Origin of the sequence: Citrobacter sp. CK191 (assembly GCF_030333435.1) — a bacterium.
Classification (GTDB): domain Bacteria; phylum Pseudomonadota; class Gammaproteobacteria; order Enterobacterales; family Enterobacteriaceae; genus Citrobacter_B; species Citrobacter_B koseri.
The window spans coordinates 1-57,671 of the sequence record NZ_JAOWFX010000029.1; the positions used below are offsets into that span (position 1 = coordinate 1).

Annotated in this window: 51 protein-coding genes and 2 pseudogenes (1 of these 53 running past the window's edge); 38 read left to right on the top strand and 15 right to left on the bottom strand. The window is 54.5% G+C overall.

The window, feature by feature from the left end; all coding sequences use genetic code 11:
* Positions 1-325: 325 nt before the first annotated feature.
* Positions 326-1,624: an MFS transporter gene (locus OGV82_RS08485; RefSeq protein WP_047461905.1), complete on the top strand. Its 1,299-nt coding sequence runs from the start codon at positions 326-328 to the stop codon at positions 1,622-1,624.
* On the opposite strand, the gene OGV82_RS08490 is transcribed toward OGV82_RS08485, so the two are convergent.
* The 5 genes and pseudogenes from OGV82_RS08490 to trxC all read right to left on the bottom strand — a co-directional run bounded on the left by OGV82_RS08490 (position 1,621) and on the right by trxC (position 7,348).
* The gene (locus OGV82_RS08490) at positions 1,621-1,944 is read right to left on the bottom strand and encodes a YfiM family lipoprotein (RefSeq protein ID WP_047463955.1); all 324 of its coding nucleotides are present in this window, start codon (positions 1,942-1,944) and stop codon (positions 1,621-1,623) included. The two genes, OGV82_RS08485 and OGV82_RS08490, sit on opposite strands and share 4 nt — an antisense overlap.
* Before the next feature lie 48 nt (positions 1,945-1,992).
* Entirely contained in the window at positions 1,993-3,348 is a 1,356-nt protein-coding gene (gene pssA / locus OGV82_RS08495) for a CDP-diacylglycerol--serine O-phosphatidyltransferase (RefSeq protein WP_012131199.1), read from the bottom strand.
* 114 nt (positions 3,349-3,462) lie between these two features.
* Complete coding sequence (locus tag OGV82_RS08505) at positions 3,463-6,123, bottom strand: bifunctional acetate--CoA ligase family protein/GNAT family N-acetyltransferase (RefSeq protein ID WP_047461908.1); 2,661 nt, start codon at positions 6,121-6,123, stop codon at positions 3,463-3,465.
* A gap of 35 nt (positions 6,124-6,158) precedes the next feature.
* Positions 6,159-6,859, bottom strand: a pseudogene (gene tapT, locus OGV82_RS08510) (tRNA-uridine aminocarboxypropyltransferase).
* A 69-nt stretch (positions 6,860-6,928) separates the two neighbouring features.
* A complete protein-coding gene (gene trxC, locus OGV82_RS08515) occupies positions 6,929-7,348 on the bottom strand; it encodes a thioredoxin TrxC (protein ID WP_047461913.1) in 420 nt (139 codons plus the stop codon).
* Between the two features lie 208 nt (positions 7,349-7,556).
* Here trxC and OGV82_RS08520 point away from each other — a divergent pair, with 208 nt between their 5' ends.
* On the top strand, positions 7,557-8,603 hold the full coding sequence (locus OGV82_RS08520; protein WP_047461915.1) for a tRNA/rRNA methyltransferase: 1,047 nt from the start codon (positions 7,557-7,559) through the stop codon (positions 8,601-8,603).
* Between the two features lie 229 nt (positions 8,604-8,832).
* Here OGV82_RS08520 and ung read toward each other — a convergent pair whose 3' ends face one another.
* A complete protein-coding gene (gene ung / locus OGV82_RS08525; protein WP_047461918.1) occupies positions 8,833-9,522 on the bottom strand; it encodes a uracil-DNA glycosylase in 690 nt (229 codons plus the stop codon).
* Positions 9,523-9,840: 318 nt separating this feature from the next.
* Between ung and grcA the strand changes: the two genes are divergently transcribed.
* The gene (grcA, locus tag OGV82_RS08530; protein WP_047461921.1) at positions 9,841-10,224 is read left to right on the top strand and encodes an autonomous glycyl radical cofactor GrcA; all 384 of its coding nucleotides are present in this window, start codon (positions 9,841-9,843) and stop codon (positions 10,222-10,224) included.
* A 46-nt stretch (positions 10,225-10,270) separates the two neighbouring features.
* Here the strand turns inward: grcA and srmB are convergent, their stop codons facing one another.
* On the bottom strand, positions 10,271-11,608 hold the full coding sequence (gene srmB, locus OGV82_RS08535) for an ATP-dependent RNA helicase SrmB (protein WP_012131206.1): 1,338 nt from the start codon (positions 11,606-11,608) through the stop codon (positions 10,271-10,273).
* A 131-nt stretch (positions 11,609-11,739) separates the two neighbouring features.
* On the opposite strand from srmB, the gene trmN reads away from it, so the two are divergent.
* Complete coding sequence (trmN, locus tag OGV82_RS08540; RefSeq protein ID WP_047461924.1) at positions 11,740-12,477, top strand: tRNA(1)(Val) (adenine(37)-N(6))-methyltransferase TrmN; 738 nt, start codon at positions 11,740-11,742, stop codon at positions 12,475-12,477.
* Here trmN and nadB read toward each other — a convergent pair.
* Positions 12,462-14,084 (bottom strand): L-aspartate oxidase, encoded by a 1,623-nt coding sequence (gene nadB, locus OGV82_RS08545; RefSeq protein ID WP_047461926.1) that lies wholly within the window; start codon positions 14,082-14,084, stop codon positions 12,462-12,464. The two genes, trmN and nadB, sit on opposite strands and share 16 nt — an antisense overlap.
* 273 nt (positions 14,085-14,357) lie before the next feature.
* Here nadB and rseD point away from each other — a divergent pair, with 273 nt between their 5' ends.
* From rseD to acpS, 12 genes are all read left to right on the top strand, one after another.
* A complete protein-coding gene (gene rseD / locus OGV82_RS08550; protein WP_123907454.1) occupies positions 14,358-14,513 on the top strand; it encodes a rpoE leader peptide RseD in 156 nt (51 codons plus the stop codon).
* On the top strand, positions 14,510-15,085 hold the full coding sequence (gene rpoE, locus OGV82_RS08555) for an RNA polymerase sigma factor RpoE (RefSeq protein WP_006176728.1): 576 nt from the start codon (positions 14,510-14,512) through the stop codon (positions 15,083-15,085). The genes rseD and rpoE overlap by 4 nt, the downstream gene beginning before the upstream one ends.
* 31 nt (positions 15,086-15,116) lie before the next feature.
* Complete coding sequence (gene rseA, locus OGV82_RS08560) at positions 15,117-15,767, top strand: anti-sigma-E factor RseA (RefSeq protein ID WP_047461936.1); 651 nt, start codon at positions 15,117-15,119, stop codon at positions 15,765-15,767.
* On the top strand, positions 15,767-16,723 hold the full coding sequence (gene rseB / locus OGV82_RS08565; protein ID WP_047461939.1) for a sigma-E factor regulatory protein RseB: 957 nt from the start codon (positions 15,767-15,769) through the stop codon (positions 16,721-16,723). The genes rseA and rseB overlap by 1 nt, the downstream gene beginning before the upstream one ends.
* Positions 16,720-17,199 carry a SoxR-reducing system protein RseC gene (gene rseC / locus OGV82_RS08570; protein ID WP_047461942.1) on the top strand — a complete coding sequence of 160 codons (480 nt, stop codon included), beginning with the start codon at positions 16,720-16,722 and terminating at the stop codon, positions 17,197-17,199. The genes rseB and rseC overlap by 4 nt, the downstream gene beginning before the upstream one ends.
* Before the next feature lie 282 nt (positions 17,200-17,481).
* Positions 17,482-19,281 (top strand): translation elongation factor 4, encoded by a 1,800-nt coding sequence (lepA, locus tag OGV82_RS08575; protein ID WP_047461945.1) that lies wholly within the window; start codon positions 17,482-17,484, stop codon positions 19,279-19,281.
* A 15-nt stretch (positions 19,282-19,296) separates the two neighbouring features.
* Complete coding sequence (gene lepB, locus OGV82_RS08580; RefSeq protein ID WP_012131213.1) at positions 19,297-20,271, top strand: signal peptidase I; 975 nt, start codon at positions 19,297-19,299, stop codon at positions 20,269-20,271.
* A 221-nt stretch (positions 20,272-20,492) separates the two neighbouring features.
* Entirely contained in the window at positions 20,493-21,173 is a 681-nt protein-coding gene (gene rnc / locus OGV82_RS08585; RefSeq protein ID WP_024130107.1) for a ribonuclease III, read from the top strand.
* The gene (gene era / locus OGV82_RS08590) at positions 21,170-22,075 is read left to right on the top strand and encodes a GTPase Era (protein ID WP_012131214.1); all 906 of its coding nucleotides are present in this window, start codon (positions 21,170-21,172) and stop codon (positions 22,073-22,075) included. Before rnc ends, era begins: the two co-directional genes overlap by 4 nt.
* Positions 22,076-22,086: 11 nt before the next feature.
* Positions 22,087-22,824, top strand: coding sequence for a DNA repair protein RecO (recO, locus tag OGV82_RS08595; protein WP_024130108.1), 738 nt, complete (start codon positions 22,087-22,089; stop codon positions 22,822-22,824).
* Positions 22,825-22,835: 11 nt separating this feature from the next.
* Positions 22,836-23,567 carry a pyridoxine 5'-phosphate synthase gene (gene pdxJ, locus OGV82_RS08600; RefSeq protein WP_012131216.1) on the top strand — a complete coding sequence of 244 codons (732 nt, stop codon included), beginning with the start codon at positions 22,836-22,838 and terminating at the stop codon, positions 23,565-23,567.
* The gene (gene acpS, locus OGV82_RS08605) at positions 23,567-23,947 is read left to right on the top strand and encodes a holo-ACP synthase (protein WP_047461950.1); all 381 of its coding nucleotides are present in this window, start codon (positions 23,567-23,569) and stop codon (positions 23,945-23,947) included. Before pdxJ ends, acpS begins: the two co-directional genes overlap by 1 nt.
* Before the next feature lie 71 nt (positions 23,948-24,018).
* On the opposite strand, the gene yfhL is transcribed toward acpS, so the two are convergent.
* Both yfhL and OGV82_RS08615 read right to left on the bottom strand, forming a co-directional pair.
* Complete coding sequence (yfhL, locus tag OGV82_RS08610) at positions 24,019-24,279, bottom strand: 4Fe-4S dicluster ferredoxin YfhL (protein WP_012131218.1); 261 nt, start codon at positions 24,277-24,279, stop codon at positions 24,019-24,021.
* Positions 24,280-24,334: 55 nt separating this feature from the next.
* Entirely contained in the window at positions 24,335-25,183 is an 849-nt protein-coding gene (locus tag OGV82_RS08615) for a MurR/RpiR family transcriptional regulator (RefSeq protein ID WP_012131219.1), read from the bottom strand.
* 115 nt (positions 25,184-25,298) lie between these two features.
* Between OGV82_RS08615 and murQ the strand changes: the two genes are divergently transcribed.
* From murQ to tadA, 4 genes and pseudogenes are all read left to right on the top strand, one after another.
* Positions 25,299-26,192: an N-acetylmuramic acid 6-phosphate etherase gene (gene murQ, locus OGV82_RS08620; protein ID WP_047461954.1), complete on the top strand. Its 894-nt coding sequence runs from the start codon at positions 25,299-25,301 to the stop codon at positions 26,190-26,192.
* Between the two features lies 1 nt (position 26,193).
* Positions 26,194-26,295: pseudogene (locus OGV82_RS08625) on the top strand (PTS transporter subunit EIIC); the annotation flags it as partial.
* A gap of 3 nt (positions 26,296-26,298) precedes the next feature.
* Positions 26,299-26,934, top strand: coding sequence for a phosphatidylglycerophosphatase C (gene yfhb, locus OGV82_RS08630; RefSeq protein ID WP_012131221.1), 636 nt, complete (start codon positions 26,299-26,301; stop codon positions 26,932-26,934).
* Positions 26,935-26,951: 17 nt separating this feature from the next.
* Complete coding sequence (gene tadA / locus OGV82_RS08635) at positions 26,952-27,494, top strand: tRNA adenosine(34) deaminase TadA (RefSeq protein ID WP_286462699.1); 543 nt, start codon at positions 26,952-26,954, stop codon at positions 27,492-27,494.
* A 36-nt stretch (positions 27,495-27,530) separates the two neighbouring features.
* Here tadA and mltF read toward each other — a convergent pair whose 3' ends face one another.
* Positions 27,531-29,078, bottom strand: a complete 1,548-nt coding sequence (gene mltF, locus OGV82_RS08640) for a membrane-bound lytic murein transglycosylase MltF (RefSeq protein ID WP_047461956.1) — start codon at positions 29,076-29,078, stop codon at positions 27,531-27,533.
* 267 nt (positions 29,079-29,345) lie between these two features.
* On the opposite strand from mltF, the gene purL reads away from it, so the two are divergent.
* The 5 genes from purL (at position 29,346) to glnB (ending at position 38,327) form a co-directional block, all read left to right on the top strand.
* Complete coding sequence (gene purL, locus OGV82_RS08645) at positions 29,346-33,233, top strand: phosphoribosylformylglycinamidine synthase (RefSeq protein WP_047461958.1); 3,888 nt, start codon at positions 29,346-29,348, stop codon at positions 33,231-33,233.
* Between the two features lie 1,147 nt (positions 33,234-34,380).
* Positions 34,381-35,811 (top strand): two component system sensor histidine kinase QseE/GlrK, encoded by a 1,431-nt coding sequence (gene qseE / locus OGV82_RS08650; RefSeq protein ID WP_047461964.1) that lies wholly within the window; start codon positions 34,381-34,383, stop codon positions 35,809-35,811.
* A gap of 23 nt (positions 35,812-35,834) precedes the next feature.
* Positions 35,835-36,578 carry a two-component system QseEF-associated lipoprotein QseG gene (gene qseG, locus OGV82_RS08655; protein WP_047461968.1) on the top strand — a complete coding sequence of 248 codons (744 nt, stop codon included), beginning with the start codon at positions 35,835-35,837 and terminating at the stop codon, positions 36,576-36,578.
* On the top strand, positions 36,578-37,912 hold the full coding sequence (glrR, locus tag OGV82_RS08660; protein ID WP_308385615.1) for a two-component system response regulator GlrR: 1,335 nt from the start codon (positions 36,578-36,580) through the stop codon (positions 37,910-37,912). The genes qseG and glrR overlap by 1 nt, the downstream gene beginning before the upstream one ends.
* Before the next feature lie 76 nt (positions 37,913-37,988).
* Positions 37,989-38,327, top strand: coding sequence for a nitrogen regulatory protein P-II (gene glnB / locus OGV82_RS08665; RefSeq protein ID WP_002914032.1), 339 nt, complete (start codon positions 37,989-37,991; stop codon positions 38,325-38,327).
* A 96-nt stretch (positions 38,328-38,423) separates the two neighbouring features.
* On the opposite strand, the gene hmpA is transcribed toward glnB, so the two are convergent.
* A complete protein-coding gene (gene hmpA, locus OGV82_RS08670) occupies positions 38,424-39,614 on the bottom strand; it encodes an NO-inducible flavohemoprotein (protein ID WP_012131231.1) in 1,191 nt (396 codons plus the stop codon).
* 326 nt (positions 39,615-39,940) lie between these two features.
* Here hmpA and glyA point away from each other — a divergent pair, with 326 nt between their 5' ends.
* On the top strand, positions 39,941-41,194 hold the full coding sequence (gene glyA / locus OGV82_RS08675) for a serine hydroxymethyltransferase (protein ID WP_047461974.1): 1,254 nt from the start codon (positions 39,941-39,943) through the stop codon (positions 41,192-41,194).
* Between the two features lie 183 nt (positions 41,195-41,377).
* On the opposite strand, the gene OGV82_RS08680 is transcribed toward glyA, so the two are convergent.
* Positions 41,378-42,571, bottom strand: coding sequence for an ROK family transcriptional regulator (locus tag OGV82_RS08680; RefSeq protein WP_286462705.1), 1,194 nt, complete (start codon positions 42,569-42,571; stop codon positions 41,378-41,380).
* A 114-nt stretch (positions 42,572-42,685) separates the two neighbouring features.
* Between OGV82_RS08680 and OGV82_RS08685 the strand changes: the two genes are divergently transcribed.
* The 4 genes from OGV82_RS08685 to OGV82_RS08700 all read left to right on the top strand — a co-directional run bounded on the left by OGV82_RS08685 (position 42,686) and on the right by OGV82_RS08700 (position 49,533).
* Entirely contained in the window at positions 42,686-45,952 is a 3,267-nt protein-coding gene (locus OGV82_RS08685) for a DUF5107 domain-containing protein (RefSeq protein WP_047461980.1), read from the top strand.
* Positions 45,953-46,023: 71 nt separating this feature from the next.
* Complete coding sequence (locus OGV82_RS08690) at positions 46,024-47,463, top strand: sugar porter family MFS transporter (protein ID WP_012131236.1); 1,440 nt, start codon at positions 46,024-46,026, stop codon at positions 47,461-47,463.
* Positions 47,463-48,305, top strand: a complete 843-nt coding sequence (locus OGV82_RS08695; RefSeq protein WP_047461983.1) for an aldose 1-epimerase — start codon at positions 47,463-47,465, stop codon at positions 48,303-48,305. The genes OGV82_RS08690 and OGV82_RS08695 overlap by 1 nt, the downstream gene beginning before the upstream one ends.
* Positions 48,306-48,393: 88 nt before the next feature.
* Positions 48,394-49,533: a 3-phenylpropionate MFS transporter gene (locus OGV82_RS08700; RefSeq protein ID WP_047461985.1), complete on the top strand. Its 1,140-nt coding sequence runs from the start codon at positions 48,394-48,396 to the stop codon at positions 49,531-49,533.
* Here the strand turns inward: OGV82_RS08700 and csiE are convergent.
* Positions 49,528-50,805: a stationary phase inducible protein CsiE gene (gene csiE, locus OGV82_RS08705; protein WP_047461988.1), complete on the bottom strand. Its 1,278-nt coding sequence runs from the start codon at positions 50,803-50,805 to the stop codon at positions 49,528-49,530. The two genes, OGV82_RS08700 and csiE, sit on opposite strands and share 6 nt — an antisense overlap.
* Before the next feature lie 124 nt (positions 50,806-50,929).
* Here csiE and OGV82_RS08710 point away from each other — a divergent pair, with 124 nt between their 5' ends.
* Complete coding sequence (locus OGV82_RS08710) at positions 50,930-51,568, top strand: DUF1007 family protein (RefSeq protein WP_047461991.1); 639 nt, start codon at positions 50,930-50,932, stop codon at positions 51,566-51,568.
* A complete protein-coding gene (locus OGV82_RS08715; RefSeq protein WP_047461995.1) occupies positions 51,559-52,539 on the top strand; it encodes a nickel/cobalt transporter in 981 nt (326 codons plus the stop codon). Before OGV82_RS08710 ends, OGV82_RS08715 begins: the two co-directional genes overlap by 10 nt.
* Positions 52,540-52,643: 104 nt before the next feature.
* Here the strand turns inward: OGV82_RS08715 and suhB are convergent, their stop codons facing one another.
* Positions 52,644-53,447 carry an inositol-1-monophosphatase gene (gene suhB, locus OGV82_RS08720; RefSeq protein WP_024130116.1) on the bottom strand — a complete coding sequence of 268 codons (804 nt, stop codon included), beginning with the start codon at positions 53,445-53,447 and terminating at the stop codon, positions 52,644-52,646.
* Positions 53,448-53,565: 118 nt separating this feature from the next.
* On the opposite strand from suhB, the gene trmJ reads away from it, so the two are divergent.
* The 6 genes from trmJ to hscB form a co-directional block, all read left to right on the top strand.
* Positions 53,566-54,297: a tRNA (cytosine(32)/uridine(32)-2'-O)-methyltransferase TrmJ gene (trmJ, locus tag OGV82_RS08725; RefSeq protein WP_047461997.1), complete on the top strand. Its 732-nt coding sequence runs from the start codon at positions 53,566-53,568 to the stop codon at positions 54,295-54,297.
* 231 nt (positions 54,298-54,528) lie between these two features.
* Positions 54,529-55,020 carry a Fe-S cluster assembly transcriptional regulator IscR gene (gene iscR / locus OGV82_RS08730; protein ID WP_012131246.1) on the top strand — a complete coding sequence of 164 codons (492 nt, stop codon included), beginning with the start codon at positions 54,529-54,531 and terminating at the stop codon, positions 55,018-55,020.
* A gap of 244 nt (positions 55,021-55,264) precedes the next feature.
* Positions 55,265-56,479 carry a cysteine desulfurase gene (iscS, locus tag OGV82_RS08735; protein ID WP_024130117.1) on the top strand — a complete coding sequence of 405 codons (1,215 nt, stop codon included), beginning with the start codon at positions 55,265-55,267 and terminating at the stop codon, positions 56,477-56,479.
* A 27-nt stretch (positions 56,480-56,506) separates the two neighbouring features.
* Entirely contained in the window at positions 56,507-56,893 is a 387-nt protein-coding gene (gene iscU, locus OGV82_RS08740; protein ID WP_002913991.1) for a Fe-S cluster assembly scaffold IscU, read from the top strand.
* A 17-nt stretch (positions 56,894-56,910) separates the two neighbouring features.
* Positions 56,911-57,234, top strand: a complete 324-nt coding sequence (iscA, locus tag OGV82_RS08745) for an iron-sulfur cluster assembly protein IscA (RefSeq protein ID WP_004104506.1) — start codon at positions 56,911-56,913, stop codon at positions 57,232-57,234.
* Positions 57,235-57,329: 95 nt separating this feature from the next.
* Positions 57,330-57,671: the 5' portion of a co-chaperone HscB gene (gene hscB / locus OGV82_RS08750; protein ID WP_047462000.1), read on the top strand. Its footprint extends 174 nt past the window's final position; the window shows 342 of its 516 coding nt (coding positions 1-342); its start codon is at positions 57,330-57,332; the stop codon falls past the right edge of the window.

Below are 57,671 nucleotides of genomic sequence, written 5' to 3' on the forward strand. Positions count from 1 at the left end.
TCAGAAGTGAAACGCCGTAGCGCCGATGGTAGTGTGGGGTCTCCCCATGCGAGAGTAGGGAACTGCCAGGCATTAATTAAAGTGAAGAGGCCATCCTGAGGGATGGCCTTTTTGCGTTCATGCGTCCGGGTGCATCCGGCATATATGCGCAGTTCTGCCGAATGACTATTCCCTCCGTATACTCCTAAATCGTTTTCCTGCTAACTAAAATATCGATCTCTGTCACAAAATAAATAATAACAATTATATAACATTTCATTCACTAAAAAAGACAGTGAAAAGCACCGACGAGCTCGGGTGGATTTTTGGCGGGAGTATATTTCTAATGACTGAAAGCAGTGTAACTGTAAACGGGTCGCTGGCAAGCAGTGACACCCGTCGTCGCGTATGGGCAATTGTGGGGGCATCATCAGGGAATCTGGTCGAGTGGTTTGATTTCTATGTCTATTCCTTCTGTTCTCTCTACTTTGCGCACATTTTTTTTCCTTCGGGAAATACCACCACTCAGCTTTTACAGACCGCCGGGGTTTTCGCCGCAGGCTTCCTGATGCGTCCCATTGGCGGCTGGCTTTTTGGTCGGATTGCCGATAAGCATGGTCGTAAGAAATCAATGCTTCTCTCTGTTTGCATGATGTGTATGGGCTCGTTAGTCATTGCCTGCCTGCCGGGGTATGCCACGATCGGCACCTGGGCTCCGGCTCTTCTGCTGTTGGCTCGTCTGTTTCAGGGGCTGTCTGTTGGAGGAGAATACGGAACCAGCGCGACCTATATGAGTGAGGTAGCTGTTGAAGGTCGCAAAGGTTTTTACGCATCGTTCCAGTATGTCACTCTGATCGGCGGTCAGTTACTGGCACTGCTGGTTGTGGTTATCTTGCAGCAAACGCTGGAGGAATCTTCCCTCAGAGAATGGGGATGGCGTATTCCTTTTGCATTGGGCGCCGTACTGGCCGTTGTCGCGCTTTGGTTGCGTCGACAGTTGGATGAAACCTCAAAACAAGAAACCCGCGCGCTGAAAGAGGCTGGATCGCTCAAAGGACTATGGCGTAACCGTAAAGCGTTTATCATGGTACTGGGATTTACCGCTGCGGGTTCGCTGTGTTTCTATACCTTCACAACCTATATGCAGAAGTATCTGGTGAATACCGCCGGTATGCATGCCAATGTCGCCAGCGGAATCATGACGGCAGCGCTGTTTGTCTACATGCTAATTCAACCCCTGTTTGGCGCTCTCTCAGATAAAATCGGCCGACGGACATCAATGCTCTGCTTTGGCGCTCTGGCTGCGCTATTCACCGTACCTATTCTGTCAGCATTACAGAATGTCACGTCACCTTACGCAGCCTTTGGGTTGGTGATGTGCGCCCTGTTGATCGTGAGTTTCTACACCTCAATCAGTGGGATCCTGAAGGCAGAAATGTTTCCTGCCCAGGTGCGGGCATTGGGGGTAGGGCTTTCTTATGCGGTGGCGAATGCGCTGTTCGGCGGCTCTGCGGAATATGTTGCGCTGTCTCTGAAGTCCGTTGGTATGGAGACATCATTTTTCTGGTATGTGACTATTATGGCTATCGTGGCATTTCTGGTGTCGCTGATGCTGCACCGCAAGGGAAAAGGGTTACGTCTCTAGTTCCGCGCCATTTGCCAGACGGCGTAACCCGTGGTTGCGCCAGCGACATCCCAGGCGAAATCTTTCCAGCTCCAGCCGCTCCCTCCGGGGCGGCTGTCCCACATCTCTTTTGACGCACCGAGACTAATGGAGAACAGCAGCCCAACGGTTGCACTGCGATCGTGGCTCATTCCCTGATGCCGGGCATACTCATTCCCGGCGGCGGAAAGCATGGCTGATGCAATGAAGTGTTGCGCTTTATCCTGCCCGCTCCAGTTGTCATTAGACATATGGCTACAGCCTGAGAGCAACAACATGCTAAAAAGTATAAGGAAACGCACCGTGACCCTCACAGGAAAAACCCCGTCGCAGGGACGGGGCTTTTTGATTTACAGAATACGGCTGATTAATCTGTCGATTCGAATACGACGGAGTCTGCGGATGAGCTTACGGACTTTGACCGGATAGTCAGCGATGCTTTGTAGATCGCGGTAATGCTTAACAACCGTGGTGTGAGTGCGGATAAGCTCCAGCTCTTTCTCTCTCTGGGGAGCAAGTTCCTGTTTTGGATCGTGAATTAGAATTGCGTTTTCCAGATCCAGACGCCATGCTCGCGGGTTAAGGTTGTTCCCGGTGAGCAGCATCCACTTATCATCAACCCACATTCCTTTCAGGTGATAAGTATTGTCGTCATCTTTCCACAAACGCACTACGAGCTGATCGGTGTTGACGTAATACTGCAAGCGGCTGAGGAAGCGACGCAGGTTAATCTCGTAGAGATAGGGAAGCGCGCCGATGATTTTAAACGGCTCATCCTCAGGGATATAAAAGTCGTTGGCGGTTTTATCACCCACGATAATCTCAACCTTTTTCCCTTCGCGCAGCAGTTGGATGATGTTACGAACCAACAGCGCAGGCAAGTTGAAATAAGGTGTGCAAATTGTGAGCTTATGCTCTGCGCAGGGCATAAGATGGAAAATGGTCTTGTTCAGCAGGCTCGATTTTCCCAGCCCAACCAGTGGCGTAACGGAAAGTTGCTCGTTGTCGGCATCGCCCTGGAAATGGTATGACGCATCGCGCAATTCCTGGCGATACAAACGAATGTCGTTTTTAATCTCCGGGCTTTTCGGACGCTGGGCACTGTCCAGGCGATTTACGCCGCGACCGTTAAGCAGATTCTGCGTGACCCATTCATACATGATGTCGGCCATCTTTGCATTACGAATCAACTGGTAACGATCATAACGATATTTATCATGCTGATGCAGATAGACGTCGTTCAGGCTGGCGCCGCTGTAAAGGACGCTATCATCAATGATAAAGCCTTTAAAATGCAGTACGCCAAGCGCTTCACGCGTGTTAATCGGCACGCCGTAGACAGGAATATCGATGCCTGGGTTTTCTTGCGCCATTCGGCAATACCAGTCAGCGTTAGTATTGGACGCGGCTGCGCCAATACGCCCACGCTGAGCGCGGTGCCAGTCGACAAGTACCCGAACATCCAGCTCAGGACGCTGCCGTTTAGCCTCATAGAGCGCGTCGAGTATGCCCTTGCCACCGTCATCCTGTTCAAGATACAGGGCAATAATGCAAATACGCTGCGTCGCGCTGGCTATCTTCTCCAGCAGAGTCTCCCTGAAATTAGCGGGAGCATAAAAGAAATCTACATCATCAACTGGCTGAGAGATCTTAGGTAGTTGGGCAAGGTGTTGTTGATGTTTATTACGCTTAAATTTTGACAACATCACAGTGCATTTCTTCTCTGTTCATTGAAGGGTCCTCTGTGCTATGCAGACGACATAAGCGAGCAATGATAACACCAGTACCCGTTAAAGTGGTCAACATTTCCAGTACCTTACTCACGATTCCTCGTATTGGGCCAGATTCAGCGTCAGCCCAACAATCCCCTCTTCGAGCTGGATATCAACATCAAACCCGAGCTTTCGGGCCAGTGCCACCATGCCGCGATTGTTTGGCATCGTAATGCCATTCAGGCGTCTCAGTCCGTGATCTCGGGTATAAGCAATCAATTTTTCCATTAATCGCCGGCCTAATCCTAACCCTTTGAGATCTGAGCGAACCAGCACGGCAAATTCCGCATCAATGTTATCCGGGTCGGAGATAGCGCGCGTTACCCCGAGGATTTCTTCAGTTTGATCAATACGGCGCACGGCAACAAATGCCATTTCCCGATCGTAGTCGATCTGCGTCATGTTGGCTAAATCTTCATGAGTAAATTCATTGATCTCGCTAAAATAACGGTAATACAAATCCTCTTTTGTTACCTGAGAAATGAACTGCTGTAGATAAGGCTCATCTTCCGGCAGGATAGGGCGAAACAGGCAACGTTCGCCATTTTTCATCTCAACCCACTCTTCAAGCTGCTGCGGATAGGGGCGAATAGCGAGTCGGCTCTCGTTGTCGCCATCATAAGGGGCGATATCCAGCGTGACGTCCAGCGCGGTAAACTCGCCAGCAGAAGCCAGCAGGGGATGGATATCCAGACGCTGAATTTCCGGGCAATCGACAATCAGGTTCGAGACCTGTACCAGCAGCTGGCTTAACCCTGTGATATCCAGCGGGCGTAGCGCGCTCCGGCCACGAATTTTTTTACTTTTGATTCCCTGAATAACCAAATAGCGCGCCAGATTCATGTTTAACGGCGGCAGCGCGACGACGGCCTGCTCTTCGGGTCGCCACTCTACGCCGCCTTCGCCAAGCATAATCAGCGGCCCAAAGACCGGGTCGTGTTCGACGACGACGCGAAGTTCCTGCGCGCCGGCACGGTTCGCCATACTCTGGACTAACAGACCGTGAATGCGCGCCTGAGGCCAGGCCATTTTTACACGATCGAAAATGGCATTCGCGGCTTGCTGAACTTCCGTTGCCGTGCGCAGATAGAGCATTACCCCCTGAACTTCCGATTTATGCGGAATATCCGGCGAACGCAGTTTTAACGCTACCGGGTAGCCAATTTGCTCGGCGATATGCACTGCTTCCGCGCTGTCGCCAGCAATCCAGGTAGGAAGCGTGTGTAACCCATACGCCTGCAAGATAGGCTGAACTTCATGGGTATCCAGCGACGTTGCACCCTCTGCAATCGCCTGCTGTAACAGGTTATGCGCTTGAGCCGTGTCTGAGGTCAGGTTGCCCGGCAACACCGGGGTTTCCCGTAATTGCTTCTGGTTACGCCGGTATTCCACCATGTGCATAAAGGCAGTGATGGTGCCTTCCGGTGTTCGATAGGTAGGTAATCCCGCTTCACTGAACATTTTGCGGGCTTCCTGAGAGGAAAACTCGCCGCACCAGTTGGTGAGTAAGGTGACGAATTTCCCTCTGGGATGATGTTTTACCGCTTCAATGAGCGCGTGTGCGCTCTCGGTACCTGGTGCGGCGGCGCTGGGTGAGTGGATCACCATCAGCGCATCAAAATCCTGGCTGGCGAGTAAGATATTCAGCGTTTTGACGTAGTGTTCACAGCTGGCATCATCACGCAAATCCAGCGGGTTGGCGATATCGACGTGAGCAGGTAGCGCTTCGCTTAGCTTAAGTCGGGTCTCTTCGCTCAGGGTGGCGAGCTTGCCGTTGCGCGACCACAGCTCATCCAGCGCCAGCGCGGCGGGCGCAGCGCCATTGCTGATGATCATCAACCTGTCGCCACGTAATGGCCGCATATGGCTCAGCGTTTCGACCGCCGAGAAGAGTTCGTGAGTATCCTGCACGCGTAAAAGCCCCGCACGCTGGATGGCGGCATCCCATGCCGGGTCCATGCCGACACTGGTATTTAACAAACGTTGCGCCGCCGGGCTGCGACCGCTTTTAATCACCAGAATGGGTTTATTTCGCGATGCGCTACGGGCGGCGGAGACAAAGCGTCGCGCGTCGCTCAGATGTTCGAGATAGAGCAAAATGGCGCTGGTTTTGCTGTCGCGCGCCAGATAATCCAGCAGTTCATCAACATCAATGTCCAGACTGTCGCCAAGCGCGATAAAATAAGAAAAGCCCATCTCCCGCTGTTGCGCCCAGTCGAGAATCGTATTGGAGACGGCGGCGGATTGCGAAATAAAAGCGAGTTTTCCACGCTTGATCGGAACCGGAGAGAAGCTGGCGTTAAGCCCTTGCCAGGGGGCGAGTAAACCCAGGCTGTTTGGGCCGAGTAGTCGCATTTTATAGCGTTGGGCACATGCCAAAAGTTCAGCGTGCTGCGCTGCGGGCGCCGACAAAATAATGCAGGTTTTACAGCCTTTTTCCCCCAGCGCCTCCAGCAACGCGATATTACGGCTGGCGTTGGTGCACAGAACGGCGAGATCCGGTGTAAAAGGCAAACTGGCGACGTCGGGCCAGGCCAGGACGCCCAAGACGGCTTTCCATGCGGGCGTTACAGGTAATACCGGGCCATTAAAGCCTCCTGCCAGCAGGTTACGCATCATCAGGTAACCTGCGCGATTGGGCTTCATCGACGCCCCTAGCACCGCTATCGATTTTGGTCGCAGTAGTGCTTCCAGTCCTCTCTGACTCATGCCGGTCTCCCTTACGCAGAAGTGACCGAATGATTTTAAACGCTTTCTGCTGTTTCTGTTGTGACGCTTCCCTGATGTTGCGTTTTTCCTGCCAGATAGCGCGTTTTAAAGCGTGAGAAGTGATCGCCTAAATGGGTTGCCGCGGCCGTGTCGCCCGCCAGATCCAGCAGCGCTATTGCCACTTCGGCAGTGCAATACTGTGCCCTTCGGCATGAACTTCTCGCAGGTGATAGGCGGAAAGACGCGATAAATCAACGGAAATAACCGGCAGGTTATCGAGATAAGGGCTTTTACGGAACATTTTGCGCGCTTCCGGCCAGGTGCCGTCGAGCATGATAAACAGCGGCGGTTTTCCGGCTGGTGGCGTGAAAATGACCTCGCGTTCTTCCCCGGCATAGGAGGCGGGGAATACGACCATCGGCTGATAATCCGGGTTGTTAACCAGATCGAGCAGCGCCTGCGGCGGTTCGGTACGCGACCATTGAAAGGCCGTTGTTTCCGGCAGAATATCGGCAATCAGACGCCCCGTATTGCTGGGTTTCATTGGCTCGGTATCAAACATCACCAGACAAAAACGGCTTGTCGCCTGAGAAGGTGAGAGGGTATCGCACAGGCAGAGTTTCAACGGGAGCAGACAGCGCTGACAGCGACGAATGCGGTTTCCTCTGGCAAGAAAAGGACGCGTGGCGCGTGTGAGGCGTTCGGCGCGTAACTGGAGAACAGCGTTATCAGTCATGGAAGAATACAGTGAAAAACGCTATTGTCGCAGAGGTGAAAACGGGGCACAAGATGCGCCCCGTGGAGATTACAGCGATTCGTTCAGCCAGCTGTCGAATGGTGCTTTAGGAACTGCGCCATTTAACATGTCGATGACTTCGCCGTTCTTAAAGATCATGATGGTCGGGATGCTGCGGATACCGAAACGGGCGCTGAGTTCACGTTCCGCTTCTGTGTTAACTTTCACAAAACGCACCTTACCGCTGCGCTCTTCCGCGACATCTTCAAAAATCGGGGCAAAGTTACGGCATGGGCCGCACCACGGCGCCCAGAAATCGACCACCACAGGGAGATCGTCTTTCAGCAGCTTATCCAGCGTTTCACCGGTCGCATTAATCACCTCTCCATCGAACAGGTCGTGACCACAGCGTCCACATTTTGCCGCATCCTGAATACGATCATCGGGAATGCGGTTGATTGCCTGGCAGCTGGTACAAACGGTATTCATAACTAACCTCTGGATGAGTAGGGTAGACTTTTCCGGCAATCATGCCGATATGTTTCCAATATGTTACATATTATCGATGAGACTGTTTTAAACAACAATGTGTTTTATTCAATGAGTACAATAGTCATTAGCTTTTAAATGAAATAATGGCTAACCGGGTGCACATCGGGTAATCTTCGCGCTTCGCGCAGCGCTGGTGGAGAAAAGCATGAACGATGAATTAAAGAACAAAAGCGGCAAGGTCAAAGTGATGTATGTCCGCAGTGATGATGACTCTGATAAACGCACCCATAACCCGCGTACCGGGAAAGGGGGAGGCCGTCCAGGAAAGTCTCGTACTGACGGTGGCCGTCGCCCCGCCCGCGATGCTCGTGATGAAAGAAGCGGTCAGATTCGCGATCGTAAGCGTGAAGACTCACCGTGGCGTACCGTTTCCCGTGCGCCAGGCGATGACACGCCTGAGAAAGCCGAGCACGGTGGAATCAGCGGTAAAAGTTTTATCGATCCTGAAGTTTTACGTCGCCAGCGTGCGGAAGAGACCCGTGTCTACGGCGAAAACGCCTGTCAGGCCCTGTTCCAGAGTCGCCCGGATGCGATTGTCCGCGCATGGTTCATTCAGAGCGTGACCCCTCGCTTTAAAGAAGCGTTACGCTGGATGGCGGCTAATCGCAAAGCGTACCACGTTGTGGATGAAGCTGAACTGGCGAAAGCCTCTGGAACTGAGCACCACGGCGGCGTTTGTTTCCTGATTAAAAAGCGTAACGGTACGACCGTTAAGCAGTGGGTAAGCCAGGCGGACGCGCAGGATTGCGTGCTGGCGCTGGAAGATGTGGCTAACCCGCACAACCTTGGCGGCATGATGCGTAGCTGTGCGCACTTTGGCGTAAAAGGCGTGGTGGTACAAGATGCGGCGCTTCTTGAATCCGGTGCGGCGATCCGTACGGCAGAAGGCGGCGCAGAGCATGTTCAGCCGATCACGGGCGACAGCATTGTGGATGTGCTGGATGATTTCCGTCAGGCGGGTTATACGATCGTCACCACGTCCAGCGATCAGGGCAAACCGTTGTTTAGTACGGCGCTGCCAGCGAGAATGGTGCTGGTGTTAGGGCGTGAGCTGGAGTCCCTGCCGGAAGCCGCGCGTGAACCTGGCGATCTGTGCGTGAAAATTGATGGCACCGGAAATGTTGAAAACCTCAACGTCTCTGTCGCAACCGGCGTATTGCTGGGCGAATGGTGGCGTCAGAATAAAGCATAATCAGGTGTAAGTGCCTGATGGCGCTGCGCTTATCAGGCCTACGGCAATGATTCGTAGGCCGGGTACTCGGCGTAAGTGCCTGATGGCGCTGCGCTTATCAGGCCTACGACAATGATTTGTAGGCCGGGTACTCGGCGTAAGCGCCTGATGGCGCTGCGCTTATCCGGGCCTGCGGTAATGATTCGTAGGCCGGGTAAGGCGAAGCCGCCACCCGGCGCAAAGCAAAAACTTATTCGCTCTCTGCCGGTAATACCGGCATCCAGTCAATCGGCTTCTCGCCGTGCTGCTCCAGCCACTGATTCGCCAATACAAAATGGTTACAGCCAAAGAATCCCCGATGTGCCGACAACGGCGACGGATGCGGCGCTCTCAACACGTAATGGCGCTGGCGATCGATAATCGCCCCTTTCTTTTGTGCGTGCGAACCCCAGAGTAAAAAGACGACCCCTTCACGATGTTCGTTAACAAGGCTGATCACTTTGTCTGTAAAGGTTTCCCATCCCAGACTGGCGTGAGAATGCGCCTGGCCTGCGCGGACGGTCAGCACGGTATTTAATAACAATACCCCCTGACGCGCCCAGCTCTCCAGATACCCATGAGCAGGGCGGGTAAAGCCCGGTATGGACGTTTCCAGTTCTTTATACATGTTCAGCAGAGAAGGCGGTGTGGCAATACCCGGACGAACAGAAAACGCCAGACCATGCGCCTGCCCAGGGCCGTGATAAGGGTCTTGCCCCAGAATCACCACTTTGACATCACCGAGTTCAGTGAAGCGAAACGCGTTAAATACATCCTTCTGTGGAGGATAGACTGTCATTCCTGACTGACGTTCGCCCGCAACGGTATGGAGTGTGTTAACAAAATAGGGCTGCTGCTTCTCATCTGCCAGCACATCGTGCCAGGTTAAATCGGTGGCCATCTCGCTCTCCTGCGAATTTTTCAATTTGCATAGCTTAACTGCTTCTTTCTATGGTGCAAAATCGCGTGTGTCACAAACCCGGCTACCCCTTAAAGATAGTTGAAAATTTATGTAAAAAGTTTATGTGTGGATGTGGCGTAAGTTGATGTAAAACAATAAATTCCATGTAACACCCTCTTTGTGGTGTGGTTTTTATTGATTTAAATCAAAGAATCAAGGGTGTGTGAGGGGTATATATACACTCAAGCAACAATGGTTTTACCAATTGGCCGCGAACAGGCCGATCATAATCAAACACTTTTGCCGGGGAGGCATCACATGATTACAGGTATCCAGATTACTAAAGCCGCTAACGACGACCTGCTGAATTCTTTCTGGTTGCTGGACAGCGAAAAAGGCGAAGCACGTTGCATCGCGGCGAAAGCCGGTTTTGCCGAAGATGAAGTGGTTGCAGTGAACAAACTGGGTGAAATCGAATACCGTGAAATTCCGATGGAAGTAAAACCGGAAGTTTGCGTTGAAGGCGGTCAGCACCTGAACGTTAACGTTCTGCGTCGCGAAACGCTGGAAGATGCCGTTAAGCACCCGGAAAAATATCCGCAACTGACCATCCGTGTTTCTGGCTATGCCGTGCGTTTTAACTCCCTGACGCCGGAACAGCAGCGCGACGTTATCGCTCGTACCTTTACTGAAAGCCTGTAAGGCTGACTGATAACATAAAAACGCCGGGTTAGCCCCGGCGTTTTTTTTACTCTTCGTTGGACTGCTTCTGCGCGTCCGTACCCGTACCAGCAGGCTTGCGGCGTTTACCAATGTTTTTGGTATCACGGTGACGTTTCTTCACGCGCGGCTTCTCTTTTTCTTGTTTTTTCTTCTCAGCACGTTTAGCCAGCACTTTCTTGGATGGCTTGCCGGTCAGTTTTTCGCTCGGCGCACGAGTGGTTGGACGCAATTCATCAATGACGCGCGCTTTCAGCGTCTCTTCAATATAGCGACCCACTTTTCCCAGCAGCAGATGGTCATGCGCTTCTACCAGGGAAATCGCCGTTCCTTTACGTCCTGCACGTCCGGTACGGCCGATACGGTGCAGATAGGTATCGCTGCTGCGTGGCATATCGAAGTTAAAAACATGGCTTACATCAGGGATATCAATCCCGCGAGCGGCGACGTCGGTCGCGATCAGCACGTTCACGCGGCCATCGGTCAGGCGTTTGATCGCTTCGTTACGCTTACCCTGTACCATCTCGCCTTCGAGATAGCAGTTATTGATGCCTGCTTCGCGCAGCCAGCCTGCCAGCTCATGTACACGCTCACGTTTACGCACGAAGACGATAGAACGGGTGGCTTCAGGTTGTTTTAACAGGTGTACCAGCAAAGCGGTTTTGTGCTGAATATCATCAGCACGGTAGTACCATTGATGAATCTTTTTGCGTTCGCGGGTAGACGGGGTCGCTGAGACCTCAACCGGATCTTCCAGCAGACGTTCCGCAAAATCGTTAATCGCGCCGCCTTCCAGCGTAGCGGAGAACAGCATGGTCTGTTTGCGCCAGCGGGTTTCACCTGCGATATGCTCGATATCCTGGGCGAAGCCCATGTCCAGCATACGGTCGGCTTCATCAAGAATCAGCGTTTCAACCGCGCGGCAGTCAAAGTTTTCTTCTTTAATATATTGCAGCAGGCGACCCGTGGTGGCGACCACAATATCCTGGTTCTCGCTGAACACCTCGGCATGGTTCATATAAGCCACGCCGCCGGTGATTGTCGCAATATCCAGATGGGTGTGTTTCGCCAGTTCACGGGCGTGATCGGCAACCTGCATCGCCAGTTCGCGGGTCGGCGTAAGGATCAGAATACGCGGCGGACCGGATTTTTTACGCGGGAAGTCGAGCAGGTGCTGCAACGCTGGCAGCAGGTATGCCGCCGTTTTACCGGTGCCTGTCGGCGCAGAACCGAGTACATCACGCCCATCGAGCGCAGGCGGAATGGCGGCAGCCTGAATGGCGGTCGGGCGAGTAAAGCCTTTATCCTGGAGGGCATCCAGCAGGCTTTCATCGAGTTCAAGTTCGGAAAAAGTCGTTACAGTCATGTTCTACCTCTGTGTGGGGCGCTGATTATAGACGTTACGGCTGCAATCTTCATCTGTTTGTATGGATATCGCTTCTCAGGTATTGTTTTCACCCTACGCTATTGCCGTTTTTCCAGGAAGGTTGTTCTTTCATGTCCCAGTCTACATCCACACTTCGTCGTAATGGATTTACCTTTAAGCAGTTTTTCGTGGCGCACGATCGCTGCGCGATGAAAGTCGGTACTGATGGTATTTTATTGGGAGCATGGGCACCAGTCGCAGGCGTAACGCGGATCCTCGATATTGGTACCGGCAGCGGTCTGCTGGCGCTGATGTTGGCGCAGCGTACCGACGAAAGCGTCACCATTGATGCCGTTGAACTGGACAGCGAAGCGGCGACGCAGGCGCAGGAGAATATCGCCCACTCACCGTGGCCGCAGCGGATAACGGTGCATACGGAAGATGTCCGGCAGTGGGTGCCGCGCCAGACCGCGCGCTTTGATCTTATCATCAGCAACCCGCCTTATTATGAACAAGGGGTGGAATGCGCAACGCCGCAGCGAGAGCAGGCGCGTTATACCACCACGCTCGATCACGAAGCGTTACTTACCACTGCGGCTGAATGTATTACGGAAGAGGGATTCTTCTGCGTGGTGCTGCCGGAACAGACTGGCAACATCTTCACGCAGCAGGCGTTAAGCATGGGCTGGCATTTGCGTTTACGTACCGACGTAGCCGAAACGGAGTCGCGATTGCCTCATCGGGTACTGTTGGCATTTTCCCCGCGAACGGGGGAATGCTTTAGCGATCGACTGGTGATTCGTGGGCCAGACCAGCTTTACTCTGAAGGGTACACGGCGCTGACCCAGGCGTTTTATTTGTTCATGTAAGCGTTGAGCGGCGAAAGCACCGACGGGCCGGATTCCGGCAGCAATGCGGGGTAATCCAGCGTATAGTGCAGGCCACGGCTCTCTTTACGCATCATCGCGCAGCGCACAATCAGTTCCGCGACCTGCACCAGGTTGCGCAGCTCCAGCAGATTATTCGATACGCGGAAGTTAGCGTAATATTCGTCGATTTCCTGTTGCAGCATCGTAATGCGTCGCAGGGCGCGCTCCAGACGTTTGGTGGTGCGCACAATGCCGACATAGTCCCACATAAACAGACGTAGCTCATGCCAGTTATGCTGGATCACGACCAGCTCATCCGGGTTTTCAACGCGACTTTCATCCCAGGCCGGAAGCGTACTAACGCTCCGGGCATACGGCATACGTCTGTCGATATCTTCTGCCGCTGACCAGCCATACACCAGACACTCCAACAGGGAATTGGACGCCATGCGATTCGCACCGTGCAGGCCGGTATAGCTTACTTCGCCAATGGCATACAGACCGTCCACATCGGTTCGTCCAAAATCGTCGACCATCACGCCGCCGCAGGTGTAGTGGGCGGCAGGTACGACCGGAACCGGCTCTTTAGTCAGATCGATTCCCAACCCCAGCAATTTTTCATAAATCATTGGGAAGTGTTGACGGACAAATGCTTCCGGTTTATGGCTGATGTCGAGGAACATGCAGTCTGCGCCGAGACGCTTCATTTCGTGGTCAATGGCGCGGGCGACGATATCGCGCGGAGCCAGTTCGCCACGCTCATCAAAATCAGGCATAAAGCGCGTGCCGTCCGGGCGCTGGAGATGCGCCCCTTCGCCACGCAGCGCTTCCGTCAGCAGAAAGTTTCGTGCCTGAGGATGGTACAGCGCGGTAGGGTGGAACTGATTAAATTCAAGATTCGCGACGCGGCACCCGGCGCGCCAGGCCATTGCGATACCGTCGCCGGAAGAGATATCCGGGTTGGTGGTGTACTGATACACTTTCGATGCCCCGCCTGTCGCCAGAACGACTGACTTCGCGTGGCATGTTTCGACCGACTCTTTATTCCGATTCCAGATCCAGGCGCCGACGACGCGGCGTGTTCCTGGCAGGCCGATTTTATCGGAGATGATCAGATCGACGGCGTTACTCCGCTCCAGTACGCGAATATTCGGATGGTTCTGCGCCTTGCTGACCAGGGTAGTTTCCACTTCTTTGCCGGTGGCGTCAGCCGCATGCAGGATACGGCGATGGCTATGGCCGCCTTCACGGGTCAGATGGTAGCTCTCTTCCCCGTTCGGTTGCACCTGGGTGTCAAATAATACCCCCTGATCGATAAGCCACTGTACGCAAGAGCGGGCATTGCTGGCGACAAACTCCACCGCGTGGCGATCGCAAATACCGGCCCCGGCGATCAGCGTATCTTCAACATGCGAATCGATACTGTCCGTCTCGTCGAAAACGGCGGCAATGCCACCCTGAGCATAAAACGTTGAGCCTTCGCTCACCGGGCCTTTACTCAGGACAATCACCTGATGTTTTTCAGCCAGGCGCAGCGCCAGAGAGAGTCCGGCAGCACCGCTGCCAATAATCAGCACGTCACAGGAAAGTTCAGGAGTCGTAGTCATAGTGTTTGTTTAATTTACTAAACAGTGTTTGGGCAGCATAGCACCATACTGCGCGATACAGCACGTTTTATTTTTGAATGTGTTGCAATGACTAAACATTAAAGGAAAATTCAAGGGGAAGTAAAACAAAGAAAATATTTTGCGAAGCAGGCCGTTAGCGCCAGATTATGTGATGAAATAAAGTGGCTGTTGGGTTACTCTTCAAGCGGCTAAAAGGGCATTTCTATACAGATAGTGCGTTGTTCAGACTCTGTAGACTTATAATGAGAGATAATGATCTGTCTACAACATGACAAACAAAAACAGATGCGTAACGGAACTTTACGAAAAAGAGACACTCTAAGCTGTTGCTTGCTCATAGTGCAGTTTATGGAGTGGCGTTTCGAGAGCGCGTGGAAATTTGGTTTGGGGAGACTTTACCTCGGATGAGCGAGCAGTTAACGGACCAGGTCCTGGTTGAACGGGTCCAGAAGGGAGATCAGAAAGCCTTTAACTTACTGGTAGTGCGCTACCAGCATAAAGTGGCGAGCCTGGTTTCCCGCTATGTACCGTCGGGCGATGTTCCCGATGTGGTGCAAGAGTCATTTATTAAGGCCTATCGCGCGCTGGATTCTTTCCGGGGGGATAGCGCTTTTTATACCTGGTTGTACCGTATTGCCGTCAATACGGCGAAGAATTACCTGGTTGCTCAGGGACGCAGGCCGCCTTCCAGCGATGTTGATGCGATTGACGCAGAAAACTTCGAAAGTGGCGGCGCATTGAAAGAAATTTCGAACCCTGAGAACTTAATGTTGTCAGAAGAGCTGAGACAGATAGTTTTCCGAACTATTGAGTCCCTCCCCGAGGATTTACGCATGGCAATAACCTTGCGGGAGCTGGATGGCCTGAGCTATGAAGAGATAGCCGCTATCATGGATTGTCCGGTGGGTACGGTGCGTTCACGTATCTTCCGTGCGCGGGAAGCTATTGATAATAAAGTTCAACCGCTTATCAGGCGTTGACGATAGCGGGATACTGGAAAAGGTATTAGGCATGCAGAAAGAAAAACTTTCCGCTTTAATGGATGGCGAAACGCTGGACAGTGAGCTGCTGAAAGAACTGGCTCACGACCCGGAAATGCAAAAAACATGGGAGAGTTATCACCTGATCCGCGATTCCATGCGGGGTGATACCGCTGACGTTCTCCATTTCGATATTTCCGCCCGCGTAATGGCCGCCATCGAAAATGAGCCGGTACGCCAGACGGCGCCGCTGATTCCTGAGGCCCAGCCCGCACCGCACCAGTGGCAGAAAATGCCATTCTGGCAGAAAATGCGTCCGTGGGCGGCGCAGCTCACTCAAATGGGTGTGGCTGCATGCGTATCACTTGCAGTTATTGTTGGCGTCCAGCACTATAATGGACAATCTGAAACGTCCCAGCAGCCCGAAACGCCGGTATTCAATACATTACCGATGATGGGCAAAGCCAGTCCGGTGAGCCTGGGAGTACCTTCTGACGCGACGGCTAACGGCGGTCAGCAACAGCAGGTGCAGGAGCAGCGTCGTCGCATTAATGCCATGTTGCAGGATTACGAACTGCAACGCCGACTGCACTCCGAACAGCTTCAGTTTGAGCAGGCGCAAACACAGCAAGCCGCTGTACAGGTGCCAGGAATTCAAACTTTAGGAACGCAATCGCAGTAATGAAGCAACTTTGGTTTGCCATGTCACTTGTGGCGGGTAGCCTGTTCTTCTCTGTTAACGCCTCGGCCAATACTGCGTCCGGGGCGTTATTGCAGCAGATGAATCTGGCCAGCCAGTCACTGAATTACGAGCTGTCATTCGTCAGCATCAATAAACAAGGCGTTGAGTCTCTGCGTTATCGACATGCACGCCTGGACAATCGTCCTCTTGCACAACTGTTGCAAATGGATGGCCCGCGCCGGGAAGTGGTGCAGCGTGGTAACGAAATCAGCTACTTCGAACCCGGACTCGAACCGTTCACCCTGAACGGCGACTATATTGTCGATTCTCTGCCGTCCCTTATCTATGCCGACTTTAAACGTCTTTCTCCCTGGTATGACTTTATTTCCGTAGGCCGCACCCGCATTGCCGACAGGCTGTGTGAAGTCATTCGTGTTGTCGCGCGCGACGGCACCCGTTACAGCTATATCGTATGGCTGGATACCGAAACAAAGCTGCCGATGCGGGTGGATCTCCTTGACCGGGATGGTGAAACGCTGGAGCAGTTCCGCGTGATTTCCTTCACTGTGAATCAGGACGTTGGTAATAGCATGCAGATGCTGGCGAAAGCGAATCTGCCGCCATTGCTCTCTGTTCCTGTGGGGGAAAAGGCGAAGTTCAACTGGAGCCCGACGTGGCTGCCGCAAGGGTTTAGCGAAGTCTCCAGCAGCCGACGTCCGCTGCCTACAATGGATAATCTGCCTATCGAGTCACGCCTCTATTCTGACGGCCTGTTCAGTTTCTCTGTGAACGTGAATCGTGCGACGCAGAACAGCACCGATCAGATGCTGCGAACCGGGCGCAGAACGGTCAGCACCAGCGTGCGTGAAAACGCTGAAATTACGATTGTCGGCGAACTTCCGCCGCAAACCGCGAAACGCATTGCGGACAATATTAAGTTCGGGGCGGCACAATGATTAAAGAGTGGGCGACCGTTGTCTCCTGGCAAAATGGCCAGGCACTGGTGAGTTGCGACGTCAAAGCATCGTGCAGCAGTTGCGCCTCACGGGCCGGATGCGGCAGTCGTGTGCTGAATAAACTTGGGCCGCAGACCACACATACTATTGTGGTGCCAAGTGCCGAACCGCTGGCGCCTGGTCAAAAAGTGGAACTGGGCATTGCCGAAGGCAGCCTGCTGGGGTCAGCAATGCTGGTTTACCTGTCGCCGCTGGTTGGGCTGTTTATCTTCGCGGCGTTGTTCCAGGTACTGTTTGGTTCTGATATTGCCGCGTTGAGCGGCGCGGTGCTGGGCGGCGTCGGGGGTTTTCTGATTGCGCGCGGCTACTCGCGTAAACTGGCTGAACGCGAGGCCTGGCAGCCGGTCATTCTTAACGTTGCTCTTCCTCCTGGTCTGGTTCGCGTTGAAACACCATCTTCCGAAACGAACTCGTGATATTTTTGCCGGATGGCGGCTTCGCCTGATCCGGCCAGGGAACGATAAGCAGACTCTCCAGGCCCGATAAGCTCGCGCCATCGGGCATCATGATTCCCTTACGACGTTTTACATCAGAAAAGCGATGCCGTTTCCGGTTCCCGCTATCCTTGCTGTATGAACATTTCCTCGCCTCAGTGTTGTAGTGTAGAATGCGGCGTTTCAGTTAAACAGACGTTAAGCTCAGAACAGCGACTTCTAAGAGCCTGCTCAGGCAGGCGTAAGGCACAATAATTACTCTATATGAAGAACATACGTAACTTTTCGATCATTGCTCACATCGACCACGGTAAATCGACGCTGTCTGACCGCATTATCCAGATCTGCGGTGGCCTGTCTGACCGTGAAATGGAAGCGCAGGTTCTCGACTCAATGGATCTTGAGCGTGAGCGCGGTATTACTATCAAAGCGCAAAGCGTGACGCTGGATTACAAAGCGGCTGATGGTGAAACCTATCAACTGAACTTTATCGACACCCCAGGCCACGTTGACTTCTCATATGAAGTTTCCCGCTCACTGGCGGCGTGTGAAGGCGCACTGCTGGTGGTTGACGCTGGGCAGGGCGTCGAAGCGCAAACGCTGGCGAACTGCTATACCGCGATGGAAATGGATCTCGAAGTGGTGCCGGTTCTGAACAAGATTGACCTGCCAGCCGCCGATCCTGAGCGTGTGGCTGAAGAGATCGAAGACATTGTTGGCATTGATGCGACCGATGCCGTTCGCTGCTCGGCAAAAACCGGCGTAGGCGTACAGGATGTGCTGGAACGCCTGGTGCGCGATATCCCGCCGCCGGAAGGCGATCCAGAAGGCCCGCTGCAAGCGCTGATTATCGACTCCTGGTTCGATAACTACCTCGGCGTAGTGTCGCTGGTGCGTATTAAAAACGGCACCATGCGTAAAGGCGACAAAGTCAAAGTGATGAGCACCGGGCAGGTTTATAACGCTGACCGTCTGGGGATCTTCACGCCGAAGCAGATTGACCGTACTGAACTGAAGTGCGGCGAGGTAGGCTGGCTGGTTTGCGCAATTAAAGACATTCATGGCGCCCCGGTTGGCGATACATTAACGCTGGCGCGTAATCCGGCAGAGAAAGCGCTGCCGGGCTTCAAAAAAGTGAAGCCGCAGGTATACGCCGGTCTGTTCCCGGTGAGTTCTGATGACTATGAGAACTTCAGGGATGCGCTCGGCAAGCTGAGTCTGAACGATGCCTCTCTGTTCTACGAGCCGGAAAGTTCAACCGCGCTGGGCTTCGGTTTCCGCTGTGGCTTCCTGGGTCTGCTGCACATGGAGATCATTCAGGAGCGTCTGGAACGTGAATACGATCTGGACCTGATCACCACCGCGCCGACCGTTGTGTACGAAGTGGAAACCACGGCGAAAGAGATTATCTATGTCGATAGCCCGTCCAAGCTGCCGCCGCTGAATAACATCTATGAACTGCGCGAGCCGATTGCCGAGTGTCACATGCTGCTGCCTCAGGCATACCTGGGCAACGTCATTACGCTGTGTGTCGAGAAGCGCGGCGTCCAGACCAACATGGTGTACCACGGTAACCAGGTGGCGCTGACTTATGAAATCCCGATGGCGGAAGTGGTGCTCGATTTCTTCGACCGCCTGAAATCAACGTCTCGTGGTTATGCGTCGCTGGATTATAACTTCAAGCGCTTCCAGGCGTCCGACATGGTGCGCGTCGACGTGCTGATCAACAACGAACGTGTCGATGCGCTGGCGCTGATCACTCACCGTGGTAATTCGCAGAGCCGTGGTCGTGAGCTGGTGGAGAAGATGAAAGAGCTGATCCCTCGTCAGCAGTTCGACATTGCGATTCAGGCAGCGATTGGCACGCATATTATTGCGCGTTCTACCGTGAAGCAGTTGCGTAAAAACGTTCTGGCCAAGTGTTACGGCGGTGATATCAGCCGTAAGAAAAAGCTGCTACAGAAACAGAAAGAAGGTAAGAAGCGAATGAAGCAGATCGGTAACGTCGAACTGCCTCAGGAAGCGTTCCTCGCCATTCTGCATGTCGGTAAAGACAGCAAATAATCCTAAGGAGTTGGCATGGCGAATATGTTTGCCCTGATTCTGGTGATTGCCACACTGGTGACGGGCATTTTATGGTGCGTTGATAAATTTATCTTCGCGCCAAAACGTCGGGAACGTCAGGCAGCGGCACAGGCCGCTGCGGGTGATTCACTGGATAAAGCCACGTTGAAAAAAGTGGCGCCTAAGCCGGGCTGGCTGGAAACAGGGGCTTCGGTTTTTCCGGTACTGGCGATTGTGCTGGTGGTGCGTTCATTTATTTATGAACCTTTCCAGATCCCGTCGGGTTCGATGATGCCGACGCTGTTAATCGGTGACTTTATTCTGGTGGAGAAATTCGCCTATGGAATTAAAGATCCGATTTACCAGAAAACGTTGATTGAAACGGGTCATCCGAAACGCGGTGATATCGTGGTCTTTAAATACCCGGAAGATCCGCGCCTGGACTACATTAAACGCGCTGTCGGCCTGCCGGGTGACAAAGTGACGTACGATCCGGTAGCCAAAGAGGTTACTGTACAGCCAGGGTGCCGTTCCGGTCAGGCATGTGAAAACGCGCTGCCGGTGACTTACTCCGACGTTCAGCCCAGCGATTTCGTGCAGACCTTTGCCCGCCGTAATGGGGGAGAAGCCAGCAGTGGGTTCTTCGAAGTGCCATTAAACGAAACGAAAGATAACGGCATTCGTCTGGCGGAGCGTAAAGAGACGCTGGGCGACGTAACCCACCGTATTCTGACCGTACCGATCGCACAGGATCAGGCGGGGATGTATTACCGTCAGCCGGGGCAGCAACTGGCGACCTGGATCGTACCGCCAGGACAATACTTCATGATGGGTGATAACCGCGATAACAGCGCGGACAGCCGTTACTGGGGATTTGTACCGGAAGCGAATCTGGTTGGTAAAGCGACCGCGATCTGGATGAGTTTCGACAAACAGGAAGGTGAATGGCCGACCGGCGTACGCTTAAGCCGTATTGGTGGGATCCATTAATTTCTGATAATCGTTCATGTTGTCGTCATTGCGGCGACAACATGAATTATTTATTGGATAAATCTCCGCAGACTAACGACATCCCCTGTCGTTGTGTATAGAATATTCCCCCGAAGTTTTAGGTTGGCGCCGTCAGGTTGCCACGGCACACTAAACAGCGTTGGTTTCCTCAGGTCTGTTTCGTGTGCTGAATTGTTGACGCATTCATTTATTGGTATCGCATGAACCCCATCGTAATTAATCGGCTTCAACGGAAGCTGGGCTACACTTTTACTCATCAGGAGCTGTTGCAGCAGGCATTAACCCACCGCAGCGCCAGCAGTAAACACAATGAGCGTTTAGAATTTTTAGGCGACTCGATTTTGAGCTTTGTTATCGCCAACGCGCTTTATCACCGCTTCCCGCGTGTGGACGAAGGTGATATGAGCCGTATGCGCGCCACGCTGGTGCGCGGCAATACGCTGGCGGAATTGGCCCGTGAATTTGATCTGGGTGAATGCTTACGTTTAGGGCCTGGTGAACTGAAAAGCGGCGGCTACCGTCGTGAATCTATTCTGGCGGATACCGTAGAAGCGTTAATCGGCGGCGTTTTTCTCGACAGCGATATCCAAACCGTCGAGAAGTTGATCCTTAACTGGTATCAAACGCGCCTGAATGAAATCAGCCCGGGCGATAAACAAAAAGATCCGAAAACGCGTTTGCAGGAATATTTGCAGGGTCGTCATCTCCCGCTGCCGTCTTATCTGGTGGTGCAGGTGCGCGGCGAAGCACACGATCAGGAATTTACTATCCACTGCCAGGTCAGCGGCCTGAGTGAACCGGTGGTTGGCACGGGTTCGAGCCGTCGTAAGGCGGAGCAGGCTGCCGCCGAACAGGCGCTGAAAAAACTGGAGCTGGAATGAGCGAAGATAAAAGCTATTGCGGATTTATTGCCATCGTCGGACGTCCGAACGTAGGCAAATCCACCCTGTTGAACAAGCTGCTCGGACAGAAGATCTCGATCACGTCCCGTAAAGCACAGACCACGCGTCACCGTATCGTCGGTATCCATACCGAAGGGGCGTACCAGGCTATCTATGTTGATACGCCGGGGCTGCATATGGAAGAAAAACGCGCCATCAACCGCCTGATGAACAAGGCGGCAAGCAGCTCGATTGGCGACGTTGAGCTGGTCATTTTTGTCGTGGAAGGCACCCGCTGGACGCCGGATGACGAGATGGTGCTGAATAAACTGCGCGACGGTAAAGCGCCGGTCATTCTGGCCGTTAACAAAGTGGATAACGTACAGGAAAAAGCCGATCTGCTGCCGCACCTGCAATTCCTGGCAAGCCAGATGAACTTCCTCGATATCGTGCCTGTTTCTGCGGAAACTGGCATGAACGTGGATACCATCGCTGGTATCGTGCGTAAGCACCTGCCGGAAGCGACTCATCACTTCCCGGAGGATTACATCACCGATCGTTCACAGCGCTTTATGGCGTCTGAAATCATCCGTGAAAAACTGATGCGTTTCCTCGGTGCCGAACTGCCGTATTCCGTGACCGTTGAGATTGAACGTTTCGTTTCTAACGAACGCGGCGGTTACGATATTAACGGCCTGATCCTCGTTGAGCGCGAAGGGCAGAAGAAGATGGTCATTGGCAACAAAGGGGCCAAAATCAAGACCATCGGTATCGAAGCGCGAAAAGACATGCAGGAAATGTTCGAAGCGCCGGTACACCTGGAACTGTGGGTGAAAGTGAAATCCGGCTGGGCCGATGACGAGCGTGCGCTGCGCAGTCTCGGTTATGTAGACGACCTCTGAGTTAGCACTACGTGGAAGGCTGGCAGAGAGCTTTCGTCCTGCATAGTCGCCCCTGGAGCGAAACCAGCCTGATGCTGGACGTCTTCACGGAAGAGTCGGGACGCGTGCGTCTGGTTGCCAAAGGCGCACGCTCTAAACGTTCCAGTCTGAAAGGCGCATTACAACCTTTTACGCCACTGTTGCTCCGCTTTGGCGGGCGCGGCGAGGTGAAAACCTTACGCAGCGCTGAAGCGGTCTCTCTGGCGCTCCCCTTAAGCGGCATCACGCTTTATAGCGGTTTGTACATCAACGAACTGCTTTCCCGCGTTCTGGAATACGAAACGCGCTTCTCTGAACTCTTTTTTGATTACCTGAACTGTATTCAGTCGCTGGCTGGCGCGACCGGTTCGCCCGAACCTGCGCTTCGCCGTTTCGAGCTCGCCCTGCTGGGACATCTGGGCTACGGCGTGGATTTTCTGCATTGCGCAGGGAGCGGCGAGACGGTCGATGACACCATGACCTACCGCTATCGCGAAGAGAAGGGATTCATGGCCAGCGTGGTCATTGATAACAGCACCTTTACCGGGCGGCATCTGAAAGCGCTGGATGCACGAGAATTTCCTGATGTTGATACGTTGCGCGCGGCGAAACGCTTTACCCGCATGGCGCTAAAGCCGTATCTTGGTGGTAAGCCGTTAAAAAGCCGGGAACTGTTTCGACAATTTATGCCGAAACGGCCAGGGCGGGCAGAAAATACGAATAATGATTAACGAGGATTGTCATGGCTGAATTACTGTTAGGCGTCAACATTGACCATATTGCCACTTTACGTAATGCGCGTGGTACTGCTTACCCCGACCCGGTACAGGCGGCGTTTATCGCCGAGCAGGCGGGGGCGGATGGTATAACCGTACACCTGCGCGAGGATCGTCGCCATATTACCGACCGTGATGTACGCATTTTGCGCCAGACGCTGGATACGCGTATGAATCTGGAAATGGCGGTGACTGAAGAGATGCTGGCGATTGCCGTTGAGACGAAGCCGCATTTTTGCTGCCTGGTGCCGGAAAAACGTCAGGAAGTGACCACCGAAGGCGGGCTGGACGTCGCGGGTCAGCGTGACAAAATGCGTGATGCCTGCAAACGGCTGGCAGATGCAGGCATTCTGGTATCGCTGTTCATTGATGCCGATGAAGAACAGATTAAAGCCGCTGCGGACGTTGGCGCACCGTACATTGAAATCCATACTGGCTGTTATGCGGATGCCAAAACGGATGCTGAGCAAGCGCAGGAACTGGCGCGTATCGCCAAAGCGGCGACGTTTGCGGCAAGCCTGGGGCTGAAAGTGAACGCCGGTCATGGCCTGACCTATCACAATGTGCAGGCCATTGCCGCACTGCCGGAAATGCATGAACTGAACATCGGTCATGCCATTATTGGGCGGGCGGTCATGAGCGGCCTGAAAGAGGCGGTCGCCGAGATGAAACGCCTGATGCTGGAAGCGCGCGGCTAATGGCGATTCTGGGGTTAGGCACGGATATTGTGGAGATCGCCCGCATTGAGGCGGTGATCTCCCGTTCTGGAGAGCGCCTGGCAAGACGCGTGCTTAGCGACAACGAATGGGCTATCTGGGAGACGCATCAGCAACCGGTGCGTTTTCTCGCCAAGCGTTTTGCGGTAAAAGAGGCGGCGGCAAAAGCGTTCGGCACCGGCATTCGCAATGGGCTGGCGTTCGATCAGTTTGAAGTGTTTAACGATGAGCTGGGTAAACCGCGTTTGCGTTTGTGGGGCGAGGCGTTGAAACTGGCGGAGAGGCTGGGCGTGGCGCATATGCATGTGACATTAGCGGATGAACGTCATTACGCCTGTGCGACGGTGATCATCGAAAGCTAGATTCGGGACTTTGTAGGCCGGATAAGGCGTTTACGCCGCCATCCGGCCTGGCGTCATTCCATCAGGGAGAATTACAGCTTATCCGCGTGATGCATCAGAACAAACTTATCCCACAGCTGTTCTTCCGTTTCGACATGCGCCGGGTCTTTGAGAATGGTATTGGGGATCGGGCACACCTTCTGGCAGGTCGGCGTTTCGTAATGGCCCACGCATTCGGTGCATTTGTCGCTGTTAATCTCGTAAATGCTGTCGCCCATTGAAATTGCCTCATTCGGGCACTCAGGCTCGCACATATCGCAATTGATACACTTTTTAGTGATTAACAGGGCCATCAGGAAACTCTCAAAACATCATAAACCGGGCGGGCATTATACGCGCATTCTTTGCTCAGACCAGTTTTTTTACCAGGGCCTCACTGTGGCGAATACGCTCCGGCGCGCGCCCTAAATCCTGCTGTACCAGCGCCATAAAGAGCAAATCCGTCAACATCGTCTGCGCATGCGTAGAGGAGATTGCGGCGCTGCGCGTGGCCTGCTCTTCGGCGATCGTATACAGGCAACGGGTGGCGCGTTGTTGCAGGGCATTCGGTGTAAAGCCGGTGATCGCCAGAACCTTTCCTCCCACCCGCAACGTTTCATCCGCCGCCATATTCAACTCTCTGCGCTCGCCGCTATAGGAGATAGCCAGCAGGAGATCGTCCGGCGCCAGCGCCTGCACGGTGGCTAACAGCGCATGCATATCGTGTTCGGCGACGACATTGAATCCTATCTTCATCAGCTTCCAGGCGAAGTTCTGCGCCACCAGGCCCGATGTGCCAATACCGGTTATGACAACACGCCGGGCATTGCGCAGCATCATGACGCTTTCGAACAATTTCTCTTCGCTGTTAACATCGAGCGTTGCGTGCATTGCGGCGACATTTTCCTCGATCAATTTTTCGCCGACAAGCCGCATCGGATCGTCGCCCCGGATCTGATTATGTACCGGAATAGAGTGAGGATTTGGATTGCTGGCCAGCGCTTCGCTGATCGCCAGCTTCAGTGCCGGAAAGCCTTTAAAGCCCAGTTTCTGCGCGAATTTCACCACGCTGGACTGACTGACGCCCGCCTCAACGGCAAGCTGTTGTGAGCTGAGATGCCGTGTATCATCCGGCTGAGCAAGAATATAATCAGCAAGCTTTTTATCGCTTTGTGCGAGGTCCGGATAACGCTGACGTATACGAATCAAACAGTTCATGAGGACTCCTGGCGAAAAACATGACGGGGATCATAAAAAGATTTTCCCTCGCCCGAAAGAATATAATATTCCATTATTATAGTTATTATGAATTAAAAATTCCTAAGGAACAAAAATGAATCTCGGCTCGTTAGTTTCAGAAACCCGCAATCCACAGACTATGGATCTTGACGCACTCCCTACGCTTGAGCTGGTTCATCGTTTTAATCAACAGGATACGCTTGTAGCGCAAGCAGTAAAAGAGACGCTGCCAGACGTTGCCCGCGCAGTAGATGCCGCCGCCGACGCCTTAAAGGCGGGAGGGCGCATTATTTATATGGGCGCAGGCACCAGCGGACGCCTTGGCGTTCTGGACGCCTCCGAATGCCCACCAACGTTTGGCGTACCGCATGGGCTGGTGATCGGGCTGATTGCCGGCGGGCCCGGCGCGCTGCTGAAAGCGGTGGAAGGCGCGGAAGACAGTCAGCAGTTAGGGGAGGACGATCTCCTGGCGCTTAACGTGACCGCGCAGGATCTGGTTGTCGGGCTGGCGGCGTCCGGTCGTACGCCGTACGTCATTGGCGGGTTGAAATACGCGCGTCAGGTGGGCTGTGTCACGGTGGCTATCTCCTGTAATCCCGATTCTCCCATCGCGCGTGAAGCTGACATCGCCATCTCGCCGGTCGTTGGGCCGGAGGCGCTAACCGGTTCGACGCGACTGAAATCCGGTACTGCGCAAAAACTGGTGCTCAATATGATCTCCACCGGGGCGATGGTGAAGTTCGGCAAGGTGTACCAGAACCTGATGGTGGACATGAAAGCCACCAACGTTAAGCTCGTCGACAGAGCGTGCCGGATGGTGGTTGAGGCTACCGGGATAATGCGTGAAGAGGCCGAAGCGCTGCTTAAGCAGACAGATTTCGAGGTTAAACCGGCCATTCTGATGGCGCTTACCGGGCTGAATGCCGAGGACGCAAGGGCGAAATTGTCCGCTCACCAGGGATTTCTACGGGCTGCGTTAGAACGCTGACGTTACCGGAAAATTGAGGTTCTATCTGTTAGTCTATCTGGTAACGATTATCGCCGGGTTTCGGTTGACCCGGCTATTGGGCTTCAACAATCCAGAGGAGTAGGGTTTGGTTAATCACGAGCGTCGTGTCGTATTTTTTGATTTGGACGGTACGTTGCACCAGCAGGATATGTTTGGCAGTTTCCTGCGTTATCTGTTGCGTCGCCAGCCGCTGAATGCGTTGCTCGTGCTGCCGTTATTGCCGGTTATCGGGATTGGCTTGTTGATTAAAGGTCGGGCGGCGCGTTGGCCGATGAGCCTGCTGCTATGGGGCTGTACCTTCGGTCACAGTGAAGCGCGGCTCAAGGCGCATCAGGCGGATTTCGTTCGCTGGTTTCGCGATAACGTCACGGCGTTTCCGGTTGTTCAGGAGCGCCTGACGACCTATCTGTTAAGCTCTGACGCTGATATCTGGCTGATTACCGGCTCTCCGCAATCGCTGGTGGAACAGGTCTATTTCGATACGCTCTGGCTGCCACGCGTGAACCTGATCGCCAGCCAGATGCGGCGTGGCTACGGCGGCTGGCTGCTGACTATGCGATGTCTGGGGCACGAGAAGGTCGCCCAACTGGAACGCCAGATTGGTGCGCCGTTACGTCTGTACAGCGGCTACAGCGACAGTAAGCAGGATAACCCGCTTCTCTATTTTTGCCAGCATCGCTGGCGCGTCACGCCGCGAGGGGAGCTCCAGCAACTCGAATAGAGTTAACGATAGCGCCCATGTATAATGCGCCCGCTTTTATTACCGGAGTGTCTCCTTTGTCTGATGTTGAATTTAGCCACGAATACTGGATGCGTCATGCGTTGACGCTGGCGAAACGCGCCTGGGATGAGCGTGAAGTGCCGGTTGGCGCGGTATTGGTGCATAACAATCGCGTCATTGGCGAAGGCTGGAACCGTCCGATAGGTCATCATGATCCCACTGCGCACGCTGAAATCATGGCGTTACGTCAGGGCGGGCTGGTGCTTCAGAACTACCGTTTGCTGGATACCACGCTTTACGTGACGCTGGAGCCGTGCGTGATGTGTGCGGGAGCAATGGTACACAGCCGCATTGATCGGGTGGTATTTGGCGCTCGCGACGCGAAAACCGGCGCGGCAGGGTCGCTGATGGACGTATTGCATCATCCGGGCATGAACCACCGCGTAGAGATCACCGAAGGTGTGTTACGCGATGAGTGCGCAGCGCTGCTCAGTGATTTCTTCCGCATGCGTCGCCAGGAGATCAAAGCGCTAAAAAAATCTTCGCAAGAATCGTTGTAGGGCGGCCAGGGCGCGAAAGCGTCCAGCCCTGTGAGATTAGTTTTCGTCTTTCTTCTTCAGTGAAAACGGCAAAGAAGGAGAGTGTGACAGGTAGTTCGATGACGGCTGCGATAAGAAAGAAGAGAAAGGAAATGTCTCCGTATCAAACTCGGCCGGAGACACTGCCGGGTAATCCTGCGCCAGCTTTATCGCTTCTGCCGTCTGCTTCTCTTTTTCTTGCAGATAGCCGACCAGGCTAATCTGATACTTCCGAATATTTTCCACATAAGCGTAGGCTTCATGCCCGCGCGCATAGCCGTACGTCAGCTTGCTGTAATATTGTTTCTGGCTGAGCAGCGGCAGCCGTTGTTTTACATCGGCCCAGCTATCCGGGTTGCCCCTGGTTTTAACCGTCAACGCACGGGCGTCAAGCATATGTGCATAACCCATGTTATAGGCGGCGAGCGCAAACCAGATACGCTCCTCTTCCGGCACGGTTTCAGGCACTTTACCCATCATATCCTGGATATAACGCACACCGCCGCTGATGCTTTGTTCCGCATCGGTACGATCCGTCAGCCCCAGACTTTGCGCGGTGTTTTTGGTGAGCATCATCAGACCGCGAACGCCCGTCGGGGAGGTGGCCAGCGGGTCCCAGTGCGACTCCTGATAGGAAATTGCGGCCAGCAGGCGCCAGTCTATCTCCTGCGCGTATTTTTCAAACAACGGCTGAAGATCGGGCAGTACGCCGTCCACGGCCCGCAGGAAGGTGCGGGTATCGACATAATCAAAATCGTCGCCGTGCCCCAGATACTTCTCTTCCATACGCGCCAGTGAGCCGTCTTCATTAATAGCGTTGAAGAAATCAAGCAGCGCAGCGGAAAGCGTGTTGTCATCGTCCAGTTGGCTAAACCAGGTGACAGGCTGCTCATCGGTGACATCCAGCGCGACGGCCAGTTCAGGATGTACGCGCTGGAACAGGCTGATCGCGACAGAATCGGCAATGGTATAGTCCAGATTGCCGCTGATGACTTCACTGAGCAGCGCCGCTGTCCCTTTTTTGTCATCGACTTTCCAGCTCAGATCGGGAAATTTAGTCTCTTTCAGCGCCTGCAAGTCATTTACCACGACATGCCCAGGCGCGATAGAGAGCTGGTTTTCATTCACCGTGGCCAGCGTGCGAGGCCGGTATTGTCCTACCCGGTAAACCAGCTGTTGCGAAACGGAATAGTAGGTCGGGCCGGGTTGATAATTCTTCACGCGCTCGCTGTTGTAAACCAGTCCTGCCGCCAGCAGATCGGCGTTGCCATTATCTAAATCGTCAAATAGCTGGCTGATATTCTGGCGTACGGTAATTTTCAGCTTTACGCCAAGATAGCTGGCGAACTGCTGCGCCAGTTCGTAATCCAGACCGTACTTTTTTCCGTTAATGCGGGCATAGGTCAGCGGCGACTCTATTGTTGAGACGCGTAACTCTCCCCGCGATTGGATCGCGGCGATACGATTGTCGGCTTTGCCGAACCAGGGGATTGATGGCCAGAGGGCCGCTGCCAGCAGCAGAGTCAATATGCCGATGAACAGATAATTAATCTTTAATTTTTTCAATTAGTTAATTCTCTGAATCGTGCGTAATCTCAGCCTGCTAATGTCATTTTGGTGGGTTAAAATCATCATGAATGTGCGGCATTTTGCGCAACAATGCGCCAGTTGGCAACTAATTAGAATGATTGGCCGCACCGTATGATAAGAAAAGGCGGCGATTTTATTTCGACGCAAACGGTTTCGTCGGGGCGTCAGATTCTTTATAATGTCGCCCGTTTCCCCCCTTGCGCACACTTAAAGCGCCTCAGGCGCTTCGAAGACGAGAGACTTATGATGGAAATTCTGCGTGGTTCGCCTGCACTGTCTGCATTCCGTATTAACAAACTGCTGGCGCGTTTTCAGGCGGCCAATCTTCAGGTCCACAATATTTACGCTGAGTATGTCCATTTTGCTGACCTGAGCGCCCCCTTAAACGAGGATGAGCACGCGCAACTTGCACGTTTGCTGAAATATGGGCCGAGCTTAAGCAGCCATACCCCTGAAGGAAAGCTGCTGCTGGTCACGCCGCGTCCTGGCACCATCTCCCCCTGGTCTTCCAAAGCGACTGATATCGCCCATAACTGCGGTCTGCAACAGGTAAGCCGCCTGGAGCGTGGCGTTGCATACTACGTTGAAGCCGCTACGCTCACGGCTGAACAGTGGCAGACGATTGCCGCTGAACTGCACGACCGGATGATGGAGACCGTGTTCTCTTCTTTATCTGATGCGGAAAAACTGTTTGTTCATCACCAGCCTGCGCCGGTTGCCAGTGTGGATCTGCTGGGTGAAGGGCGTCAGGCGCTGACTGACGCCAACCTGCGTCTGGGTCTGGCGCTGGCGGATGACGAAATTGATTACCTGCAAGACGCCTTCACGAAGCTGGGGCGCAATCCGAACGATATCGAGCTGTATATGTTCGCGCAGGCAAACTCCGAACACTGTCGCCATAAGATTTTTAACGCTGACTGGGTTATCGACGGGAAACCGCAGCCGAAGTCGTTGTTTAAGATGATCAAAAACACCTTTGAAACCACGCCGGATCATGTGTTGTCTGCCTATAAAGATAACGCGGCGGTGATGGAAGGTTCTGACGTGGGACGCTACTTTGCTGACCACGAGAGCGGTCGCTATGACTTCCATCAGGAGCCCGCGCATATCCTGATGAAGGTGGAAACCCATAACCACCCGACGGCAATCTCGCCGTGGCCGGGCGCGGCGACCGGTTCCGGTGGTGAGATTCGTGATGAAGGCGCAACCGGACGCGGCGCGAAGCCAAAAGCGGGTCTGGTGGGCTTCTCCGTGTCTAACCTGCGTATTCCGGGCTTTGAGCAGCCGTGGGAAGAAGATTTTGGTAAACCAGAGCGTATCGTTACCGCGCTGGACATTATGACCGAAGGCCCGCTGGGCGGCGCGGCGTTTAATAATGAATTTGGTCGCCCGGCGTTGAACGGGTACTTCCGTACTTACGAAGAAAAAGTAAACAGCCACAACGGCGAAGAGCTGCGCGGCTACCACAAGCCGATCATGCTGGCGGGCGGGATCGGCAACATCCGCGCCGATCACGTACAGAAAGGCGAGATCGTCGTTGGCGCGAAGCTGATCGTGCTTGGTGGGCCGGCGATGAACATTGGTCTGGGGGGCGGGGCGGCGTCCTCTATGGCTTCTGGTCAGTCGGATGCGGATCTCGACTTTGCCTCCGTACAGCGTGATAACCCGGAAATGGAACGTCGCTGCCAGGAAGTGATCGACCGCTGCTGGCAGTTAGGCGATGCCAACCCGGTCCTGTTTATTCACGACGTCGGGGCCGGCGGTCTCTCCAACGCGATGCCGGAGCTGGTGAGCGACGGCGGGCGCGGCGGTAAATTTGAGTTGCGCGATATCCTCAGCGATGAGCCGGGCATGAGCCCGCTGGAAATCTGGTGTAACGAGTCTCAGGAGCGTTATGTGCTGGCCGTGGCCGCCGACCAGTTGCCGCTGTTTGATGAGTTGTGCAAGCGTGAGCGCGCGCCGTATGCGGTGATCGGTGAGGCCACCGAAGAACAGCATCTGTCCCTGAACGACCGTCATTTCGATAATCAACCGATCGATCTGCCGCTGGACGTGCTGCTGGGTAAAACGCCGAAAATGACCCGCGACGTGCAGACGCTGACAGCGAAAGGCGATGCGCTGGATCGTGCTGATATCACGATTGCTGACGCGGTTAAACGGGTTCTGCATCTGCCGACCGTGGCGGAGAAAACATTCCTGGTGACCATCGGCGACCGTACCGTGACCGGTATGGTGGCGCGCGATCAGATGGTCGGCCCGTGGCAGGTGCCGGTGGCGAACTGCGCGGTGACCACCGCCAGCCTCGACAGCTACTACGGCGAAGCGATGTCTATCGGCGAACGTGCGCCGGTAGCGTTGCTGGACTTTGCCGCTTCCGCCCGTCTGGCCGTTGGCGAAGCGCTGACGAACATCGCCGCGACCCAGATTGGCAATATCAAACGCATCAAGCTGTCCGCAAACTGGATGGCGGCGGCCGGTCATCCGGGTGAAGATGCCGGTCTGTATGACGCGGTGAAAGCGGTAGGCGAAGAACTCTGCCCGCAGCTTGGCCTGACGATTCCGGTGGGCAAAGACTCTATGTCGATGAAAACCCGCTGGCAGGAAGGCAACGAGCAGCGCGAAATGACCTCGCCGCTGTCGCTGGTGATTTCCGCGTTTGCCCGCGTGGAAGATGTGCGTCATACCGTCACGCCGCAGCTCTCGACCGAAGATAACGCGCTGCTGCTGATCGATTTGGGTCAGGGGCATAACGCGCTGGGCGCAACGGCGCTGGCGCAGGTGTATCGTCAACTGGGCGACAAACCGGCAGACGTGCGCGATGTGGCGCAGTTGAAAGGCTTCTACGATGCGATTCAGGCGCTGGTGGCGCAGCGTAAACTGCTGGCGTATCACGACCGTTCCGACGGCGGCCTGCTGGTCACGCTTGCCGAGATGGCCTTTACCGGTCACTGCGGCATCCAGGTCGATATTGCAACATCTGGCGACGATCGTCTGGCGGCGCTGTTTAACGAAGAGCTGGGCGCAGTGATTCAGGTGCGGGCGGCCGATCGCGAAGCGGTCGAGGCGCTGCTGGCGAAGCATGGTCTGAGTGACTGCGTACACTATTTAGGTCAGGCCGTTTCCGGCGACCGTTTTGTGATTGAATCCAATGGGCAGGTTGTCTTCAGCGAAAGCCGCACCACGCTTCGTACCTGGTGGGCGGAAACGACCTGGCAGATGCAGCGCCTGCGCGACAACCCGGAATGTGCCGATCAGGAACATGACGCAAAAACCAACGATGCCGACCCGGGTCTGAACGTGAAATTGTCGTTCGATATCAATGAAGATATCGCCGCGCCGTATATTGCTACCGGCGCGCGTCCGAAGGTTGCCGTACTGCGCGAACAGGGCGTGAACTCCCACGTTGAGATGGCGGCGGCGTTCCATCGCGCGGGCTTTGACGCGATTGATGTGCATATGAGCGATCTGCTGGCTGGCCGTATTGGGCTGGGTAATTTCCAGGCGCTGGTTGCCTGTGGCGGTTTCTCTTACGGTGACGTGCTGGGCGCGGGTGAAGGCTGGGCGAAATCGATTCTGTTCAACAATCGCGTACGCGACGAGTTCGAAACGTTCTTCCACCGCCCGCAGACGCTGGCGCTTGGCGTATGTAACGGTTGCCAGATGATGTCTAACCTGCGTGAACTGATTCCGGGGAGCGAGCTGTGGCCGCGTTTTGTGCGTAACCATTCTGACCGTTTTGAAGCGCGTTTCAGCCTGGTGGAAGTGACCCAAAGCCCGTCTCTGCTGTTGCAGGGAATGGTTGGCTCACAGATGCCTGTCGCGGTGTCCCACGGTGAAGGGCGCGTTGAAGTGCGTGACGATGCGCATCTGGCTGGGCTGGAAAGCAAAGGTCTGGTTGCGCTGCGTTATGTCGATAACTTCGGTAAGGTTACGGAAAACTACCCGGCCAACCCTAACGGATCGCCAAACGGCATCACTGCCGTTACCACGGAAAACGGCCGCGCCACCATTATGATGCCGCACCCGGAGCGCGTCTTCCGTACCGTCAGCAACTCCTGGCACCCGGAAAACTGGGGCGAAGACAGCCCGTGGATGCGTATTTTCCGCAATGCGCGTAAGCAGTTAGGTTAATCCGCACGTAAATGGCCCGATAAGCAAAGCGCTATCGGGCCTGGACATACGCGTAGGCCGGATAAGGCGAAGCCGCCATCCGGCAAGGAAGCTTCCGTGAAGGGCGTGTATTTATTCGTTAAACGGAGAACCTTTTTATTCTGGTAAATTTTTCCGTTCACTTTATGTCCCGCATTTCTCTGAAGACTCAGTACCCGTGAACGTGCAAGGGAGGCTCACCGCCGCCTCCCTTGCAACCCTGGCTCTCCGGCAAGGAAAATCGCCGCTGCGCGGTTTATTCGCCTTATTCCGTCTGCCTTTCGGGTCGGGGTCGAGCCTGCGTCCCGGCAGGCCGTCCCCTCCGCCCGCGTCCCTGCGGGCGGACCCGGTCAGCCGTCAACGTCTCATCGATTTTCAGCCGGAACAGGGGCATTGCTGCAATGCTCTGATTTTCAGCCGCACCGGTTTTGCTGTTAAAAAACAAACCGTGGAAATGGTCAGGTGCGGGCGGGGCCGGCTGAAAATTGCCGACGTGTTTCCGTAAGGCCCCCTTAACTCGTTCACGGGTGATGAAGCGCCAGAGAAATGCGGGACATAAAGTGAACGGCATAATACTCCGGGATACTATGTTCTCTCTTCAGAATAATTTCGCTCACTGGATGGCAATATTTTTTGCCCAGCCATCAACCATAAAGGTGTCGGGAAATGCCGACATCAGTAGATTGTTTGTGTCTCCAAAAGGAGACATTTAACTCATTGATTTACAAAGATAGCGTAAGGTTTGTTTTTAGGTGTCTCTGAATGGCGACACCTTGCTGAAATTTTGTTCGTTTTGTAACGGTGATGATTTCTCTATAAAACCAAATAAAATCATAATGTTAATTATTTGTTTTTAAAATTGGCACACTTACTGCATAATAGTAACCAGTGGCTCATTCACCTTCTTATGTCAGCCCCTTCGGGAAGCGCTACATAAACTTCGAATGACGCACAACAAGGTGCCTGCCGTCCAACTTCTGATAATAGCGTCGCTTTATCAACCACCGGGCGAAACGTCGAGTTAGGCACCGCCTTATTCCATAACAAAGCCGGGTTAATCCCGGCTTTGTTGTATCTGATGTTCCCCTCGGTTAGCATCCTTGTATCCTTATCCGATGAGAGTAACGCCTTGAAGCGCTGGTCTGTTTTCCCCCGGTCCTTGCGACAACTGGTTATGCTGGCATTTCTGCTGATTCTGTTGCCTTTGTTGGTACTGGCCTGGCAGGCCTGGCAAAGTCTCAACGCGCTCAGCGCCCAGGCGGCGCAGACTAACCGCACCACGCTGATAGATGCCCGGCGCAGCGAAGCGATGACCAACGTGGCGCTGGAGATGGAGCGCAGCTACCGGCAATATTGCGTGCTCGACGACCGTACGCTGGCGAAGGTGTATCAGAGCCAGCGAAAACGCTACAGCGAAATGCTGGACGCACATGCGGGAGTATTGCCGGACGCTAAACTTTACCAGGCGCTACGCGATGATCTGAACGGCCTTGCACAATTACAGTGTAAAAATAGCGGCCCTGACGCTACCGCCGCCGCGCGGCTGGAGGCTTTTGCCAACGCCAATACGGAAATGGTGCAGGCAACGCGCACGGTGGTGTTCTCGCGCGGGCAGCAGTTACAGCAGGAAATCGCAGAGCGCGGACAATTCTTTGGCTGGCAGGCGCTGGTGCTGTTTCTGGTCAGTCTGGCGATGGTGCTGCTTTTTACAAGGATGATCATTGGGCCGGTGAAAGGGATAGAACGGATGATTAACCGGCTGGGAGAAGGGCGCTCTCTGGGGAATACCGTGTCGTTTACCGGGCCGCGCGAGCTGCGTTCGGTGGGGCAGCGCATTATCTGGTTGAGTGAACGTCTGTCCTGGCTGGAATCCCAACGGCATCAGTTTTTACGTCACCTGTCGCATGAGCTGAAAACGCCGCTGGCCAGTATGCGCGAAGGGACAGAGCTACTGGCCGATCAGGTCGTGGGGCCGTTGACGCCGGAGCAAAAAGAGGTCGTCGGCATTCTGGACGATAGCAGCCGCAACTTACAGAAGTTGATTGAGCAACTGCTTGATTACAACAGGAAACTGGCGGACAGCGCGATTGAGATGGAAACCGTGGAGCTTGAACCGCTGGTGGATATGGTGGTTTCCGCTCACAGTTTGCCTGCGCGCGCTAAAATGATGCATACCGAGGTCAGGCTGGCTATCGACAGCTGTCTGGCCGAGCCGATGCTATTAATGAGCGTGCTGGACAATCTTTATTCCAATGCGGTGCACTATGGCGCTGAATCCGGTAACATTTGTATTCGCAGCAATGTATATGGTTCAAAGGCGCACATTGATGTGATCAATACGGGCACGCCGATCCCGGAAGCGGAAAGAGCCATGATTTTTGAACCCTTTTTCCAGGGAAGCCATCAGCGTAAAGGTGCGGTGAAGGGGAGCGGATTAGGGTTAAGTATCGCCAGGGACTGCATCCGTCGTATGCAGGGGGAACTGTATCTGGTCGATGAGAATGCGCAAGAAGTTTGCTTCCGTATCGAACTGCCGCTATCTGCATCGAAAAACCACTAAAAATGAAGCTAAGCCTGGTGAGTATGCCACACGTTTTTGTTCGAGTTCTGAAGCGATTATTTCCCCGAAGAGGATGGTTAGCGAGTGTGCCTTGCCTGGTGCTGATGGGGTGCGCGCCACATGCCGCGAAGCATGTCGTAAATGATGCGTCGCAGGAAAAAATTCCACCGTATCAGCTGGCGGATTATCTCTCTACCGACTGTACGGATATCTGGTTACTCAAAGGACCATCGACGGATAACAATCCGCTTTACTGGCAGCGGGCGATTGATTGTGCCGATCGCCTGTTGCCCGTTCAGTCACGCAATGAAGCGCGGGCGCTGGAAGATGGCAGCTGGCAGAACACGTTCAAACGCGGGATTCTGCTGGCGGATGCTAAAATTACGCCCCTTGAACGGCGCGATATGGTCACTCGCCTCGATGCGCTAAGCGCGCAAATTCCCGCTCAGGTGCGCCCGCTTTATCAGCTCTGGCGCGACGGTCAGGCGCTACAGTTACAGCTTGCCGAAGAGCGCCAGCGTTACAGTAAACTCCAGCAAGCGTCGGATAGCGAGCTTGATACGTTGCGTCAGCAGCATCAGCACTTACAGGCGCAGCTCGATCTCACGACGCGTAAGCTGGAGAATCTGACTGATATTGAGCGCCAGCTCTCCACGCGCAAACCCGCAGGCAACTACAATCCTGACGCGACACACGGAAATGATAAACCCGCAGCGCCTGATGACGGCGCATCTTCCACACTGCCACAAGATGAGGTAACGCCATGATAAGCCGCAAACCGGCACATCTGCTGCTCGTGGACGATGACCCGGGGCTGTTGAAACTGCTGGGGATGCGCCTGACCAGCGAAGGCTACAGCGTCGTGACGGCGGAAAGCGGTCAGGAAGGGCTGCGCGTACTGAATCGCGAGAAAGTGGATCTGGTCATTAGCGATCTGCGGATGGATGAAATGGATGGCATGCAGCTGTTCACGGAAATCCAGAAAGTCCAGCCTGGCATGCCCGTCATCATTTTGACCGCACACGGCTCCATTCCTGATGCGGTGGCGGCGACGCAAAAAGGCGTGTTTAGCTTTCTGACCAAACCGGTCGATAAAGATGCGCTGTATCAGGCCATTGATGACGCGCTTGAACAATCGGCGCCAGCAATGGACGACAGCTGGCGCGAATCAATCGTTACGCGCAGTCCGTTGATGATACGCCTGCTGGAACAGGCGTGGATGGTGGCGCAATCGGATGTCAGCGTGCTGATTAACGGGCAAAGCGGCACCGGGAAAGAGATTTTCGCGCAGGCTATCCATAACGCCAGCCCGCGCAGCAGTAAACCTTTCATCGCCATTAACTGCGGCGCGCTGCCGGAACAGCTACTGGAGTCCGAACTATTTGGCCACGCGCGCGGGGCGTTTACCGGCGCGGTCAGCAACCGTGAAGGGTTATTTCAGGCGGCGGAAGGCGGCACGCTGTTTCTTGACGAAATCGGCGATATGCCCGCGCCGTTACAGGTTAAGCTGCTGCGCGTTCTGCAAGAGCGCAAAGTCAGACCGCTTGGCAGCAATCGCGATATCGATATTGATGTGCGCATTATCTCCGCAACGCACCGCGATCTGCCTAAGGCGATGGCACGGGGTGAATTTCGCGAAGACTTATATTACCGTCTGAACGTGGTGAGTCTGAAGATCCCGACGCTGGCGGAGCGTACGGAAGATATTCCGCTGCTGGCGAATCATCTTCTGCGCCAGTCAGCAGAGCGGCATAAACCGTTTGTGCGGGCGTTTTCAACGGATGCGATGAAGCGTCTGATGACCGCAAGCTGGCCGGGAAACGTGCGTCAGTTGGTGAACGTTATTGAGCAGTGCGTGGCGTTAACTTCCTCGCCGGTCATCAGCGACGCGCTGGTGGAGCAGGCGCTGGAAGGCGAAAATACGGCGCTGCCGACGTTTGTTGAGGCGCGTAATCAGTTTGAGCTTAACTACTTGCGTAAACTGCTGCAAATCACCAAAGGGAATGTCACCCATGCGGCGAGAATGGCAGGGCGTAACCGGACGGAATTTTATAAGCTGCTCTCGCGCCATGAGTTAGATGCAAACGATTTCAAAGAGTAGTTTTCATGCCGTAAAGTAGCGTGAATTATGTTACGTTTATCAGATTAAAAGACAGGCGACCTTTTCAAGGAATAGCATGAAAAAGATTGATGCGATTATTAAACCCTTCAAGCTGGACGACGTCCGTGAAGCGCTGGCTGAGGTAGGCATTACCGGTATGACGGTTACTGAAGTGAAAGGCTTTGGGCGTCAGAAAGGCCATACCGAGCTGTACCGTGGCGCGGAATATATGGTGGATTTTCTGCCGAAGGTGAAAATTGAAATCGTGGTGACCGACGATATCGTGGATACCTGCGTTGACACCATTATTCGCACCGCGCAGACGGGGAAAATCGGTGACGGTAAAATTTTCGTCTTTGACGTTGCGCGCGTGATTCGTATTCGTACCGGTGAAGAAGACGACGCGGCAATTTAAGCCGCGTCGTGCTTGCCGGATGGCGGTGTAAACACCTTATCCGGCCTACAAAATCCCGTAGGCCTGATAAGCGTAGCGCCATCAGGCATGACTTAATTACAGCACTTTATGTGGGCCGAAGCATTCGTAATGAATGTTTTCGCTTTTCACGCCCAGCCCTGTCAGCTGCTTCGCAGCAAACTGCATAAAGCCGACCGGACCGCACAGATAAAACTGCATTGCCGGATCGCTGATCGCACTTTCCAGTTTATTTAAATCCATCAGACCTGTGCTGTCGAACGCGCCATTCGCACGATCGGCTTCTGTCGGTTCGCGATACCAGGTATGTGCGGTAAAGCGCGGCAGGGTTTTACCCAGCTCGCTCACTTCATCTGCGAACGCATGCACGTCGCCGTTTTCCGCCGCGTGGAACCAGTTCACCTGCGCGGTGTGGTTGGCTTTGGTCAGCGTATCCAGCATAGCCAGCATTGGAGTCTGGCCGACGCCTGCGGAAATCAGGGAAACAGGCGTGTCCGTTGCGACATCCATGAAGAAATCACCAGCCGGAGCGGCTAAGTGGACGATATCGCCGACGCTTGCGTGGTTGTGCAGCCAGCTGGAAACCTGACCGCCATCTTCACGCTTAACTGCGATGCGATAACCTTTACCATCCGGCTTGCGGGTCAGGGAATACTGACGGATCTCCTGATGCGGGAAGCCTTCCGGTTTCAGCCATACCCCCAGGTATTGACCCGGATGATATTCTGCGACCGGGCCGCCATCGACCGGTTCAAATTCAAAGCTGGTAATCAGGGCGCTGCGCGGCGTTTTCGCGACGATGCGGAACGGACGAGTGCCTTCCCAGCCGCCATTCTTGCTGGCGTTTTCGCTGTAGATTTGCGCTTCGCGATTGATAAAGACATTGGCCAGAACGCCATACGCTTTACCCCAGGCATCCAGCACTTCCTGGCCCGGGCTGAACATTTCGTCCAGCGTTGCCAGCAGGTGGCCGCCAACGATGTTGTACTGTTCTGGTTTGATCTGGAAACTGGTGTGCTTCTGGGCGATTTTTTCTACCGCAGGCAGCAGCGCAGGCAGGTTTTCGATATTGCTGGCATAGGCCGCGATGGCGTTAAACAGCGCTTCACGTTGATCGCCATTTCGCTGGTTACTCATGTTAAAAATTTCTTTGAGTTCAGGGTTGTGGGTAAACATGCGATCGTAGAAATGGGCGGTCAGTTTTGGACCGGTTTCAACCAGCAGGGGAATGGTGGCTTTTACTGTGGCGATGGTTTGAGCGTCAAGCATACTGTCTTCCTTTATCTGAGACTTTAATGATGTATGTCAAATACATCTTATAAAAAATAACCCTGTATTGTAAATGGTTCTTTGTAACTTTGCGTTTTTAACGTTACAACGTGAAAAATCTGCATCACAAACCTGAAAAGAAATCTGTTGAAATTCGTAAGGTCTTCATTCGACAAAGCCTTGTACAGCATGAAGGTAATCGTTTGCGTAAAATCCTTTGTCAAGACCTGTTATCGCAGAATGATTCGGTTATACTGTTGGCCGTTGTCCCACGGGATTGCCTTTTTAGGCCAAAAATTTATCGTTAGCTGAGTCAGGAGATGCGGATGTTAAAGCGTGAAATGAACATTGCCGATTATGATGCCGAACTGTGGCAGGCTATGGAGCAGGAAAAAGTACGTCAGGAAGAGCACATCGAACTGATCGCCTCCGAAAACTACACCAGCCCGCGCGTGATGCAGGCGCAGGGATCTCAGCTGACCAACAAATACGCTGAAGGATATCCGGGCAAGCGCTACTACGGCGGTTGCGAATATGTGGATGTCGTTGAGCAACTGGCGATTGACCGCGCGAAAGAACTGTTTGGCGCAGACTACGCCAACGTCCAGCCGCACTCTGGTTCTCAGGCTAACTTCGCGGTCTACACTGCGCTGCTGCAACCGGGCGACACCGTTCTGGGTATGAACCTGGCGCAAGGTGGCCACCTGACTCACGGTTCTCCGGTAAACTTCTCCGGTAAACTGTACAACATCGTGCCTTACGGCATCGATGAGTCCGGTAAAATTGACTACGAAGAGATGGCGAAGCTGGCTCAGGCTCACAAACCGAAGATGATCATCGGCGGCTTCTCTGCTTATTCCGGCGTCGTTGACTGGGCAAAAATGCGTGAAATTGCCGACAGCATTGGCGCGTACCTGTTTGTTGATATGGCGCACGTCGCGGGTCTTATCGCCGCAGACGTTTATCCGAACCCGGTTCCGCATGCTCACGTTGTGACCACCACCACGCACAAAACCCTGGCGGGTCCGCGCGGCGGCCTGATCCTGGCGAAAGGCGGCGACGAAGAATTGTACAAAAAACTGAACTCTGCCGTTTTCCCTAGTGCTCAGGGTGGCCCGCTGATGCATGTGATCGCCGGTAAAGCGGTGGCGCTGAAAGAAGCGATGGAACCGGAGTTCAAAGTCTACCAGCAGCAGGTTGCCAAAAACGCCAAAGCGATGGTGGAAGTGTTCCTGAACCGTGGCTACAAAGTGGTTTCCGGCGGTACGGAGAACCACCTGTTCCTGCTGGATCTGGTGGACAAAAACCTGACCGGTAAAGAAGCTGACGCCGCGCTGGGTCGTGCCAACATCACCGTTAACAAAAACAGCGTGCCGAACGATCCGAAGAGCCCGTTTGTTACTTCCGGTATCCGTATCGGTTCTCCGGCCATTACGCGTCGCGGCTTTAAAGAAGCAGAAGCCAAAGAGCTGGCTGGCTGGATGTGCGATGTGCTGGACAACATCAACGATGAAGCGGTTATCGAGCGCATCAAAGGCAAAGTGCTGGACATCTGCGCACGCTTCCCGGTTTACGCGTAAGCGATACGCCAGGCATCGTGAAAAAGGCTTCCTGCGGGAAGCCTTTTTTATTTCCGGGTCACGCCGTGCGGGCGAATCCAGGCGTGACTTTGATACCCGGTTATATGAATAATTTTAATACCGCGCCGGTGGTTTTCGTTCGACAAGCGAGTCTCCTTTCATCGCTGGGTGTCGGACTTATACTCAGAGCGCGTTTAGCTGTGATTCGACGTACAGATAGCCGATCCCCATCAACTGTTGCGAACGACTGAGTGTGCCAAAGCCGATCCGGGTGGACCTTGCCTGCGGGTTATCGCCATGATCAAAGGGATTAAACCCCGTTTGCTGCACCAGCGTATTCAGCCAGCTTTCGCCAAAGGCGCAACTGCGGCCATAAATCCAGATTTGGTTAATGTTAAGGATATTCAGAAAGTTATATAAACTCAGGCCAATCGCGCTGGCGGCGTGTTCCACCCAGGCCTGGATGCGGACATCGCCCTGTTGCCAGGCGGTAATCAGTTGATCGATGGTGATAGTTTCTGGGTCGCAATCCGCCGTGGGCTGCGTTTTCATCCACCGTCGGGCCTGTTTTTTAAGCGCGCTGAGCGAGGACACGGTTTCCAGACAGCCATAGCGGCCGCAATCACAGGCTACCCCGTCCGGGTTGACGATGGTATGTCCGATCTGACCGCTGCCATACAAACTGCCGCGCCAGATGTTGTCGTTGATGACAAAGGAGGAACCAATCCCGTAATCGACGTTAATGACGCAGAAATCGCGGTTTGCCGCCGGGTTTTGCCACTTCTCCGCCAGCGCCAGCATCACGCAGTCATTGTCTAACCGCACCTGTACGCCGAGCATCTCTTCCAGCAAATATTTAATCTCAACCGGGGTTTTCCACGGTGCCTGCGGCATGGTTTTTGACGCCCCGGTAATGGGATCGACCTGACCGTGAACGCCTAATGCCAGATTGATGGTCACGTCGGGATAGCGCTGACGATATTCCCGCCAGTGCGCGGCAAGCGCGGTCAGCAAGGCTTTTGGCGAACCGGCATTGATCTCCGCATGGCGCCAGTCGCCCACGGCGACCAGACGCGCATCTGCCAGCTGGCTGGTGATGCTGGTGGGCGTCACGTTCATGCACAGCGTCCAGTCTCCCTGTTCGGGCAGATGATAGCTGCCGCTACTCAGCCCTCGTTGGCTTAACGTCTCCCGGGAATGGCAAATTCTTCCCTCATCGATCAACTCCTCCAGAATATTGCTGACCGCCGGAATCGACAGGCCGCTGAGCTGCGCCAGCCGGGATTTACTGAGCTGTTTTTCACGCCACAGGTGCGACAGAAAGATCTGCTTGTTGGCTTGCCTGACCCGGGCGTTATTGAACCCTGTACGCTGCATACACTTAACTCCCTTAACTATATTGCGTGAGCATTGCGTATTTTAACGCCAGTTATCTGCCACAGAATAGCAGCAAGGTGAAATTTTACTTTTGTTTGTTTAGTGGAGAATGACATGTACGGTTCAGTTAAGGTCTGGCAGGAAACACTCTCACTCCCTACGTGGACAACCGGCGAAGAAGATCCGAACCCGATGTTCCTGGAAAAGCGGGTTTATCAGGGGTCTTCAGGCGCGGTTTATCCTTATGGCGTCATCGATACGCTGACCGGTGAACGTGAAATGCGCGAGTATCAGGCAGTCTGGATGGAGAATGATTTTATTCGCATCATGCTGTTGCCGGAGCTGGGCGGACGTATTCATCGCGCGTATGACAAAGTGCAGCAGCGTGATTTTGTTTACTACAACGAAGTGGTGAAACCCGCGCTGGTCGGGCTGCTGGGGCCGTGGATCTCCGGTGGGATTGAATTTAACTGGCCGCAGCATCACCGTCCAACCACATTTATGCCAGTGGATTTTACCTGTCAGCAGGGCGAACACGGAGAACAAACCGTGTGGATGGGGGAAGTGGAACCTATGCGCGGCTTGCAGGTGATGACCGGATTTACGCTGTACCCCGATCGGGCATTAATTGAAATCACCGGAAAAGTCTTTAACGGCAACGCTACGCCGCGCCATTTTTTGTGGTGGGCGAACCCGGCGGTGAAAGGCGGAGACGACCACCAGAGCGTCTTCCCGCCGGACGTTACTGCCGTATATGACCACGGTAAACGGGATGTCTCCGCCTTTCCGATCGCGACGGGTACTTATTACAAAGTGGACTACTCTGCCGGCGTGGATATCTCGCGTTATAAAAATGTGCCGGTGCCGACCTCTTATATGGCTGAAAAGTCAGATTATGATTTTGTCGGCGCCTGGCATCATGGCGAACGAGGGGGACTGCTGCATGTGGCCGACCACCATATTTCGCCGGGTAAAAAACAGTGGACGTGGGGATACGGTGATTTCGGCGTGGCCTGGGATCGCAACCTGACCGATGACAACGGCCCGTACATTGAACTCATGACCGGGGTCTTCACCGACAACCAGCCTGATTTTACCTGGCTTGCGCCGTATGAAGAGAAAGTCTTCGTGCAAAATTTCCTGCCCTACAGTGAACTGGGCATGGTGCAAAATGCCAGTACGCAGCTTGCGCTGCGCCTTGAGCGAGAAGGGAACCAGCTTTCATCCGGCGTTTATGCCGTTGCGCCGCTACATGACGTTCAGGTAACGCTTTGTGCTCAGGGGCAACCATTCTTTGAAAAAACACTCACGCTGGAACCCGGTCAAAGCTGGCGCGCCGATCTTTCTGACGCGGGCCACGCGCGGGTGAAAATGACCGTTGCCCGTCGTGATGGCGTCACACTGCTGGCGTATGAGGAGCATATCGCGGAGGACTTGCCGTTGCCGAAAGCGGCCTGCGCGCCCGAACTGCCAGAGGCGCTGTCCTGTACTGATGAGCTCTATTTTATTGGTCAGCATCTGGAGCAGTACAACCATGCCAGCCGCTATGCAGAAGAGTATTACCAGCGAGCGCTGGACGTGGACCCGCATGACTATCGCAACAATGTCGCGCTGGGCACGCTGGCGCTGAATCGTGCGGACTGGGCGCAGGCAGAGCGCTGTGCGCAGTCTGCCTTACAGCGGGCGCATAAGCTCAATAAAAATCCGCGTGATGGGGAAGCGAGTATGCTGCTGGCCGCCGCGCTGGAACGCCAGGGCAAGGACGACCTCGCCCGTGAGCACTACTACAAAGCCAGCTGGAGCGGCAACTGTCGTGACGCGGCCTTCTGGTCGCTGGCGCGAATCGCCATGAAGCGGAATGATTACGCCGATGCGCTGGAGAAAGTGAATCTGAGTTTGCGCTTTAATGGCAGCAATAATCTGGCGATGGGGCTGAAAGCACTGGCTCTGGCCGGACTCGGGCGCACAACCGAAGCGCTGGCGTATATTTCACAGCAGCTTATTGAGTACCCGCTGAGTTACACCCTGCATTATGCGCGCTGGGCTATCCGTCAGGATGAGGCGGCGAAAGAGGCGCTTATCGCCATTACCGGGCGCCGTGGCGCCAACGCCTGCGAGCTGGCGGGCTGGCTGGTCTCTTGTGGGCAAAAAGAGGCCGCCCGCGCGGTGCTGACGCTGCTCGACAGCCAGGAGACGCTGCCCATGCTGTGGCGCGCGTCGCTGAGTGATGATCCGCAACCGTTTATTGCGCTGGCTCGCGACTGTTTGCACAACCGCGTTCGTTTTCCCAACACGCTCGACGAAGTGCAAATGCTGCAAACGCTGTCGGATTGCGCCTTCGCTCGCTATCTGCTGGGTTGTTTCTGGTACAGCAAGCGTTGTTATGAAGAGGCGGTGAATTGCTGGCAGTTTACGCTGGAGCAGGAACCGAATTTCGCGCCGGCGCATCGGCTGCTGGGGATTTACGCCTGGAACAAACAGCACGATGCGCAGAAAGCGCTGAAATACCTGTCTCAGGCGGTTGCGCTGGAGCCGAAGAATGCCCGCTTCCTGTTTGAGCTGGATTATCTGAACAAACTGATGGCAGCGCCAGCCGAGGCGCGTTTACAACGGCTGGAGGCCAGCAAAGAGATTGTTTTCCATCGCGACGATCTGACCGTGGAATTGCTTAGCGTATGGAATAGCCTCGGTCGCTACGAAGCGGCCGCCGGGGTGTTGCGCGAACGTGTTTTTCACCCCTGGGAAGGCGGGGAGGGCAAAGCCACCGGGCAATATTTACTGAATCAGATCCATCAGGCGCTGGAGGTTATTCGCCGTGGCGAGCTGCAAAACGCCACCGTTTTGCTTCAGCAGGCGTTGCACTATCCGCACAATCTCGGCGAGGGGCGTTTACCGGGACAAACGGATAATGACATCTGGTATTTGCTGGGCTATTGCGCGCGCCAGCAAGGTCATCATGATGAGGCGCAGCGCTATTTCACCCGCGCGACTCGCGGAGGCAGCTCGCTGGACGCGGGACGTTACTACAATGACCAGCCGGTGGATTATCTCTTCTGGCAGGGGATGGCGCTGAAAGCGTCAGGTGACTGCACTGAAGCGAACCTTCTTTTCCAGAGTTTCCTGCAATGGGTGGAGACGCAGCGTGACAAGGTTCCCGACGTCGATTTCTTCGCCGTATCGTTACCGGATCTGGTCGTGCTGGATACACCCGCGCAGGAGAAACACCAGCAGCACTGCCTGTTCATTACCGCGCTGGGCCATCTGGGGCTGGGCGATATCCCGGCGTGCCAGCAGGCGCTAAACGCGCTCCTGCAACGCAATCCGACGCATGACAAGGCGCAGCTGCTGCGCCATGCGCTCAACGTACCGTTATTTCAATAGACCCTGAACAGGTGGAGGCGACTCCACCTGAAACCTGCTGTTCCCTGCGTTTCCCTGAAAGAGGAATCATAATGAATAACACGCAGACACATTTAAGAATCGGTTATGTCTGGACTATCTGTCTGGTTGCCGCCTGCGGCGGCTTGCTGTTTGGCTATGACTGGGTGGTGATTGGCGGCGCCAAACCGTTCTACGAAGCCTATTTTTCAATTACCGATCCCGCGCAGTCCGGCTGGGCGATGAGTTCAGCGCTGGTCGGCTGTATCTTTGGCGCACTGATGTCCGGCTGGTGCGCTGATAAATTTGGGCGAAAAATGCCGCTGATTCTGGCCGCGATCCTGTTCAGCGCATCGTCCTGGGGAACCGCTGTCGCCAGCAATTTCGATATGTTTGTGATTTACCGTATCGTTGGCGGCGTAGGAATCGGCCTGGCGTCCGCCCTTAGTCCGCTGTACATCGCGGAAGTCAGCCCGGCGGAAAAGCGTGGCCGTTTTGTGGCGGTCAACCAACTCACGATCGTGATCGGCGTACTGGCGGCCCAGCTCATTAATCTGATGATTGCTGAACCGGTGGCGACCGACGCGACCCGGCAGGCGATTGTTGAAAGCTGGAATGGGCAGATGGGCTGGCGCTGGATGTTCGGCGCGGAACTGGTGCCTGCGCTGGCGTTTCTGGTTCTGATGTTCTTTGTGCCGGAATCACCGCGCTGGCTGGTCAAAGCGGGCAAACCTGAACGCGCCCGCGCCATGCTGCAACGGATTGGCTCAGCGGAGTATGCCGGGCAGACGTTGCGGGAAATAGAACATACTCTGCTGAAAGACAACCACAAAGTGGCCTGGTCAACGCTGTTGCAGCCGCAGATTAAACCGATTGTCATCATTGGTATGGTGCTGGCCGTCTTCCAGCAATGGTGCGGGATCAATGTGATCTTCAACTATGCGCAGGAGATCTTCGCTTCCGCAGGGTTTGATATCAACGGAACGTTAAAATCCATTGTCGCCACAGGGATCATTAACCTCGTCTTCACCCTCGCAGCGCTGCCGCTGGTCGATAAAATTGGTCGCCGAAAACTGATGCTGTTTGGCGCTTCAGGACTCACGGTGATTTATGTACTGATTGCCGCCGCTTACGGGATGGGGATTATGGGCTGGCCGGTTCTGGTGCTGGTGCTGGCGGCTATTGCGATTTACGCCCTGACGCTGGCGCCTGTCACCTGGGTTCTGTTGTCGGAAATCTTCCCGAACCGCGTCCGTGGTCTGGCGATGTCGCTGGGGACGCTGGCGCTCTGGATTGCCTGCTTCCTGCTGACCTACACGTTCCCGCTGCTTAATGCGGGGCTGGGAGCGGCGGGCAGTTTCCTGCTTTACGGCGTTATCTGCGCGATGGGGTATTTCTACGTGCTGCGCAATGTGCCTGAAACGAAAGGCGTGACGCTGGAGGCGCTGGAAGAGCAACTGGCGACGCGGCATGTGAAATCCAGCCCGTCAGCTCAACAGCGAAGCGCACGGTAATGGACGATACGCTGACATTACAAAACACGCATCTGCGGATGCGTGTTGATCCACAGGGCGGCAGATTGTTGAGTTTATTTTCATTAGCACATCAGCAGGCCGTTTTACGTGAAGGATGCGGCGTAAAACCCGGCGAATGCGGCCTGTTCCCCATGCTGCCGGTCGCTAATCGCGTTGCCGAAAACCGTTTTTTGTTCCGGGGAGAGGTGGTGAATCTTCCCCGGCATGAGGAGGATGCCGTTTTCTTTCTGCACGGTGACGGCTGGCTCAGGCGCTGGGATACGATTGCCGTTCATGAGGACGCCTGTCATCTGCGTTCAGGTCGTCAAATGGCGTGCGGTTATGATTATGTCGCAGATCTTCACTATCAGCTGGACGCCGCTGTGCTTCATGCCTCGCTGACGATAACGCACCGGGGAGAACGACCGATGCTTTATGGTTGCGGATTCCACCCGTACTTTGCTTTTGATCGTCACAGTACCGTGCAGTTTGCCGCCAGCGGTTACTGGCCGGAAGGTAAGCAGCATCTGCCGCAGGAATGGCAAAGCGATATTCCCCGGCAGGCGGATTTTTCCGGCGCGCAATATGGCGAGGATGCGTGGCTTAACGTAGGGTATTCCGGCTGGAGCGGGCGGGCGATTGTGCAGCGTGATGTGATGAAGGTCACGCTTCTATCGCAAACGCCCTGGCTTATGCTATTCAGAATGCAAGGGGAGTCATTCTTGTGTCTGGAACCGCAGTCGCATCCGGTAAATGCCCACAACATGCCGGGGCAACCGGGACTCCAGGCTTTAGCTCAGGGAGACCAGTGCCATTTCGCGATGCAAATCGCTGTTGTTTAGGCCAAAAAAGATGTTATTCGCCTGTTAATGCTCTCTTGCGCCAGCCTGCATTTATCGCCAGACTATCGCCTCCATACGGGAGGGAATCATGGTTTTGCACTCCACGCGCTGGCTGGCGCTCGGTTATTTTACCTACTTCTTTAGCTACGGTATTTTTCTGCCATTCTGGAGCGTCTGGCTTAAAGGCCTGGGACTGACGCCGGAAACCATCGGTCTCCTGCTGGGGGCGGGGCTGGTGGCGCGTTTCCTCGGTAGCCTGTTGATTGCGCCACGGGTGAGCGATCCTTCCCGCTTGATTTCTGCGTTACGCCTTCTGGCGCTGCTGACGCTGGTGTTTGCCCTCGCATTCTGGGCAGGGACGCACGTTGCGTGGCTGATGGTGGTGATGATCGGTTTTAACCTCTTCTTCTCGCCGCTGGTGCCGCTCACCGATGCGCTGGCCAATACCTGGCAAAAACAGTTAACGATGGACTATGGCCGGGTGCGTTTGTGGGGGTCTATTGCGTTTGTGATCGGCTCGGCGTTGACCGGGAAACTGGTGAGCCTCTTTGATTATCAGGCGATTCTGGGGCTATTGACGCTTGGGGTGGCCTCGATGCTGTTAGGTATGCTGCTGCGACCGAGCGTATTACCGCAGGGGGAAAGTCGTCATCAGGAGAGCGCGGGCTGGCCTGCCTGGCGTACGCTCGTCGTCCAGAGCTGGCGCTTTCTCGCCTGCGTGTGCCTGCTGCAAGGCGCGCATGCCGCTTATTACGGCTTCAGCGCGATTTACTGGCAGGGGGCGGGCTATTCCGCCTCGGCAGTGGGGTATTTGTGGTCGCTGGGCGTGGTGGCGGAAGTGGTTATTTTTGCGCTGAGCAACAAACTGTTCCGCCGTTTTAGCGCTCGCGATCTGCTATTGCTCTCCGCCGTATGCGGTGTCATCCGCTGGGGATTAATGGGCTGGAGCACCGCGCTGCCGTGGTTGATAGCGATCCAGATTCTGCATTGCGGCACCTTTACCGTTTGCCATCTGGCCGCGATGCGTTATATCGCCGCTCGCCAGGGAAGCGAAGTGATTCGTCTACAGGCGGTCTATTCTGCCGTGGCGATGGGCGGCAGCATCGCCATCATGACCGTATTCGCCGGATTCCTGTATCAGCATTTAGGGAACGGCGTATTCTGGGTGATGGCATTGGTGGCGTTGCCTGCTATTTTCTTACGGCCTAACGTCGCCGCGTCATCATGATTCCAGTATTTTGCGGATCTGCTGCTGTTGGTGTGCGGTAAGCGACAGGTCCGCATGAATCAACGGCGGCGAAAAGAGCGGCAGCGGTGTGGCATACGGGGTGACAATCAGCGCCACGCCGCGCGGCGAACCTTCTTTCTGGAAGGCCTGCGTCGGCACATGCTTAATATTGAGCGGCAGGAGCGTCAGTTCTCGTAATTGCTGCTCAATATGTGCCTCCAGTTCGCCGTTATTGCCTGTTAGTAACACGATCTGCTTTTCGTGCAGGTCGTTCTCCTGCATCAGCCATGCGCCAAAAATCACCGCGACCAGTCCTGTCTCTTCATCAGAGAAACGCACACCGTATTCGCTTTCAAACCCGGCGAGGGCGTCACGCGTGGTGCGCACCAGCCGAGGGTAGAGGCGACTGAACTCTTCCGGCAGCGTGTTATCAATACCAATGGCGAATAAACTTCTGCTCAGCGCCTGGGCAAGGTGCACATAGAGTTGGTCGTTAAGTCCTTGTTCGTCGCTGAAGCGTACCTGCCCCATTTCCCGAAAGCGCAACACCAGCCGGGCGACAGCCAGGCGCAGGCGGCGATCCTGCTGATGGTTGTCGTGGATAGGGTCGGGGATGCGAATCATGGAAAACAGTAAAGCCATAAACAGCGTTTCGTCGGGCGGCGCGTTTTGCATGACGCGGCGTTGCCAGTGACGGCCAATCTCCAGCGCGAGCGGGTATTCGGCGCAGGACTGCGCCCACTGTTTCTGTAGCGGATTAAACGCCGGTGCGATGCCCGCATGATGCTGTAGCAGGCAATATTGTAAAAACAGCCGCAGAAACTGCACATCCCGGCATTCAAACGGTTTTTGCAGCCGCCGCGAGCAAAGGTTGATCAGCGCATGCAGATTGGTATCGTCATACAACGTACGCGCGATCCCTCTCCGTTTAAGCTCGGTTTTTAATGCCGGCGTAAACTGTTGCGTAATGAAGGTCGGGCATATGCGTAAGCCGCGTCTGAGCCAGTGTAAAAGGCACAAACGTTGGTTGAGCGCAGCCCCCTCGATTCGGTAGCGTCCGTTCTGACCCGTTGTGATGGCGAGTCGATGATAGCGCTGGATCTCCAGGCCTGTTTCGGTGATATCCTCACGGGCAATTTCATCATCGACGCCATTGAGCGCGCTGAATGTTTCCGTGGTGGCGATTTGCCCCGGCTGGAAAAGCGTCAGTAAAACCTGGCAGCGGCGCTGGGGAGCAGAAAGTACAGACGGCGGAGTAAGCGTTGGCATCATCTGTCTGGTCTCCCGTTAGTTTGTTTGATAAGGATAGCTAAAGTTTGTGCGTGGAAATGGTTATAAGAGGGCTTTACGCCAGGAATGCTGGCGAGCATCACAGAATTTTTAACGTGAGGAACAGATGCAATTAGTTAAACGCAGCGCTTTAACACTCTTTCTCGCTGTTTTATCTTTCACAGCGCAGGCGCACCCTCATAGCTTTATTCGATTGCAGACGCAGCTGGTGAGTGAAAACGATCGGTTTGTGGCGCTAAAAATGCGCTGGACGATGGATGAAATCACCTCCGCAGACCTGCTTTATGACGCGGGAGACGCGAAGCCCGGTTCGGAGATCTGGAAAAAGCTGGCGGCGGAAGTGATGGCGAACGTGCTCGGCCAGCACTACTTCACCGAAGTGTGGCACAACGGACAAAAGGTTAAGTTTAAAAATCGCCCGACGGAATACGGAATGGAACGGGAAGCGCACCAGGCGGTGTTGACGTTTGTCCTGCCGTTGGCTGAACCGCAGCCGCTGAGCGGCCAGACTTATACTTTCTCGACCTTCGATCCCACATACTATGTGGATATGAGCTACGCCAACGATCGGGACGCCTCGTTGCCGCAGGCGTTAAGCACACAATGCAGCATGAGCGTACATACGCCGACGCCGAGTGAAGAGACGCTCAGTTTTGCGCAGTCGCTGGATAAAGAAGACGCGCCGCCGGAGGATATGGATTTGGGTAAACAGTTCGCGCAGAAGGTAACGGTGCAATGTCAGTAATCTCCCAACAACGCCCGCGCTCCCGACGCTGGCTGCCGCTGTGGCCGCTGGCGGTATTTCTGTTGCTGGCCATCGCGGGCGGGCTGTGGTTATGGCAGGCCTGGCCGCAGGTGATGGTGAAAAGCATTGTCTGGCAGCGGGAAGTGAATCAGCAGATGAGCGCCTTATTAAAAGCGGTGGCGGCGAATCCGGCGCAGGCGGGCGGTTCGCTGCTGTTGTTTAGCTTTCTGTATGGCGTACTCCATGCGCTGGGGCCGGGTCATGGAAAAGTGGTGATTACCACATGGCTGGCGACGCATCCATCAAAGCTGAAATCAAGCATCGGCCTGACGCTGGCCTCATCGTTATTGCAGGGGCTGGTGGCCATTGCGCTGGTGGTTGTGGTGCTGGCGGTATTACAGCTTCCGGCGAGGCAGTTACACCTGAGCAGCTTCTGGCTGGAGAAGGGCAGTTATGCGTTAGTCGGCGTGCTGGGAATATTGCTTTGCTGGCGGGCGCTAAAGACGCTTCGCGCGCTGCTGCGCAAGCCGAAATTTATCTCATTTACGCCGCATCATGTTCACCACGAACATTGCGGCTGTGGGCATCAGCATCTGCCGAACCCAGAGCAACTCAGGAATGGCGATGACTGGCGCGCGCGGCTGATGATTATTCTGTCGATGGGGATGCGCCCCTGTTCCGGCGCGATTATGGTGCTGCTGTTCAGTAAAGTTATTGGCGTCTTTAGTTGGGGAATGGCGTCGGCGCTGGCGATGGCGGCGGGAACTTCGCTGACCATTACCTCTCTGGCGTTGCTGGTCCACAGTTTCCGCACGCTGGCGGTAAAATTAAGCGGCAATAAAACGCCGGTATTGTGGCGGCAAGTGGGATGGACAACGCTGGCGTTAGCCGGTGGCGTGATTTTGGTTGTGGCGGCGGTGGTGATGTGGATGAGTGCGGTGCCGGTGGGCAGGGGATTAAGACCGTTTTAGCACAGTTGTAGGATGAATGCCTGATGGCGCTTCGCTTATCAGGCCTACGGGAAACTCCCCTGGTAGGCCGGATAAGGCGCTAGCCGTCATCCGGCATCAAACGATTAGCGCTTCAGCGCATCGCTCAATTCGTCGCGCATGCTTGCCAGCATCGCTTTAACCACGCGCGGGTTACCGGCCACGATGTTACCGGTCGTCATGTAGTTATGGCCGCCGGTAAAGTCGCTGACGATACCGCCCGCTTCACGCACCAGCAGTTCGCCACCGGCGAAATCCCACGGACGCAGACCGATCTCAAAGAAACCGTCAACGCGACCCGCAGCCACATACGCCAGATCCAGCGCAGCAGAACCGGTGCGACGGAAGTCAGCGCATTCGGTGAACAGTTTGCTAACGATATTGATGTAGGTGGTCGCATACTGTTTGGCTTTGAACGGGAAACCGGTCGCCAGGATGGTGCCATCCAGGTCGCGCGCGGTGCTGCCGCGCAGACGGTAACCGTTCAGCTGTGCGCCCTGACCGCGAGTGGCGGTGAACAGTTCGTTACGCATAGGATCGTAAACTACCGCAACTTCAGTACGGCCTTTGATGCGTACGGCGATAGATACCGCGAAGTGCGGCAGACGTTTGATAAAGTTGGTGGTGCCATCCAGTGGATCGATAACCCATTGAACATCCTGATCGGTACCTTCATGTTCACCGCTTTCTTCGGTAATGATGGTGTGCTGTGGGTAAGATTTGCGGATCGTTTCGATAATAATCGCTTCGGCGGCTTTATCGACGTTGGTCACAAAATCATTGCTGCCTTTCTGGCTGGTTTCTACTGAGTCAGGCGTTTCGTAGTGTTTGGCAATTACATTACCCGCCTTGCGCGCTGCGCGCACGGCGATGGTCAGCATCGGATGCATCGGTCTCTCTCACTGGATGTTAAAGAACGGGAAAACGGCGCAGAGTATAGCAGCGAGTTCGGAATATGTCTCCGTTTTATGATAATATGCCCGAATAATCTTTAGCCGAAGAAAGACAATGCTGCAAAATATTCGAATTGTGCTGGTGGAAACCTCTCACACCGGCAATATGGGTTCTGTTGCCCGCGCCATGAAAACAATGGGTTTAACAAACCTGTGGCTGGTCAATCCGTTGGTCAAGCCGGACTCCCAGGCTATCGCGCTGGCGGCTGGCGCCAGCGATGTGATCGGCAATGCGCAGATCGTCGATACGCTCGATGACGCGCTGGCAGGGTGTAGCCTGGTGGTCGGCACCAGTGCGCGTTCCCGCACGCTGCCGTGGCCGATGCTGGACCCGCGCGAATGCGGTCTGAAAAGCGTGGCGGAAGCCGCGAATACGCCGGTTGCGCTGGTCTTTGGCCGCGAGCGCGTTGGTCTGACCAACGACGAACTGCAAAAATGCCATTACCATGTGGCGATTGCCGCAAACCCGGAATACAGCTCGCTCAACCTGGCGATGGCGGTACAGGTGATCGCCTACGAAGTGCGTATGGCCTGGCTGGCAACGCAGGAAAACGACGAGACGGCGGAACATGAAGAGACGCCATATCCGCTGGTGGACGACCTGGAACGTTTTTACGGCCATCTGGAGCAGACGCTGCTTTCAACCGGCTTTATCCGTGAAGGCCATCCGGGGCAGGTCATGAACAAACTGCGTCGTCTGTTTACGCGCGCGCGCCCGGAAAGCCAGGAACTGAATATCCTGCGCGGCATTCTTGCTTCTATTGAGCAGCAGAATAAAGGCAAGTAAGCGTGTTGATGCCGGATGGCTGCACGATTTGCAGGCCGAATATTGTAGGCCGGATAAGCGAAGCGCCATCCGGCAAACAGAAACGGCACTGAAGGTTAAATACCTGACTAAATTAGTCAAGTAAATAGTTGACTGATTTAGTCGGGAATGTCAGACTTGACCCTGCTATGCAATACCCCCATTTTACAATAAAAAACCCCGGGCAGGGGCGAGTTTGAGGTTAAGTAAGACATGAGACTGACATCTAAAGGGCGTTATGCCGTGACCGCAATGTTGGACGTTGCGCTCAACTCCGAAGCGGGCCCGGTACCGTTGGCTGATATTTCTGAACGTCAGGGAATTTCCCTTTCTTATCTGGAACAGCTGTTTTCACGTTTGCGTAAAAATGGTCTGGTTTCCAGCGTACGTGGTCCAGGCGGTGGTTATCTGTTGGGTAAAGACGCAGGTAGCATCGCGGTTGGCGAAGTGATTAGCGCTGTTGACGAGTCGGTAGATGCGACCCGTTGTCAGGGCAAAGGCGGCTGTCAGGGCGGCGATAAATGCCTGACGCATGCGCTGTGGCGTGATTTGAGTGACCGTCTGACCGGTTTCCTCAACAACATTACCTTAGGCGAACTGGTGAATAACCAGGAAGTTCTGGATGTGTCTGATCGTCAGCACACCCATGACGCGCCACGTAGCACCCGCACGCAAGACGCAATCGACGTCAAACTGCGCGCGTAATTTACCCGCCCTGTTTCGGGGCGCTGCTGCGTTGGCCGTGCTTGTTCACCTCAGTCACTTACTTATGTAAGCGCCTGGGCTTCACAAGCTTGTCGCCTTGCTGCACCGCAAAACAGTTAGGGTAAAAAATTATAATAGATTTCAGAATCAGGCCGGGGCGCTTACTCGCCCCGTGTACTCGGTCGTACATCCAGCCGGTTGCCTGATTCCTTGCATTGAAGCGATGTACGGAGTTTATAGAGCAATGAAATTACCGATCTATCTCGATTACTCCGCAACCACGCCGGTGGACCCGCGTGTTGCCGAGAAAATGATGCAGTTTTTGACCCTGGACGGAACCTTTGGTAACCCGGCCTCTCGTTCACACCGTTTCGGCTGGCAAGCTGAAGAAGCGGTAGATATCGCCCGCAACCAGATCGCAGAACTGGTTGGCGCCGATCCGCGTGAAATCGTCTTTACCTCCGGTGCGACTGAATCCGACAACCTGGCGATTAAAGGTGCGGCCAACTTTTATCAGAAAAAAGGCAAGCACATCATCACCAGCAAAACCGAGCATAAAGCTGTGCTGGATACCTGCCGTCAGCTTGAGCGCGAAGGGTTTGAGGTTACTTACCTGGCGCCGCAGAGCAACGGCATTATCGATCTGAAAGAACTCGAAGCGGCGATGCGCGATGACACCATTCTTGTGTCCATCATGCACGTTAACAACGAAATCGGCGTGGTGCAGGATATCGCGACCATCGGCGAAATGTGCCGTGCGCGTGGCATTATATACCACGTTGACGCCACCCAGAGCGTGGGCAAACTGCCTATCGACCTGAGCCAGCTGAAAGTGGACCTGATGTCCTTCTCCGGCCACAAAATCTATGGCCCGAAAGGGATTGGCGCGCTGTATGTGCGTCGTAAACCGCGTATTCGTATCGAAGCGCAGATGCACGGCGGCGGTCACGAGCGCGGTATGCGTTCCGGTACGCTGCCTGTACACCAGATCGTCGGTATGGGCGAAGCTTACCGTATCGCGAAAGAAGAGATGGAAACCGAGATGGCGCGTCTGCGCACGCTGCGTAACCGTCTGTGGAACGGCATCAACGATATCGAAGAAGTTTACCTGAACGGTGACCTGGAACAGGGCGCGCCGAACATTCTCAACGTCAGCTTTAACTACGTTGAAGGCGAATCCCTGATTATGGCGCTGAAAGATCTGGCGGTGTCTTCAGGTTCCGCCTGTACGTCTGCAAGTCTGGAACCGTCCTATGTGCTGCGCGCACTGGGCATGAATGACGAGCTGGCGCATAGCTCTATCCGTTTCTCTTTAGGTCGTTTCACTACTGAAGAAGAGATCGACTACACCATTGAGCTGGTGCGCAAATCCATCGGTCGTCTGCGTGACCTTTCCCCGCTGTGGGAAATGTTCAAACAGGGCGTGGATTTGAACAGCATCGAATGGGCTCATCATTAATCGGTATCGGAATCAGGAGAATTTATAATGGCTTACAGCGAAAAAGTAATCGATCATTACGAGAATCCACGCAACGTGGGTTCCTTTGACAACAGCGACGAAAACGTAGGCAGCGGTATGGTGGGTGCACCGGCTTGCGGCGACGTGATGAAGTTGCAGATTAAAGTCAACAATGAAGGTATCATTGAAGACGCGCGTTTCAAGACTTACGGCTGCGGTTCCGCTATCGCGTCCAGCTCCCTGGTCACCGAATGGGTGAAAGGGAAGTCTCTGGACGAAGCGCAGGCGATTAAAAATACCGATATCGCAGACGAGCTTGAACTGCCTCCGGTGAAAATTCACTGCTCCATTCTGGCAGAAGACGCAATTAAAGCCGCTATTGCGGATTACAAAAGCAAACGTGAAGCAAAATAAGAAGAGTTGAGGTTGTTATGTCGATTACACTTAGCGACAGTGCTGCAGCGCGAGTAAATACCTTTCTGGCAAACCGTGGTAAAGGGTTTGGCCTGCGCCTGGGGGTGAGAACCTCCGGCTGTTCAGGTATGGCTTATGTACTGGAATTTGTTGATGAACCGGCGGCAGAAGACACCGTGTTTGAAGACAAAGGCGTAAAAGTCGTGATCGACGGTAAGAGCCTGCAATTTCTGGACGGTACGCAGTTAGACTTCGTAAAAGAAGGTCTGAACGAAGGGTTTAAATTCACCAACCCGAACGTAAAAGACGAGTGTGGTTGCGGCGAAAGCTTCAACGTGTAACGTGCTTACCGATAACCCCACCGTGGTCACCTGCGCGTGGGGTTTGTTTTACCTGACTCCCTGAAACATCAGAGAGTCGATGCCCTGAGAATGTTATGGACTACTTCACCCTCTTTGGCTTGTCAGCCCACTATCAACTCGATATCCAGGCGCTGAGCCTCCGTTTTCAGGATCTTCAACGTCAGTATCATCCTGATAAATTCGCCAGCGGTACGCAGGCTGAGCAACTCGCCGCCGTACAACACTCCGCGACCATTAATCAGGCCTGGCAAACGCTGCGTCACCCTTTGACGCGCGCCGAATATTTACTGTCACTACACGGCTTTGATCTGGCCAGCGAGCAGCATACGGTGCGCGATACCGCGTTTTTGATGGAACAGCTGGAACTGCGTGAAGAGCTTGATGAAATAGAACAGGCAAAGGACGAAGCGCGACTG

What these genes read in the sequence shown, in the direction of transcription:
- OGV82_RS08615 (WP_012131219.1), bottom strand. Translation starts at nt 25,183, where the DNA reads ATGAACTGTTTGATTCGTATACGTCAGCGTTATCCGGACCTCGCACAA.
- trmN (WP_047461924.1), top strand. Translation starts at nt 11,740, where the DNA reads ATGTCCCAGTCTACATCCACACTTCGTCGTAATGGATTTACCTTTAAG.
- OGV82_RS08485 (WP_047461905.1), top strand. Translation starts at nt 326, where the DNA reads ATGACTGAAAGCAGTGTAACTGTAAACGGGTCGCTGGCAAGCAGTGAC.
- grcA (WP_047461921.1), top strand. Translation starts at nt 9,841, where the DNA reads ATGATTACAGGTATCCAGATTACTAAAGCCGCTAACGACGACCTGCTG.
- era (WP_012131214.1), top strand. Translation starts at nt 21,170, where the DNA reads ATGAGCGAAGATAAAAGCTATTGCGGATTTATTGCCATCGTCGGACGT.
- yfhL (WP_012131218.1), bottom strand. Translation starts at nt 24,279, where the DNA reads ATGGCCCTGTTAATCACTAAAAAGTGTATCAATTGCGATATGTGCGAG.
- iscS (WP_024130117.1), top strand. Translation starts at nt 55,265, where the DNA reads ATGAAATTACCGATCTATCTCGATTACTCCGCAACCACGCCGGTGGAC.
- rseD (WP_123907454.1), top strand. Translation starts at nt 14,358, where the DNA reads ATGATCTGTCTACAACATGACAAACAAAAACAGATGCGTAACGGAACT.
- rpoE (WP_006176728.1), top strand. Translation starts at nt 14,510, where the DNA reads ATGAGCGAGCAGTTAACGGACCAGGTCCTGGTTGAACGGGTCCAGAAG.
- rseB (WP_047461939.1), top strand. Translation starts at nt 15,767, where the DNA reads ATGAAGCAACTTTGGTTTGCCATGTCACTTGTGGCGGGTAGCCTGTTC.
- tadA (WP_286462699.1), top strand. Translation starts at nt 26,952, where the DNA reads ATGTATAATGCGCCCGCTTTTATTACCGGAGTGTCTCCTTTGTCTGAT.
- OGV82_RS08710 (WP_047461991.1), top strand. Translation starts at nt 50,930, where the DNA reads ATGCAATTAGTTAAACGCAGCGCTTTAACACTCTTTCTCGCTGTTTTA.
- OGV82_RS08520 (WP_047461915.1), top strand. Translation starts at nt 7,557, where the DNA reads ATGAACGATGAATTAAAGAACAAAAGCGGCAAGGTCAAAGTGATGTAT.
- OGV82_RS08690 (WP_012131236.1), top strand. Translation starts at nt 46,024, where the DNA reads ATGAATAACACGCAGACACATTTAAGAATCGGTTATGTCTGGACTATC.
- iscU (WP_002913991.1), top strand. Translation starts at nt 56,507, where the DNA reads ATGGCTTACAGCGAAAAAGTAATCGATCATTACGAGAATCCACGCAAC.
- pssA (WP_012131199.1), bottom strand. Translation starts at nt 3,348, where the DNA reads ATGTTGTCAAAATTTAAGCGTAATAAACATCAACAACACCTTGCCCAA.
- glnB (WP_002914032.1), top strand. Translation starts at nt 37,989, where the DNA reads ATGAAAAAGATTGATGCGATTATTAAACCCTTCAAGCTGGACGACGTC.
- OGV82_RS08505 (WP_047461908.1), bottom strand. Translation starts at nt 6,123, where the DNA reads ATGAGTCAGAGAGGACTGGAAGCACTACTGCGACCAAAATCGATAGCG.
- nadB (WP_047461926.1), bottom strand. Translation starts at nt 14,084, where the DNA reads ATGACTACGACTCCTGAACTTTCCTGTGACGTGCTGATTATTGGCAGC.
- OGV82_RS08680 (WP_286462705.1), bottom strand. Translation starts at nt 42,571, where the DNA reads ATGCAGCGTACAGGGTTCAATAACGCCCGGGTCAGGCAAGCCAACAAG.
- srmB (WP_012131206.1), bottom strand. Translation starts at nt 11,608, where the DNA reads ATGACTGTAACGACTTTTTCCGAACTTGAACTCGATGAAAGCCTGCTG.
- lepA (WP_047461945.1), top strand. Translation starts at nt 17,482, where the DNA reads ATGAAGAACATACGTAACTTTTCGATCATTGCTCACATCGACCACGGT.
- ung (WP_047461918.1), bottom strand. Translation starts at nt 9,522, where the DNA reads ATGGCCACCGATTTAACCTGGCACGATGTGCTGGCAGATGAGAAGCAG.
- qseG (WP_047461968.1), top strand. Translation starts at nt 35,835, where the DNA reads ATGCCACACGTTTTTGTTCGAGTTCTGAAGCGATTATTTCCCCGAAGA.
- rnc (WP_024130107.1), top strand. Translation starts at nt 20,493, where the DNA reads ATGAACCCCATCGTAATTAATCGGCTTCAACGGAAGCTGGGCTACACT.
- iscR (WP_012131246.1), top strand. Translation starts at nt 54,529, where the DNA reads ATGAGACTGACATCTAAAGGGCGTTATGCCGTGACCGCAATGTTGGAC.
- rseC (WP_047461942.1), top strand. Translation starts at nt 16,720, where the DNA reads ATGATTAAAGAGTGGGCGACCGTTGTCTCCTGGCAAAATGGCCAGGCA.
- hmpA (WP_012131231.1), bottom strand. Translation starts at nt 39,614, where the DNA reads ATGCTTGACGCTCAAACCATCGCCACAGTAAAAGCCACCATTCCCCTG.
- pdxJ (WP_012131216.1), top strand. Translation starts at nt 22,836, where the DNA reads ATGGCTGAATTACTGTTAGGCGTCAACATTGACCATATTGCCACTTTA.
- csiE (WP_047461988.1), bottom strand. Translation starts at nt 50,805, where the DNA reads ATGATGCCAACGCTTACTCCGCCGTCTGTACTTTCTGCTCCCCAGCGC.
- OGV82_RS08685 (WP_047461980.1), top strand. Translation starts at nt 42,686, where the DNA reads ATGTACGGTTCAGTTAAGGTCTGGCAGGAAACACTCTCACTCCCTACG.
- trxC (WP_047461913.1), bottom strand. Translation starts at nt 7,348, where the DNA reads ATGAATACCGTTTGTACCAGCTGCCAGGCAATCAACCGCATTCCCGAT.
- lepB (WP_012131213.1), top strand. Translation starts at nt 19,297, where the DNA reads ATGGCGAATATGTTTGCCCTGATTCTGGTGATTGCCACACTGGTGACG.
- rseA (WP_047461936.1), top strand. Translation starts at nt 15,117, where the DNA reads ATGCAGAAAGAAAAACTTTCCGCTTTAATGGATGGCGAAACGCTGGAC.
- OGV82_RS08715 (WP_047461995.1), top strand. Translation starts at nt 51,559, where the DNA reads ATGTCAGTAATCTCCCAACAACGCCCGCGCTCCCGACGCTGGCTGCCG.
- purL (WP_047461958.1), top strand. Translation starts at nt 29,346, where the DNA reads ATGATGGAAATTCTGCGTGGTTCGCCTGCACTGTCTGCATTCCGTATT.
- murQ (WP_047461954.1), top strand. Translation starts at nt 25,299, where the DNA reads ATGAATCTCGGCTCGTTAGTTTCAGAAACCCGCAATCCACAGACTATG.
- suhB (WP_024130116.1), bottom strand. Translation starts at nt 53,447, where the DNA reads ATGCATCCGATGCTGACCATCGCCGTGCGCGCAGCGCGCAAGGCGGGT.
- OGV82_RS08695 (WP_047461983.1), top strand. Translation starts at nt 47,463, where the DNA reads ATGGACGATACGCTGACATTACAAAACACGCATCTGCGGATGCGTGTT.
- iscA (WP_004104506.1), top strand. Translation starts at nt 56,911, where the DNA reads ATGTCGATTACACTTAGCGACAGTGCTGCAGCGCGAGTAAATACCTTT.
- trmJ (WP_047461997.1), top strand. Translation starts at nt 53,566, where the DNA reads ATGCTGCAAAATATTCGAATTGTGCTGGTGGAAACCTCTCACACCGGC.
- glyA (WP_047461974.1), top strand. Translation starts at nt 39,941, where the DNA reads ATGTTAAAGCGTGAAATGAACATTGCCGATTATGATGCCGAACTGTGG.
- OGV82_RS08700 (WP_047461985.1), top strand. Translation starts at nt 48,394, where the DNA reads ATGGTTTTGCACTCCACGCGCTGGCTGGCGCTCGGTTATTTTACCTAC.
- acpS (WP_047461950.1), top strand. Translation starts at nt 23,567, where the DNA reads ATGGCGATTCTGGGGTTAGGCACGGATATTGTGGAGATCGCCCGCATT.